51 protein-coding genes and 3 pseudogenes (1 of these 54 only partly in view) are annotated in these 55,854 nt (G+C 63.2%); 30 read left to right on the top strand and 24 right to left on the bottom strand.

What is annotated here, in order from left to right:
• Nucleotides 1-17: 17 nt before the first annotated feature.
• Nucleotides 18-722, bottom strand: a complete 705-nt coding sequence (locus tag NKI88_RS12585; RefSeq protein ID WP_023672103.1) for a Tim44/TimA family putative adaptor protein — start codon at nt 720-722, stop codon at nt 18-20.
• 196 nt (nt 723-918) lie between these two features.
• Here NKI88_RS12585 and NKI88_RS12580 point away from each other — a divergent pair, with 196 nt between their 5' ends.
• On the top strand, nt 919-1,419 hold the full coding sequence (locus NKI88_RS12580) for an FxsA family protein (protein WP_352655401.1): 501 nt from the start codon (nt 919-921) through the stop codon (nt 1,417-1,419).
• A 139-nt stretch (nt 1,420-1,558) separates the two neighbouring features.
• On the top strand, nt 1,559-2,059 hold the full coding sequence (secB, locus tag NKI88_RS12575; RefSeq protein WP_023672105.1) for a protein-export chaperone SecB: 501 nt from the start codon (nt 1,559-1,561) through the stop codon (nt 2,057-2,059).
• Nucleotides 2,060-2,321: 262 nt separating this feature from the next.
• Here secB and dnaQ read toward each other — a convergent pair whose 3' ends face one another.
• From dnaQ to NKI88_RS12550, 5 genes are all read right to left on the bottom strand, one after another.
• On the bottom strand, nt 2,322-3,026 hold the full coding sequence (dnaQ, locus tag NKI88_RS12570; protein ID WP_023672106.1) for a DNA polymerase III subunit epsilon: 705 nt from the start codon (nt 3,024-3,026) through the stop codon (nt 2,322-2,324).
• Between the two features lie 125 nt (nt 3,027-3,151).
• The gene (coaE, locus tag NKI88_RS12565; RefSeq protein WP_352655399.1) at nt 3,152-3,736 is read right to left on the bottom strand and encodes a dephospho-CoA kinase; all 585 of its coding nucleotides are present in this window, start codon (nt 3,734-3,736) and stop codon (nt 3,152-3,154) included.
• A gap of 27 nt (nt 3,737-3,763) precedes the next feature.
• Entirely contained in the window at nt 3,764-4,591 is an 828-nt protein-coding gene (locus tag NKI88_RS12560) for a shikimate dehydrogenase (RefSeq protein ID WP_352655387.1), read from the bottom strand.
• Nucleotides 4,584-5,183, bottom strand: coding sequence for a Maf-like protein (locus NKI88_RS12555; RefSeq protein ID WP_352655385.1), 600 nt, complete (start codon nt 5,181-5,183; stop codon nt 4,584-4,586). Before NKI88_RS12555 ends, NKI88_RS12560 begins: the two co-directional genes overlap by 8 nt.
• Before the next feature lie 58 nt (nt 5,184-5,241).
• The gene (locus tag NKI88_RS12550; protein ID WP_460222828.1) at nt 5,242-6,180 is read right to left on the bottom strand and encodes a pyruvate, water dikinase regulatory protein; all 939 of its coding nucleotides are present in this window, start codon (nt 6,178-6,180) and stop codon (nt 5,242-5,244) included.
• A gap of 283 nt (nt 6,181-6,463) precedes the next feature.
• On the opposite strand from NKI88_RS12550, the gene hemE reads away from it, so the two are divergent.
• The 4 genes from hemE (at nt 6,464) to yddG (ending at nt 10,560) form a co-directional block, all read left to right on the top strand.
• Nucleotides 6,464-7,495 carry a uroporphyrinogen decarboxylase gene (gene hemE / locus NKI88_RS12545; RefSeq protein WP_352655383.1) on the top strand — a complete coding sequence of 344 codons (1,032 nt, stop codon included), beginning with the start codon at nt 6,464-6,466 and terminating at the stop codon, nt 7,493-7,495.
• Nucleotides 7,495-8,037, top strand: coding sequence for a protoporphyrinogen oxidase HemJ (hemJ, locus tag NKI88_RS12540; RefSeq protein ID WP_352655381.1), 543 nt, complete (start codon nt 7,495-7,497; stop codon nt 8,035-8,037). The genes hemE and hemJ overlap by 1 nt, the downstream gene beginning before the upstream one ends.
• A 163-nt stretch (nt 8,038-8,200) precedes the next feature.
• On the top strand, nt 8,201-9,466 hold the full coding sequence (rho, locus tag NKI88_RS12535) for a transcription termination factor Rho (protein ID WP_023672113.1): 1,266 nt from the start codon (nt 8,201-8,203) through the stop codon (nt 9,464-9,466).
• Nucleotides 9,467-9,633: 167 nt separating this feature from the next.
• Nucleotides 9,634-10,560, top strand: coding sequence for an aromatic amino acid exporter YddG (gene yddG, locus NKI88_RS12530; protein WP_352655379.1), 927 nt, complete (start codon nt 9,634-9,636; stop codon nt 10,558-10,560).
• A 306-nt stretch (nt 10,561-10,866) separates the two neighbouring features.
• Here yddG and NKI88_RS12525 read toward each other — a convergent pair.
• A pseudogene (locus NKI88_RS12525) lies at nt 10,867-10,991 on the bottom strand (DUF255 domain-containing protein); the annotation flags it as partial.
• Between the two features lie 36 nt (nt 10,992-11,027).
• Here NKI88_RS12525 and mnmE point away from each other — a divergent pair.
• The 5 genes from mnmE to NKI88_RS12500 all read left to right on the top strand — a co-directional run bounded on the left by mnmE (nt 11,028) and on the right by NKI88_RS12500 (nt 17,002).
• Nucleotides 11,028-12,350 (top strand): tRNA uridine-5-carboxymethylaminomethyl(34) synthesis GTPase MnmE, encoded by a 1,323-nt coding sequence (mnmE, locus tag NKI88_RS12520; protein WP_023687597.1) that lies wholly within the window; start codon nt 11,028-11,030, stop codon nt 12,348-12,350.
• 332 nt (nt 12,351-12,682) lie between these two features.
• A complete protein-coding gene (mnmG, locus tag NKI88_RS12515; RefSeq protein WP_352655377.1) occupies nt 12,683-14,557 on the top strand; it encodes a tRNA uridine-5-carboxymethylaminomethyl(34) synthesis enzyme MnmG in 1,875 nt (624 codons plus the stop codon).
• Nucleotides 14,554-15,186, top strand: coding sequence for a 16S rRNA (guanine(527)-N(7))-methyltransferase RsmG (rsmG, locus tag NKI88_RS12510; protein WP_023708807.1), 633 nt, complete (start codon nt 14,554-14,556; stop codon nt 15,184-15,186). Before mnmG ends, rsmG begins: the two co-directional genes overlap by 4 nt.
• A 65-nt stretch (nt 15,187-15,251) precedes the next feature.
• A complete protein-coding gene (locus NKI88_RS12505) occupies nt 15,252-16,049 on the top strand; it encodes a ParA family protein (protein ID WP_023672118.1) in 798 nt (265 codons plus the stop codon).
• 62 nt (nt 16,050-16,111) lie between these two features.
• Nucleotides 16,112-17,002 carry a ParB/RepB/Spo0J family partition protein gene (locus NKI88_RS12500; RefSeq protein WP_023740209.1) on the top strand — a complete coding sequence of 297 codons (891 nt, stop codon included), beginning with the start codon at nt 16,112-16,114 and terminating at the stop codon, nt 17,000-17,002.
• Nucleotides 17,003-17,272: 270 nt separating this feature from the next.
• On the opposite strand, the gene holA is transcribed toward NKI88_RS12500, so the two are convergent.
• The gene (gene holA, locus NKI88_RS12495) at nt 17,273-18,316 is read right to left on the bottom strand and encodes a DNA polymerase III subunit delta (RefSeq protein ID WP_352655374.1); all 1,044 of its coding nucleotides are present in this window, start codon (nt 18,314-18,316) and stop codon (nt 17,273-17,275) included.
• A gap of 512 nt (nt 18,317-18,828) precedes the next feature.
• Between holA and NKI88_RS12490 the strand changes: the two genes are divergently transcribed.
• The 5 genes from NKI88_RS12490 to NKI88_RS12470 all read left to right on the top strand — a co-directional run bounded on the left by NKI88_RS12490 (nt 18,829) and on the right by NKI88_RS12470 (nt 25,181).
• Nucleotides 18,829-20,058 carry a 3-methyl-2-oxobutanoate dehydrogenase (2-methylpropanoyl-transferring) subunit alpha gene (locus NKI88_RS12490; RefSeq protein WP_031253617.1) on the top strand — a complete coding sequence of 410 codons (1,230 nt, stop codon included), beginning with the start codon at nt 18,829-18,831 and terminating at the stop codon, nt 20,056-20,058.
• A 2-nt stretch (nt 20,059-20,060) separates the two neighbouring features.
• Nucleotides 20,061-21,074, top strand: coding sequence for an alpha-ketoacid dehydrogenase subunit beta (locus tag NKI88_RS12485; protein ID WP_023672171.1), 1,014 nt, complete (start codon nt 20,061-20,063; stop codon nt 21,072-21,074).
• A 2-nt stretch (nt 21,075-21,076) separates the two neighbouring features.
• Nucleotides 21,077-22,480 (top strand): dihydrolipoamide acetyltransferase family protein, encoded by a 1,404-nt coding sequence (locus tag NKI88_RS12480; RefSeq protein WP_352655371.1) that lies wholly within the window; start codon nt 21,077-21,079, stop codon nt 22,478-22,480.
• 235 nt (nt 22,481-22,715) lie between these two features.
• Nucleotides 22,716-24,104: a dihydrolipoyl dehydrogenase gene (gene lpdA / locus NKI88_RS12475; protein WP_352655369.1), complete on the top strand. Its 1,389-nt coding sequence runs from the start codon at nt 22,716-22,718 to the stop codon at nt 24,102-24,104.
• 210 nt (nt 24,105-24,314) lie between these two features.
• A complete protein-coding gene (locus NKI88_RS12470) occupies nt 24,315-25,181 on the top strand; it encodes a glycosyltransferase (protein ID WP_352655367.1) in 867 nt (288 codons plus the stop codon).
• Nucleotides 25,182-25,342: 161 nt separating this feature from the next.
• Here NKI88_RS12470 and NKI88_RS12465 read toward each other — a convergent pair whose 3' ends face one another.
• A complete protein-coding gene (locus tag NKI88_RS12465; RefSeq protein WP_023747424.1) occupies nt 25,343-26,446 on the bottom strand; it encodes a saccharopine dehydrogenase family protein in 1,104 nt (367 codons plus the stop codon).
• A gap of 150 nt (nt 26,447-26,596) precedes the next feature.
• On the opposite strand from NKI88_RS12465, the gene NKI88_RS12460 reads away from it, so the two are divergent.
• Nucleotides 26,597-27,025 (top strand): Lrp/AsnC family transcriptional regulator, encoded by a 429-nt coding sequence (locus NKI88_RS12460; RefSeq protein ID WP_023672167.1) that lies wholly within the window; start codon nt 26,597-26,599, stop codon nt 27,023-27,025.
• 178 nt (nt 27,026-27,203) lie between these two features.
• Here NKI88_RS12460 and NKI88_RS12455 read toward each other — a convergent pair whose 3' ends face one another.
• From NKI88_RS12455 to NKI88_RS12435, 5 genes are all read right to left on the bottom strand, one after another.
• On the bottom strand, nt 27,204-29,237 hold the full coding sequence (locus tag NKI88_RS12455; RefSeq protein WP_352655365.1) for an aldo/keto reductase: 2,034 nt from the start codon (nt 29,235-29,237) through the stop codon (nt 27,204-27,206).
• Nucleotides 29,238-29,266: 29 nt separating this feature from the next.
• The gene (locus NKI88_RS12450; protein ID WP_352655363.1) at nt 29,267-30,346 is read right to left on the bottom strand and encodes an ABC transporter ATP-binding protein; all 1,080 of its coding nucleotides are present in this window, start codon (nt 30,344-30,346) and stop codon (nt 29,267-29,269) included.
• A gap of 13 nt (nt 30,347-30,359) precedes the next feature.
• A complete protein-coding gene (locus NKI88_RS12445; protein ID WP_023672164.1) occupies nt 30,360-31,196 on the bottom strand; it encodes a carbohydrate ABC transporter permease in 837 nt (278 codons plus the stop codon).
• A gap of 13 nt (nt 31,197-31,209) precedes the next feature.
• A complete protein-coding gene (locus tag NKI88_RS12440; protein ID WP_352513600.1) occupies nt 31,210-32,070 on the bottom strand; it encodes a carbohydrate ABC transporter permease in 861 nt (286 codons plus the stop codon).
• Between the two features lie 286 nt (nt 32,071-32,356).
• On the bottom strand, nt 32,357-33,625 hold the full coding sequence (locus NKI88_RS12435; RefSeq protein ID WP_352655361.1) for an ABC transporter substrate-binding protein: 1,269 nt from the start codon (nt 33,623-33,625) through the stop codon (nt 32,357-32,359).
• Nucleotides 33,626-33,731: 106 nt separating this feature from the next.
• Here NKI88_RS12435 and NKI88_RS12430 point away from each other — a divergent pair, with 106 nt between their 5' ends.
• Complete coding sequence (locus NKI88_RS12430; RefSeq protein WP_023831916.1) at nt 33,732-34,601, top strand: helix-turn-helix domain-containing protein; 870 nt, start codon at nt 33,732-33,734, stop codon at nt 34,599-34,601.
• Between the two features lie 192 nt (nt 34,602-34,793).
• Here NKI88_RS12430 and NKI88_RS12425 read toward each other — a convergent pair whose 3' ends face one another.
• The 3 genes and pseudogenes from NKI88_RS12425 to NKI88_RS12415 all read right to left on the bottom strand — a co-directional run.
• Nucleotides 34,794-36,182 carry a HAMP domain-containing sensor histidine kinase gene (locus tag NKI88_RS12425; protein WP_023692904.1) on the bottom strand — a complete coding sequence of 463 codons (1,389 nt, stop codon included), beginning with the start codon at nt 36,180-36,182 and terminating at the stop codon, nt 34,794-34,796.
• 56 nt (nt 36,183-36,238) lie between these two features.
• A complete protein-coding gene (locus NKI88_RS12420; protein ID WP_352655358.1) occupies nt 36,239-36,910 on the bottom strand; it encodes a winged helix-turn-helix domain-containing protein in 672 nt (223 codons plus the stop codon).
• A 120-nt stretch (nt 36,911-37,030) separates the two neighbouring features.
• Nucleotides 37,031-37,400 (bottom strand): annotated as a pseudogene (locus tag NKI88_RS12415) (hypothetical protein); the annotation flags it as partial.
• A 56-nt stretch (nt 37,401-37,456) separates the two neighbouring features.
• Here NKI88_RS12415 and NKI88_RS12410 point away from each other — a divergent pair.
• The gene (locus NKI88_RS12410) at nt 37,457-38,089 is read left to right on the top strand and encodes a methyltransferase family protein (RefSeq protein WP_023715721.1); all 633 of its coding nucleotides are present in this window, start codon (nt 37,457-37,459) and stop codon (nt 38,087-38,089) included.
• On the opposite strand, the gene NKI88_RS12405 is transcribed toward NKI88_RS12410, so the two are convergent.
• Together NKI88_RS12405 and NKI88_RS12400 are read right to left on the bottom strand one after the other, a co-directional pair.
• Nucleotides 38,083-38,298, bottom strand: a complete 216-nt coding sequence (locus NKI88_RS12405) for a hypothetical protein (RefSeq protein WP_023672157.1) — start codon at nt 38,296-38,298, stop codon at nt 38,083-38,085. The two genes, NKI88_RS12410 and NKI88_RS12405, sit on opposite strands and share 7 nt — an antisense overlap.
• A complete protein-coding gene (locus NKI88_RS12400) occupies nt 38,295-39,050 on the bottom strand; it encodes a COG4280 domain-containing protein (protein WP_352655356.1) in 756 nt (251 codons plus the stop codon). Before NKI88_RS12400 ends, NKI88_RS12405 begins: the two co-directional genes overlap by 4 nt.
• 59 nt (nt 39,051-39,109) lie before the next feature.
• Here NKI88_RS12400 and NKI88_RS12395 point away from each other — a divergent pair.
• Both NKI88_RS12395 and NKI88_RS12390 read left to right on the top strand, forming a co-directional pair.
• A pseudogene (locus NKI88_RS12395) lies at nt 39,110-39,297 on the top strand (ABC transporter permease); the annotation flags it as partial.
• Nucleotides 39,298-39,387: 90 nt separating this feature from the next.
• Nucleotides 39,388-40,389 carry a LacI family DNA-binding transcriptional regulator gene (locus NKI88_RS12390; protein WP_352655354.1) on the top strand — a complete coding sequence of 334 codons (1,002 nt, stop codon included), beginning with the start codon at nt 39,388-39,390 and terminating at the stop codon, nt 40,387-40,389.
• 6 nt (nt 40,390-40,395) lie between these two features.
• Here NKI88_RS12390 and ocd read toward each other — a convergent pair whose 3' ends face one another.
• Both ocd and rocF read right to left on the bottom strand, forming a co-directional pair.
• Nucleotides 40,396-41,457: an ornithine cyclodeaminase gene (gene ocd, locus NKI88_RS12385; RefSeq protein WP_023692901.1), complete on the bottom strand. Its 1,062-nt coding sequence runs from the start codon at nt 41,455-41,457 to the stop codon at nt 40,396-40,398.
• Complete coding sequence (rocF, locus tag NKI88_RS12380; protein WP_352655352.1) at nt 41,454-42,389, bottom strand: arginase; 936 nt, start codon at nt 42,387-42,389, stop codon at nt 41,454-41,456. Before rocF ends, ocd begins: the two co-directional genes overlap by 4 nt.
• A 146-nt stretch (nt 42,390-42,535) precedes the next feature.
• Between rocF and NKI88_RS12375 the strand changes: the two genes are divergently transcribed.
• The 4 genes from NKI88_RS12375 to NKI88_RS12360 all read left to right on the top strand — a co-directional run bounded on the left by NKI88_RS12375 (nt 42,536) and on the right by NKI88_RS12360 (nt 47,172).
• Nucleotides 42,536-42,976, top strand: coding sequence for an Lrp/AsnC family transcriptional regulator (locus NKI88_RS12375; RefSeq protein ID WP_023685065.1), 441 nt, complete (start codon nt 42,536-42,538; stop codon nt 42,974-42,976).
• 590 nt (nt 42,977-43,566) lie between these two features.
• Nucleotides 43,567-44,781 carry a glycosyltransferase family protein gene (locus NKI88_RS12370; protein ID WP_023827409.1) on the top strand — a complete coding sequence of 405 codons (1,215 nt, stop codon included), beginning with the start codon at nt 43,567-43,569 and terminating at the stop codon, nt 44,779-44,781.
• A 1-nt stretch (nt 44,782) separates the two neighbouring features.
• The gene (locus tag NKI88_RS12365; RefSeq protein WP_352655350.1) at nt 44,783-46,027 is read left to right on the top strand and encodes a glycosyltransferase; all 1,245 of its coding nucleotides are present in this window, start codon (nt 44,783-44,785) and stop codon (nt 46,025-46,027) included.
• Nucleotides 46,024-47,172: a glycosyltransferase family protein gene (locus NKI88_RS12360; protein ID WP_352655348.1), complete on the top strand. Its 1,149-nt coding sequence runs from the start codon at nt 46,024-46,026 to the stop codon at nt 47,170-47,172. Before NKI88_RS12365 ends, NKI88_RS12360 begins: the two co-directional genes overlap by 4 nt.
• On the opposite strand, the gene NKI88_RS12355 is transcribed toward NKI88_RS12360, so the two are convergent.
• Nucleotides 47,150-47,821: a class I SAM-dependent methyltransferase gene (locus tag NKI88_RS12355; RefSeq protein ID WP_352655395.1), complete on the bottom strand. Its 672-nt coding sequence runs from the start codon at nt 47,819-47,821 to the stop codon at nt 47,150-47,152. The genes NKI88_RS12360 and NKI88_RS12355 overlap by 23 nt on opposite strands.
• Before the next feature lie 266 nt (nt 47,822-48,087).
• On the opposite strand from NKI88_RS12355, the gene NKI88_RS12350 reads away from it, so the two are divergent.
• The 3 genes from NKI88_RS12350 (at nt 48,088) to NKI88_RS12340 (ending at nt 52,267) form a co-directional block, all read left to right on the top strand.
• The gene (locus NKI88_RS12350; protein WP_023818371.1) at nt 48,088-50,802 is read left to right on the top strand and encodes an ABC transporter transmembrane domain-containing protein; all 2,715 of its coding nucleotides are present in this window, start codon (nt 48,088-48,090) and stop codon (nt 50,800-50,802) included.
• A gap of 34 nt (nt 50,803-50,836) precedes the next feature.
• The gene (locus tag NKI88_RS12345) at nt 50,837-51,304 is read left to right on the top strand and encodes a cyclic nucleotide-binding domain-containing protein (RefSeq protein WP_023672144.1); all 468 of its coding nucleotides are present in this window, start codon (nt 50,837-50,839) and stop codon (nt 51,302-51,304) included.
• A 111-nt stretch (nt 51,305-51,415) separates the two neighbouring features.
• A complete protein-coding gene (locus NKI88_RS12340; RefSeq protein WP_023818370.1) occupies nt 51,416-52,267 on the top strand; it encodes an MBL fold metallo-hydrolase in 852 nt (283 codons plus the stop codon).
• A 1-nt stretch (nt 52,268) separates the two neighbouring features.
• Here the strand turns inward: NKI88_RS12340 and NKI88_RS12335 are convergent, their stop codons facing one another.
• Both NKI88_RS12335 and NKI88_RS12330 read right to left on the bottom strand, forming a co-directional pair.
• On the bottom strand, nt 52,269-53,027 hold the full coding sequence (locus NKI88_RS12335; RefSeq protein WP_023818369.1) for a polysaccharide deacetylase family protein: 759 nt from the start codon (nt 53,025-53,027) through the stop codon (nt 52,269-52,271).
• Entirely contained in the window at nt 53,024-54,112 is a 1,089-nt protein-coding gene (locus tag NKI88_RS12330; RefSeq protein WP_352655345.1) for a glycosyltransferase family 4 protein, read from the bottom strand. Before NKI88_RS12330 ends, NKI88_RS12335 begins: the two co-directional genes overlap by 4 nt.
• 74 nt (nt 54,113-54,186) lie before the next feature.
• Between NKI88_RS12330 and NKI88_RS12325 the strand changes: the two genes are divergently transcribed.
• Together NKI88_RS12325 and NKI88_RS12320 are read left to right on the top strand one after the other, a co-directional pair.
• Entirely contained in the window at nt 54,187-55,365 is a 1,179-nt protein-coding gene (locus NKI88_RS12325) for a DUF3095 domain-containing protein (protein ID WP_031193183.1), read from the top strand.
• 304 nt (nt 55,366-55,669) lie between these two features.
• Nucleotides 55,670-55,854, top strand: partial view of an adenylate/guanylate cyclase domain-containing protein gene (locus NKI88_RS12320; RefSeq protein ID WP_352655343.1) — the 5' end (the start) only. Its footprint extends 1,156 nt past the window's final position; 185 of the gene's 1,341 nt are visible here — the first part of the coding sequence; its start codon is at nt 55,670-55,672; the stop codon falls past the right edge of the window.

Here is a 55,854-nt window from a genome sequence, read left to right as displayed (position 1 = left end):
CGGGCGACATGATAGGCTCAGTCTTCTTCCTCGGTGGCGACCAGCTTCCAGTTCGGATCGCGCGAGCGTGTGTCGCGGGCGAAGGTCCAGACATCCTTGACCTCGGCCACCGTCTCGGGATCGCCGTCGATGACGGCACCCGCCTTGTCGCGGGTCGCCGAAATCAGTTCGCTCACGATGCGCAGCGTGATGTGGGCCTCGCCGCCCTTCATCTCGGCCGAGACGATGTCGGCCTTGTCGATGCCGACGAAGGAGGACTGGATCTTTTCGGCTTTCGCCTCGCGGTCGCCAATCGCGGCAACGAAGCCGTCAAAAACCTCGCGCGACAACAGGTTCTTCAGCGTTTTTCGGTCGCCATCGGCATAGGCCATGACGATCATCTCATAAGCCATCTTGGCGCCGTCGACGAAGACTTTGGGGTCGAAGGAGGGATCATTGTCCTTGATCGCGCGCAGGCCCTTGTTGAGGTCGGTGTCGGGCTTTGCGAAGGCATCGATGGCCGCATAGGTCTCGGCAGCCGTCTCGCCCGGCATGCGCTTGCGCGGCAGCGAAACCACATTTTCGGGCTTCTGGGTCGCGTCCTTCTCGGTGCGGCTGGCCGTGTACGGATCGAAGGGCGGGCGCTCGCTGCCCGTGCGGCGGCCAAGCACGTTGCGCAGCTGGAAAAAGATCACCACCGCCGCAATCAGAAAGAAAATGGTGCCGAAGTCGAAGAATCCCATATCTTTCGCCAATCAATCCCTGACTTGGCCGGGACCGCCAGCCAATCGGGCGGCGGTCGCATGGCGTTAAACATGCAAAGCATATAGAACGCATGGCGCAATCATTCAAATCAAAGGCAGGCATACCTATCTAACGGCCTCAGTGCCAGCGGCGATTATGCGCCGCCCGGCAAACATGGAAACGATCGGTCAAGATTTGCGCATTTCCTTCCTTCCTCTGTTCCTGCTTGCGCTGCCGCTGCTGGAAATCGCCGGTTTCGTCATTGTCGGCCGCGAGGTCGGGGCGCTGGCGACGGTCGGCCTGGTGCTGGCTTCAAGCATTGCCGGCGTGCTTCTGCTCCGGCACCAGGGTTTTGGCGTCATGGCGCGGGTCCGCGCCGAGATGGCCGGCGGCGGCGACCCCAGCCGCCAGCTCGCGCATGGCGCCATGATCGTGGTCGCCGCGATCCTGTTGATCATCCCCGGCTTCATTACCGATATTATCGGCCTGCTGCTGTTCCTGCCGCCGGTGCGCGACCTTGCCTGGCGCAGGCTCAAGGGCCGCATCGTCGTCGCGACCGATTTCACCGCCGGCGGTTTTCGCGGCAGGTCGCGCGACAAGGTCATCGACCTCGACGACGGCGACTATTCGCGCGAGGACGATTTCAACCGCGGTCCCGACCATAACTCGCCGTGGCGCCGCCTGAAGGACGACTGAATGTCGCCTTGAGGACGACTGACTATTGACCCCTTCCGGCCTGAAGGCGGCAAACCTTGTCTTGTCTTGCCGACCATGCTAGCCAACGCCCGATTTCAATTCGGTCAGCGCTGCTGTCCAGGCAAAAGGAACAAGGCTCATGGCCAGCAAAGATGACGCGCCGGTCGGCGCCGCCAACGGCAACGGCGAAACGGCGCAGCCGTCGCTCAACGTGCTTGCCCAGTATGTGAAGGACCTGTCCTTCGAAAGCCCCGGCGCGCCGAACTCGCTGCGCGGCCGCGACAAGGCCCCCGGCATCGCGATCAACGTCAATGTCAATGCCAACCCGCTCTCCGACAAGCAGTTCGACGTCAATCTGACCTTGAACGCCAAGGCGTCCTTCGACCAGGAAGTGCTGTTCAATGTCGAACTGGTCTATGGCGGCGTATTTGCCATCGCCGGCTTCCCGCAGGAGCACATGCTGCCGATCCTGTTCATTGAATGCCCGCGGCTTTTGTTCCCGTTCGCCCGCCAGATCATCGCCGAAGCCACCCGCAATGGCGGCTTCCCGCCGTTGATGCTCGACCCGATCGATTTTGCCCAGATGTTCCAGCAGAAGCTGGCCGAGGACCAGGCGGCATCGAAGGTCAAGGTGAGCTGAAGGCAAGCGTCACGCGCATGAGTTGAAAGCCCGGCTTCGTGCCGGGCTTTTTGTCTACTGAGATGCTGGCGGGACAGCACCCCCCTCTGCCTTGCCAGGCATCTCCCCCTCAAGGGGGGAGATTGGCCGTCATCGCGACCTTCGCCAACTTTAGACGTTGCAGGAATGGGCTGGAGCGGCGAAGCTGCTGATCTCCCCCTTGAGGGGGAGATGGCCGGCAGGCGAGAGAGGGGTGTGACGGAACGCTACCTCCGCGATCCGTTCACCCCGCCGCCACCTTCAGCCACAGCGCCTTTTCACCCAGCGTCGCCACCAGCCCCGCATGCGCCGCTCGCTCGCCCTCAGTCAGGCGCGGCGGCAGGGCGATTGGCCTGGCGGCGATCGAGATGTCGATGTCGGCAACGTCGCCATTGCTGTTGAGCTGCACCACGACGGCGTCGAGGACAAGTGCGGCCTGCTTGCCGCCGATGAGTTCGATGTAGACTTCGGCCAGGAGCTCGGAATCGAGCAGCGCGCCGTGCTTGGTGCGGTGGCCGTTGTCGATGCCGTAGCGGCGGCAGAGCGCGTCGAGCGAATTGGGTCCCATAGGGTGCTTGCGCCGCGCCAGCGCCAGCGTGTCGACGACGCGCCCGGTGTCTATGGCCGGCTGGCCGAGCCGCCCGAATTCCGTGTTGAGGAAGCCGATGTCGAAATTGGCGTTGTGGGCGACGAGCTTGGCGCCGTCGGTGAAGGCGAGCCATTCCTCGGCGATTTCGGCAAAGGTCGGCTTGCCGACGAGGTCGGCGGCGCTGATGCCGTGCACGGCTTGCGCCTCGACATGGACGGCGCGCCCCTGCGGATTGATGAATTTGTGGAAGGTGCGGCCGGTCGGGAAGCGGTTGACCAGCTCGACGCCGCCAAGCTCGATGATGCGGTCGTCGCGCATGTCGAGTCCGGTGGTTTCGGTATCGAAAATGATCTCACGCATAGAATCAACCCGCTCCTGGAGGAGTAGAATCATGGAGCGGAACAAAATGGCAATGGGCAATGCCGACAGCCTGGCGTCAGGAGCCTGATGGGCGCGACTTATCCCCCAGGAGTTAGCAGGCGAGTTCAGCGCCCTGAGAGCTCGGCAATGATCGCGCCGACCGCGGTGCGGGCGGCGTCCATGCCTTCGCCGGTGTCGATGACGAAATCGGCCTGCCGGCGCTTTTCTGCGTCGGGCACCTGCTTGGCCAGGATTGCCGACAGCTTTTCCTCACTTATGTCAGGACGCGCCAGCACGCGGGCGCGCTGGATATCGGCCGGCGCGGTGACGACGACGACCTTGTCGACACGGTTGCGGCCGCCGGTTTCGAACAGCAGCGGAATGTCGAGCACGACGAGCGGCGCGCCGGCGGCGCGGTGCCTTGCCAGAAAGGCATCGGCATCGGCCCGCACCAGCGGATGGACGATCGCCTCCAATGTCTTCAGCGCAGCAGCGTTGCCGAGCACGCGGCGCGCCAACTCGGTGCGATCGACCGAACCGGCAATCACGGTGCCGGGAAAGGCCGCCTCGACGAGAGGTGCTGCCTTGCCGGCATAGAGGCGATGTACGGTCGCGTCGGAATCATGCACCGGCACGCCGGCGTCGACGAACATTTTCGCCGTCGTCGACTTGCCCATGCCGATCGACCCGGTGAGGCCAAGCACGATCATCATTTGGCGCCCATCATTTGCGACCCATCATTTGGCGAGGATGTCGGCGACGATCATCTGTCGCAACTCAGGCGTGACCTGCGGCATCTTGCCGAACCAGCGTTCGAAACCGGGCACAGCCTGGTGCAACAGCATGCCGAGCCCGTCGACCGTCTTCAAATTTCTCGCGCGGGCAGCGGCAAGCAGCGGTGTTTCCAGCGGCACATAGACGATGTCTGCGACAATGGCGTGAGCTGGCAGGCCGGCCGGATCGGCGGCCAGCGTCGCATCGCCATGCATGCCAAGTGCCGTCGTGTTGATCAGCAAGCCGGCATCGCCAAGCAAGTCGCCGACCGCGCCATGCGCCGAGACGCCGGCCCCGAAGCGGTCGGCGAGTTCTTGCGCCCGCGCCAATGTGCGGTTGACGATGCGGATATCTTTGATGCCGCGCACTTTAAGCGCGTGGATGACCGCGCGCGACGCGCCACCGGCGCCGAGCACCACGGCCGGAGCGTTTCTCTCCCAGCCCGGGGCATGCTCCTCGAGATTGCCGGCAAAGCCGATCCAGTCCGAATTGCCGCCCCACAGCACGCCGTCGTCCAGCCACAGCATGTTGACCGCGCCGATCATCTCCGCCGCTTCGTCGCGGCGCTCGACCCGGGCGAAGGCGACTTCCTTGTGTGGAATGGTGACGTTGCCGCCCTGATAGCCATTGGCCTCGAGCGACGAGAGGAACTCGGGAAAATCGGCCGGCGCGACATCGATCGCATAATAGCTGCCGTCGATGCCGTATGTGTTCAGCCAATAGCCGTGGATCTTCGGCGAGCGCGAATGCGCGATCGGATGGCCGGTGACGAAAGCTTTTTTCTCAACCATCGATGGCTCCGAGCGCACGCAATTCCGCCAGCACCGGTAACAGCGGCAGGCCGACAATGGTGAAATAATCGCCTTCGATCTCTTCGAACAGCTGGATGCCTTCGCCCTCGATCTGGTAGGCGCCGACGCTCGACAACGCCTTGGCGCCGACGCGGGCCAGGTGCCGGCCGACGAAGGCCGGATCGAGCTTGCGCATGGTAAGGCTGGCGATGCCGACATGGCGCCACAGCACCTTGCCGTTGCGGCAGAGCACGGCGGCGCTGTTCAGCTGATGCGTCTTGCCTGACAGCGCCAACAGATGGCGGCGGGCGCCTTCCATGTCGGCCGGCTTGTGGAACACTTCATCTCCCAGTGACAAAGTCTGGTCGCAGCCGAGCACCAAGGCGCCCGATCTGCGTTCGCTGACCTCGGTCGCCTTGGCTTCGGCGAGTATCAGGGCGACATCTTCCGGCGACACACCGCTGTCCTGCAACGGCGCCTCGAGCGCACGCTCGTCGACATCGGCAGGCACCGCTTCGATGCCGAGCCCGGCATTGATGAGCATTGCTTTGCGGAACGGGCTGCCGGAGGCGAGGATGATTTTTTCGGTCATGGGTTCTGGGCCTGGTCGATAGTGGTTGATTGGGGCAGGAGGTCGCGTTGCCATCCCATCATCTATTCTTCCCCCGCAGGGCAACAATGGCTGCCGCGGTCTCTTCGATCGAGCGGCGGCTGACGTCTATCATCGGCCAATTGTGGCGGGTGCAGATCTGGCGGGCATAGGCGAGCTCTTCGGCGATCGAGGCACGGTCGACATAATCGGTCGCTTCGTAGGTGCTGCTGTTGCCGAGCACGCGGTTCTGCCGGACATGCGAGATGCGTTCGGCGGTGGCGATCAGCCCGACGATCAGCGGCTTGGTGGCAGCGACCAGGCTTTCGGGCACCGGCACGCCGAGCACGATCGGGATGTTGGCGGTCTTGATGCCGCGGTTGGCGAGATAGATGCTGGTCGGCGTCTTCGATGTCCTGGAAATGCCGATCAGCACCACATCCGCGTCGTCCATATTGAGCGGCAGCTGGCCGTCATCATGCTCCATGGTGAAATTGAGTGCGTCGATACGGTGGAAATAATCGGCGTCGAGCACATGCTGGGCGCCGACGCGGCGGCCGGCCGGCGTGCCAAGATAGGACTGGAAGACGGTGAGGACCGGCTCCAGCACCGAAACACAGGGCAGCCCCATGGTGGCGCAGCGCTCGTCAATGCCGCGCGCCAGCTTCTGGTCGACGACGGTGTAGAGGATGATGCCCGGTTCCTCCTCTATGTCCTCGAAGACTTTCGCCACCTGCTTTTCGGTGCGGATGAGCGGATAGATATGCTCGATGGCGCGCGCATCCTTGTATTGCGCCGAGGCGGCTCGGCCGGCCGCCAGCAGCGTCTCGCCGGTGGCGTCGGAAATCAGGTGCAGGTGAAAGAAGCTCTGGGGTTTGTTCACAGGGGGCGCCTCAGGCTGTGGGCTTGTGTGGATAAACCGGGGCCGCAAAGGCGACCGGCTGGAGGCGACTGTATCAGAAGGCCAGTTGTCCACAATTCGATGCGCTGTCAGCTTCACTGTGCGGTTGGGGACAAATCTGGGGACGGGCGTTTTTGCCAGCGCTTCATCCACAGAGGCGGTTTTTCAGCGGCTACGCCAAACCATTGACTCCAGTCATGGAATCCTGGTCATCCACACTCTTTGACAATCCCGCGGAAGAAACACGCGACAAAATGCTGGCTGGCCTTTTCCAGGGCAAAGCGGGACAGGTGACAACCACCGATACCAACAGACTCTTAGAATCAGAAAATTCTAGAAATAGACTATTTAATTATAGAGAAGGCAGGGAAGAGAGCGCTCAATGCCCGAGAACCGCATCGTGCTGGACGTGCTGAGAGGCGAGGCAGTGTTTCCGCCGCCGCTCTGGATGATGCGCCAGGCCGGGCGCTATTTGCCGGAGTACCGCGAGACCAGAAAGCGCGCCGGGTCCTTTCTCGATCTTTGCTACAATCCTGATCTGGCTGTCGAAGTGACGCTGCAGCCGATCGAGCGCTTCGGCTTCGATGCCTCGATCCTGTTCTCTGACATTCTGGTCGTGCCGCATGCGCTGGGACGCGATGTCCGCTTCGAGGAGGGCCGCGGGCCGCTGCTGACGCCAATCACTGCAGCTGAGATTTCGGCTCTCAACAGTGAAACGTTTCACGTGAATCTCGAACCGGTCTACGAAACGGTTCGCCGGCTGCGGGCAAGATTGCCTGACGAGACCACGCTGATCGGCTTCTGCGGCGCGCCGTGGACGGTGGCGACCTACATGATCGCTGGCCACGGCACACCCGACCAGGCGCCGGCGCGGCTGTTTGCCTATCGCGAACCGACGGCCTTCAAGCATCTCCTGAAAGTGCTCGCCGATCACTCCGCGGCCTATTTGATCCGCCAGATCGAAGCCGGTGCCGACGTGGTGCAGATTTTCGATTCCTGGTCCGGCGTGCTTGATGATGCGTCTTTCGAGCAGTTCTGCGTGGAGCCGGTGGCGGAGATTGTCGGCCAGGTTCGTGCGGTTCATCGCGATGTTCCGATCATCGGCTTTCCCAAGGGCGCCGGCGCCCGCTACGAGACCTATCGTGAGAAGACCGGGGTCACGGGGCTGGGGATCGACTGGACCGTGCCCCTGTCGGCTGCGAACGAACTGCAGCATTCAGGGGCGGTCCAGGGCAATCTCGATCCCTTGCGGCTCGTGGCTGGCGGCAAAGCCCTGTCGGACGGCGTCGATGCGATCCTCAAGGCGCTGGGAGACGGACCGCTGATCTTCAATCTCGGCCATGGCATCACGCCGGAGACGCCGGTGGCACATGTCGAGGCGATGGTGAAGCAGGTGCGGAGCGCGACACGCTGATGGCTCAATCGGATAATACGGGCGGCAACAGCACTCGTGGGGCGATGATGCGGATGACCATCGGCATCGGAGTGCTGGTTGTTCTCACCGCACTTTTGTTTTTCTTTGCGCCTGAGGGTTTCTATCCCTGGGCGAAGGCAATCCATATCCTGGCCGTCATCTCCTGGATGGCCGGCATGCTCTATCTGCCGCGATTGCTGGTCTACCACGCCGACACAGAGAAGGGGTCCGTCCAATCGGAGACCTTCAAGGTGATGGAGCGGCGTCTGCTGCGCGGCATCATCGATCCGGCGATGATCGTCACCTGGGTGTTCGGGCTTTGGCTTGCCTGGAAAGTGTTTGGCTTTCACGGCGGCTGGCTGCACGCCAAGATAGGCTTGGTGCTGTTGCTGTCGGGCGTGCATGGCTATCTGGCCGGTGCTGTCAGGAAATTCGCCGAGGACCGCAATGAAAAACCGGCGCGGCACTGGCGAATCGTCAACGAGATCCCCACATTGCTGATGATCGCCATCGTCATCCTGGTTGTCGTCAAGCCGTTCTAGGCCCATTTCGGTCGACAAAACGCAGCTTGCTCTTTCCCCCGACCGACGATAAAAGACGGGTCTTCCTTCCCGTCATGCGCCGCCCTTGATTGCTTTCGGCCGCGCCCGGCATTTATCGCATCCAGCCGATATATTTTCCCCAAAGCAGATTCAGAGTCCGTCTATGCAAGAAATGAAACTCGCAGAGTTCAAGAACAAGAAGCCGCCAGAGCTGATCGCCTATGCCGAATCGCTCGAAGTAGAAAACGCCAGCGTCATGCGCAAGCAGGAACTGATGTTTGCCATCCTGAAGAAACTGGCCGCCCAGGACGTCGAGATCATCGGCGATGGTGTGGTCGAGTTGTTGCAGGACGGTTTCGGCTTCCTGCGCTCGGCCAACGCCAATTATCTGCCGGGTCCCGACGATATCTACATCTCGCCCTCGCAGATCCGCCGCTTCTCCTTGAAGACCGGCGATACCGTCGAAGGGCCGATCCGCAGCCCAAAAGAGGGCGAGCGCTATTTCGCCCTTCTCAAGGTCAACACGATCAATTTCGACGATCCCGAAAAGATTCGTCACAAGATCCATTTCGACAATCTGACGCCGCTCTATCCGACCAAGCGGCTGAAGATGGAGATCGACAATCCGACCGGCAAGGACATCTCGTCGCGCGTGATCGACCTGGTGGCGCCGATCGGCAAGGGACAGCGCGCGCTCATCAACGCGCAGCCGCGTACCGGCAAAACGGTGCTGATGCAGAATATTGCCCACTCGATCACGGCCAATCATCCGGAATGCTATCTGATCGTACTTCTGATCGACGAACGGCCAGAAGAAGTGACCGACATGCAGCGTTCGGTGAAGGGCGAGGTCGTGTCCTCGACCTTTGACGAACCGGCGGTGCGCCACGTCCAGGTCGCCGAAATGGTCATCGAAAAGGCCAAGCGCCTGGTCGAGCATGGCCGCGACGTCGTTATTCTGCTCGATTCGATCACCCGCCTCGGCCGTGCCTACAACACCGTCGTGCCGTCCTCCGGCAAGGTGCTGACCGGCGGTGTCGACGCCAACGCGCTGCAGCGGCCAAAGCGCTTCTTCGGCGCGGCCCGCAACATCGAGGAAGGCGGCTCGCTGACCATCATCGCCACCGCGCTGATCGACACCGGCAGCCGCATGGACGAAGTGATCTTCGAAGAGTTCAAGGGCACCGGCAACTGCGAAATCCAGCTCGACCGCAAGGTCGCCGACAAGCGCATCTACCCGGCCATGGACATTTTGAAGTCCGGCACCCGCAAGGAAGACCTGCTGGTCTCCAAGCAGGATCTGCAGAAGATCTTCGTCCTGCGCCGCATCCTGGCGCCGATGGGAACCACCGACGCGATCGAGTTCCTGATCGACAAGCTGAAGCAGACCAAGACCAACGCCGATTTCTTCGACTCGATGAACACGTAAGCTTCTCGTCGGCCATCGTTTCGCATTGAAGCCCCGTTCCGGGAACTGGGACGGGGTTTTTCATTGCGGGGGCAAACAGGTCGCATTTCCGACAGGGCGTGGCCTTGGGCGGCAATTTCCATCGCTGTCGTCATGCGAGTAATCCCGTCTCGAAGATCGGAGGCCGCATGAAGAAGACAATCCCGACCCTGATCGGCTTCTCGGCCATCCTGACATGGTCCTTCTTGGCGCTGCTTTCGACGGCGGCGGGACCGATTCCGCCCTTTCAGCTGGCGGCGATGACGTTTCTGCTTGGCGGGTTGGTCGGCGCGTCGAGCTGGCTTGTCCGTCCGGCGGCGATCAAGTCGCTGCGCCAGCCGTGGCAGGTCTGGGCGCTCGGCACAGCGGGGCTGTGCATCTATCACTGCGCCTATTTCTTCGCCATCCAGTCGGCGCCGCCGGTCGAGGTCAGCCTGATCGCCTATCTCTGGCCGTTGCTGATCGTCGTCTTTGCCGCCTTCCTGCCTGGAGAAAAGCTTAGGGCCCATCACATCGCCGGCGTCATGCTCGGCCTTGCCGGCGCCATTGTGGTGATCACCAAGGGCGGCACGATCGGACTGGCCAATGGTGTGATGAAGGGGCATGTCATCGCGCTGTTCTGCGCTTTCATCTGGGCCGGCTATTCGGTTTTATCGCGCCGCTTCGGCAAGGTGCCGACCGATGTCGTCGTCGGTTACTGCTTCATCACGGCTGCGGTCGCCTTGGTGCTGCACCTCACCCTTGAGACCACCGTCTGGCCACAGACGGCGACGCAGTGGAGCGCCATCGTCATCTTGGGCGTAATACCGCTAGGCGCCGGCTTTTACGCCTGGGACTATGGCTGCAAGCACGGCGACATCATGATCCTCGGCGCCCTCTCCTACGCGGCGCCCCTCTTCTCGGTCATCGTGCTTCTGCTGGCAGGCTTTGGTGTGTTTCACTGGTCGGTGGCTGTTGCTTGCATCCTGATCACGGTCGGAGCGGTGGTCGCGGCCAAGGATTTGCTGTTCGCGCCGCGGCCGCTATCCATTGATGTGACGCGGCTTCCTTCGGCCTTGGACGGAAACACGGGTTGAGCTACCGGCGTAGCAGCAGCGGCTAGTTCCTACGGATCCGGCCCCACGGGCAGGATAGCCGGTACATAGCTCCGGTCTGCCGGTCTGCGGCCGGATGCCACTGGCCAATGTTAAGTCGATTCGCATCCGTTCCGATCGCGGAGACGATCGGCGTGACGCGGGTCGGGATTTCCGATTCGCAACCGGAACGAGGCTTGCCTCATGGGGAGATGGGCTCCAGCTTCACGGTTCCGGGCCAGGAACAGGCATTAACGATGCCGGCCTGCCGTAGGGCTTGCTGGCCCGCCCAGAACTGCTTGGCGTCGGACCCGCCTGCTCGCACATGGATGACGAGGCGGCTATACAGATTTGGTAATGTCCGGCCGCTCCTCGCGATCGACCTTGATATTGACGAACAGCCGGTTCATGACGGCCGCGACACTGTGGGATTGTCGACCGGACAGCTAGGCGACCGGTGAGAAGGGCAAATGATTTCAGGCGATTCGATCGTTGCGCTTTCCAGCGGGCGCCTGCCCGCCGGCATCGCTGTCATCCGCATTTCCGGACCGAAGACTCGATTCGTCGTCGAAACGGTTGCCGGTGGTAAGGTCAAGGACCGGGTTGCAACCCTGCGCAAGCTCCGAACGGTGGACGGTTCGCTTATCGACAACGGCCTGGTGCTGTTTTTTCCTGGGCCGAACAGTTTTACCGGCGAGGATGTCGCCGAGTTCCACGTCCATGGCGGCCGCGCCGTGGCCGGCAAGATGCTGGAGATCATTGCCGGGTTTGACGGCGTGCGTCATGCGGAACCTGGTGAATTTACGCGCCGGGCTCTTCTCAACGGCAAGCTGGATCTGGTTGAGACGGAGGCGTTGGCCGATCTGGTCAATGCCGAAACCGAAGCGCAGCGGCGCTTTGCCGTGCAGAATGCCGAAGGAGTGCAAAGCGAACTCTATCTTGGCTGGCGCCGTCGGCTGATCCATGCACGGGCGATGATCGAGGCGGAAATCGACTTCGCCGACGAAGACGACGTGCCCGGTTCGGTTTCGGACACGGTCTGGTCCGATGTGCGCGCAATGGTGGGCGAGATCGGCCGGCATGTCGATGGCTTCCATGCCGCCGAGATCATCCGTGACGGGTTTGAGGTTGTCATCCTCGGTGCACCGAACGCCGGAAAATCCAGCCTGTTCAACGCGCTGGCCAGGCGTGAGGCGGCGATTGTTACCGACGAGCCCGGCACGACGCGGGACTTGCTCGAAGTGGTGCTGGATCTCCACGGAGTGCGGGTCAGGGTAACCGACACCGCGGGCCTGCGCGAGTCGCCCGGCAAGATCGAAGCGATCGGCATCGAAAAGGCGCGGGCCAAGGCGCACACGGCTGACCTGGTGCTGTTGCTGGAAGATCTGGCGGACCCTACTGCGATCGGCAACATGCCTGTCGAGGCCCCGGCTTTGAGAATCGGCACCAAGGTCGATCTCTTGAAAGGTTCGCCGCGATCAGAGGCGTATGATGCGTTGATATCGACGGTGGACGGCACTGGTTTGGCTGAACTGCTGGCTGAGATCGGCAGGCGCGCCGCGGCTGCTATCGGCGACGCCGGGGACATCCTGCCGTCTCGGTTGCGGCATGTGGAGCTGCTCAATGAGACCAGGCGCTTTCTGATCTCGGCTTTGTCGGGGCAAGAGTGCGGCCAGGAGCTGCGGGCGGAGGAGCTGCGTCTTGCGGCGGACCGGCTTGGCCGGATTGTCGGCGCGGTGGATGTCGAGGACCTGCTGGACGTGATCTTTTCGCAGTTTTGCATTGGGAAGTGACTCACGTGAAACAGGGGGGCGCGCTGTGTGAGTGACTCACGTGAAACACAGGGGGCCGCCCAAGTGCGTGTTTCACGTGAAATGAGACGGTTGGCAAAAGGGCAAGTGGCCGAAAGCCTGCACCGCCCCTCATTGTCCCCGTTCATGGGGAGAAGATGCCGGAAGGTAGATAAGGGGCAGCGCCAAACGAGGCTTCGCTGCTCCTATGACTCACGTGAAACACCTCTGCGACTTTCAGCACTCCGGTCCACGTGAACGAATCAACCTGCAATCCTTGACAGCGTCCTCTCGTGGGGACATGTGTCGGGAAATCTCTTAATCTGGAAGGGACAATGATCGATCGCTATGATGTGGTTGTGGTGGGCGGTGGCCATGCCGGGTGCGAGGCTGCGTCCGCTGCCGCGCGCGCCGGCGCCAGGACCGCGCTGGTCACGCTACGCTTCGACACGATCGGTGTCATGTCCTGCAATCCGGCGATCGGCGGCCTCGGGAAGGGCCATCTGGTGCGTGAGATCGACGCCATGGACGGGCTGATGGGCCGCATCGCCGATGCTGCCGGCATCCAATTCCGCCTGCTTAATCGCCGCAAAGGCCCTGCCGTGCGCGGGCCGCGCACGCAGGCCGACCGCAAGCTGTATCGGCTGGCCATGCAGGAAGCGATTCGGCAGCAGAACGGTCTCGACGTCGTCGAAGGCGAGGTTCTGGACTTCGACATCGTGGATGGACGGGTCGCCGCTGTGCGCCTGGCCGACGGGCGCCGGTTGGTGTGCGGCGCGGTGGTGCTGACCACCGGCACGTTTCTCCGCGGTCTTATTCACATTGGCGACAGGAAGATTGTCGCCGGGCGGATGAACGAGCAGGCGAGCCTTGGCCTGTCGGCGACGATGAGCCGCGCCGGTTTCGCGCTTGGACGGCTGAAGACCGGCACGCCGCCGCGGCTCGATGGCCGCACCATCGACTGGGCGTCGCTGGAAAGCCAGGCGGCCGACGAACATCCAGTGCCGTTCTCGCTGCTCACCGACACAATCAAGAATCCGCAAATCCATTGCGGCATCACGCGTACGACACCGGCGACGCACGAGCTGATCCGCGCCAATCTCGGCCGCTCCGCCATGTATTCCGGCTCGATAGAGGGGGTCGGACCACGCTATTGCCCGTCGATCGAAGACAAGATCGTCAAGTTCGGCGATCGCGAAGGTCATCAGATATTCCTCGAGCCGGAAGGGCTGGACGACGACACGGTCTACCCCAATGGCATTTCGACCTCCCTGCCCGAGGATGTGCAACTCGACATTCTCAAAACTATACCCGGGCTAGAGCGGGCGACCATGCTGCAGCCCGGCTACGCCATCGAATACGACCATGTCGATCCGCGCGAGTTGGAGCCGACGCTTGAGGCCAAACGTATTGCGGGGCTTTTCCTAGCCGGTCAGATCAACGGCACCACCGGTTATGAAGAAGCCGGCGCGCAAGGCCTGCTCGCCGGGCTCAACGCCGCGCGCAAGGCGGCGGCCGACGACCAAATCGTGCTCAGCCGCACCGAAGCCTACATCGGAGTGATGGTCGACGACCTCACCAGCCGCGGCATTGCCGAGCCCTACCGCATGTTCACTTCGCGGGCGGAGTTTCGCTTATCGCTGCGCGCCGACAATGCCGATGAAAGGCTTACGCCTCTGGCAAATCGGCTTGGTATCGTGTCGCCGGAGCGGACGCAGCGGTTCAATCAAGTCACACAGGATCTTGATAGGGCGCGCGAACTCGCAGTTGCGACGACGATGACGCCCAACGAAGCGGCGCGGCATGGGCTGGAGATCAACAGGGACGGCGTGCGCCGCTCCGCTTATGAATTGCTCGCTCATCCCAGCGTCGATATCGCTTGGCTGGCCCGTGTTGCGCCGGCCTTTGGCGCAATCGACCCCAAAACCGCCGAGCGGCTCGAAACGGAAGCGAAATATTCGGTTTACCTTGATCGCCAGCAGGCAGATGTCGCACAGGTCCGCCACGAGGAAAGCCGGTTGATCCCGGCGTCGGTGGATTTCGCCGATGTTCCCGGCCTGTCCAATGAGCTGAAGCAGAAGATGCTAACGCGTCAGCCCCGGTCGATTGCTGACGCGCAGCGTATGGAAGGCATGACGCCGGCGGCGCTGGCAATCATCGTCGCGCACGTCCGCAACGCTGAAACGGCCGCGCAAAGGGCCGTTGCGTGAGCGCTGCCTCATGGGCGAGCCTGCAAGAGGCCGCGGGACCGGTTTCACGTGAAACATTCGATCGGTTGGTGACGTTCGAACAGTTGTTCCTGAAATGGAACCGCAGCATCAATCTGGCCGCGCCGTCGACGCTGGACGATGTCTGGGGCCGCCATATTCTGGACAGCGCGCAGCTGGCGCGAATCGCCCCCCAGGCCAAACGCTGGGCCGATCTTGGTTCGGGCGGCGGTTTTCCGGGCCTGGTAATGGCCTTCCTGCTGGGCGAGCGCGACGGCGCGTCGATCGATCTGGTCGAGAGCAACCGCAAGAAAGCATCGTTTTTGCAGGCGGTCATTGGCCAGTTCGGTTTGCCGGCACGGGTCGTCGCCCGGCGCATCGACGACAGCTATGCGCTTGTTTCCGCACCCGAAATCATCACGGCGCGGGCGCTGGCCGCGCTGCCGGCGCTGCTCGATCTGTCGGCGCCGTGGCTGACCAAGGGATCGCGGGCGCTGTTCCACAAAGGCCGGGATTACCGCTCCGAGGTGGAAGAAAGCACTCACCGCTGGGCTTTCGATCTGGTAGAACATCCGAGCATGACCGACGCCCATGGCGTCATCCTCGAAGTGACCGATCTGCGGACGGCGTAAGCTCTCCTTCGCAACCTTGGCGACGCAATGAATACCTGGCCCACATGAATACCTGGCACGGACCCATGAAAACCGGACCTCGCATCATCACCGTCGCCAACCAGAAGGGCGGCGTCGGCAAGACTACCACCGCCATCAATCTGGCCACGGCGCTGGCCGCGATCGGCGAAAAGGTGCTGATCGTCGATCTCGACCCGCAAGGCAATGCCTCGACGGGTCTCGGTATCGACCGCAAGGACCGCACCGTCTCCTCCTACGATGTGCTGACCGGCGAACTCGGCCTGGAAGAGGCCGCCATTCCAACGGCGGTGCCCGGCCTGTCGATCGTGCCGTCGACGCTCGATCTGCTCGGCATCGAGATGGAAATCGCCTCGGCGCCGGATCGCGTGCTTAAGCTGCGCAACGCGCTGCGCGCCGCCACCGAGCGCGGTGCGCCGTTCGGCTATGTGCTGATCGACTGCCCGCCCTCGCTCAACCTTTTGACTTTGAATTCAATGGCGGCAGCCGATTCTGTTCTTGTGCCGCTGCAGTGCGAGTTCTTCGCGCTGGAAGGGCTAAGCCAACTCCTGGAAACGGTGGAGCAGGTGCGTCGTTCTATCAATCCAGACCTGATCATCCAGGGCATCGTGCTGACCATGTATGACGGCCGCAACAACCTCGCCAACCAGGTGGTGCAGGACGTGCGGGCACACATGGGCGACAAAGTCTACGAGACGATCATTCCTAGGAATGTGCGGGTGTCCGAGGCGCCGTCCTACGGCAAGCCGGCAATCCTCTACGATCTCAAGTGCTCAGGCAGCCAGGCCTATCTGCAGCTGGCGTCCGAAGTGATCCGCCGCGAGCGCAAATTGCGCGCCGCTTGATTAGGCAGGGTCGATAAACAAAGCCGATCCGTCACCGAAACGATCAAGAATCTGGAATTGAGATGAGCGAAGACCTTTCGAGAAAGAGACTGGGGCGTGGACTGGCGGCGCTGATCGGGGAGATCGACCGTCCGGTGGCAGCGGCCGAAAAGCCGGGCCTGAATGCCGACGGCAAGGTGCCGATCGAATTCCTGAGCCCGAACCCGAAAAACCCACGCCGGCACTTTGGCGACGCCGACCTGACCGATCTCGCCCAGTCGATCCGCGAACATGGCGTGGTGCAGCCGGTGGTGGCGCGGCCTTCGCCGACGCAGGCCGGGCGCTATGAGATCATCGCCGGCGAGCGACGCTGGCGCGCCGCGCAGCGCGCCGGGCTGACCGAGATTCCGATCATCGTGCGCGACGTCAACGACCGCACGGCGCTCGAACTGGCGATCATCGAGAACGTCCAGCGCACCGACCTCAATCCGGTCGAGGAGGCGCTCGGCTACCAGCAGTTGATCGACGATCACGGCTACACCCAGGCCGATCTCGGCAATGTCATCGGCAAGAGCCGCAGCCACGTCGCCAACACGCTGCGGCTGCTGAAGCTGCCCGACGTCATCCGAGACTTGCTGGTCGACGGCGCGCTGTCAGCCGGTCACGCCCGCACGCTGGTCACGGCGCAGGATCCAGCTGGGCTCGCCAAGCAGATTGTCGAGGAGGGGCTTTCGGTGCGCCAGGCGGAAGCGCTGGCGCAGATGCCGGCGGGCGGCACGCCGCCCAAGGGAAAACCGGCACACGGCGTATCGGGCAAGGATGCCGACACGCTGGCGCTGGAAAAGCTGATGACCAACACGATCGGCATGATCGTGACCATCGAGCACAAGGGCAAGGGCGGCGCGATCCGCGTGGACTACCGCAGCCTGGAGCAGCTCGACGAGCTATGCCGGCGGTTGAAGGACGAGCGGTAGAAGGTTGAGGTTGCGCCATATTTAGCCGGCGAATGAAGTTCTGGCTTAGGATGAAGAAAGAGCTTGCGGTTGCCGGCCCTTCTTTTTATTGGCGATTGCCGAAGGGATCGAACTGCCATCTCCCCCCTTGAGGGGGAGATGGCCGGCAGGCCAGAAGGGTCGTCTCCCATCAAGCGCCGACCTCGTTTGTCTTTGCGAAAGGCGCCAGCGCTCCACGCGCCGCGACCCCCTCTGTCGCCTTTGGCGACATCTCCCCCTCAAGGGGGGAGATCACCGCTGTGCCAGCCTCGCGCTCTCCACCGCAATGCCGAGCAGCGCCTGCCGTGCCAGCGCTTCCGACAAATCCGGCCTGCGCCTGGTCTGCAGCACGGCCGATTGCAGCCGGTTCAGCGCGCGGCTGAGCGCCTCGACGTTCCAGCGCTCCAGCGCCTTCTCCACCAGCTTGCGCCGCGAGAAAAACACCGGCGGACGGGCGCCGGCCATGGCCGAGGCGGCGTTGCGGCCGGCGGTGTCCATCTGGCCGCGCATGACCTGAAGCTGCTGCAGCTGCCGCATCGCCGAGGACAGCACCAGGAAAGGATGGCCGCCGGACAGGCAGTGGCGGGTGAAGGCGGTGTCGAAGTCACCGATCTTGCCTTCCAGCACAGCATCGACCGCGTCGTCGAAGGAGGCGCCGGAAACGTCGCCGGACATCGCCCTGACGTCATCGAGGCCAATGTCCTTCTGGCCGTGGGCGTAAAGCACCAGCTTTTCGATTTCACCGCGCGAGGCCAGCCGGTCGCCCCCGAGATTGCGGCGCAGCGCCTGGCGTGCGTCGAGCGCCATCGACATGCCGGCCTTGCGCAACTCGTCGTCGATGACGCTATCGATGTCGCGGGCTTCATCGGCGTAGCAAGGCAGCGCCATGGCGGTGTCGGCGGCCTCGACGATCGCGCGCAGTCCGACGCCCTTTTTCAGGTCGCCGGCCTCGATGAGAATGATGGCGTCGCGCGCGGGCTCCGCAGTCAGCGCCTTCACGTCGTCGGCCAGCGCCTTCTGGCCGCTGGCGTTGCGCACCCACAGAAGCCGCCGGTCGGAGAACATCGGCACGGTGCGGGCTTCGTCCAGCAGCCGGCCCTGGTCGCGATCGACCTCCGCGCCGTCGAGCCGGACGACGGAGAACGGATCGTCGAGAGGCAGGCCGGTTTTCGCGGCAAAGGCCTTGGCCCGCTCGGCGACCAAGCCGCGGTCGGGTCCGTAAAGCAGGACGATCGATATGCGCGCGTCAGGCTTCGCCAGCCACGAATCGACCTCATATCCTTTTTTCTGCGCCATGGAGGGTGGTTAGCATGATGCGGTCGCTGAGTGAACGTTCTCCAGAGAGTTCGAGACCCTAGCGCCCTTCCTCTCCCTCCGGAGGGGGGAGAGGTGGCTCGGCGAAGCCGAGACGGAGTGGGGGAGCCACCTGGCAATCGCCGCGAACGGACAAAGGAAGGGCACTATCTCAAGCATTGCCTAGGGCCCCAAGGGTCGACCCCCACTCCGTCGAGCTTCGCTCGACACCTCTCCCCCGATCGACGGGGGAGGAAAGCGCCAGTTCGCCGACCTTGATGCGTTCATCTCTCCCGGAGGCCGTGAAGTGACTATCTGCCGGAAATCCTGCAAAACTTTGCGCCTAATTGCGCGCCGCTCCCCAACATCGACAAGAAATTTCGCCGACATATCTGCATCTTGCGGTCGCCTGCCGGCCGGGACGCCGGATCGGTTCCGGCGCCCCATGAATTGGCGCTGTGCCGGGCGCGCGGATGTGCAAATATCGACGCCAGGCAAATGGGAGGACCATGGTCATGACCTCTGGGATGTTGCGGTTTCATGTGCCGGAGCCGGAAGTGCGGCCGGGCGGAACGCCCGACTTCTCCAATGTGCCTATCCCCAAGGCCGGCTCGGTGCCGCGACCGGACATCGATGTCGATCCGCGCACCATCCGCGACATGGCGTTTTCCATCATCCGTGTGCTCAACCGCACCGGTGAGGCGGTCGGGCCGTGGGCCGGGCTGCTCACCGACGAGGAGTTGCTCGAGGGGTTGCGCCACATGATGACGCTGCGCAGCTTCGATGCCCGCATGCAGATGGCGCAGCGCCAGGGCAAGACATCGTTCTACATGCAGCATCTGGGCGAAGAGGCGGTGAGCTGCGCTTTCCGCAAGGCGCTGGCGCCGGGCGACATGAATTTCCCGACCTATCGGCAAGCCGGCCTGCTCATCGCCGACGCCTATCCGATGGTCACGATGATGAACCAGATCTATTCCAACGAGGCCGATCCGCTCAAAGGGCGGCAGCTGCCGATCATGTATTCGTCGAAGGAGCATGGCTTCTTCTCGATCTCCGGCAATCTGGCGACGCAATACATCCAGGCGGTCGGCTGGGCGATGGCTTCCGCTATCAGCAACGATTCGAAAATCGCGGCGGCGTGGATCGGCGACGGCTCGACGGCCGAATCCGATTTCCATTCCGCACTAGTGTTCGCCTCGACCTACAAGGCGCCGGTCATCCTCAACGTCGTCAACAACCAGTGGGCGATCTCGACGTTTCAAGGCATTGCGCGTGGCGGCTCCGGCACCTTTGCCGCGCGCGGCCTCGGCTTCGGCATTCCGGCGCTGCGCGTCGACGGCAATGATTATCTCGCCGTGCATGCCGTGGCCAAATGGGCGGCGGAGCGGGCGCGGCAGAATCTCGGGCCGACGCTGATCGAATATGTCACCTACCGTGCCGGCGCGCATTCGAGCTCGGACGATCCGTCTGCCTACCGGCCGAAAACCGAATCCGACGCCTGGCCGCTCGGCGATCCGGTGATGCGGCTGAAGAACCATCTGATCCTGCGCGGGGTCTGGTCGGATGAGCGCCATGCCCAGGCGGAAGCCGAAATCCTCGACACGGTGATCGCGGCGCAGAAGGAAGCTGAAGGCCACGGCACGCTGCATGCCGGCGGCAAGCCGTCCACGCGCGAGATGTTCGAGGGCGTGTTTGCCGAGATGCCGCCGCATCTCAGGCGCCAGCGCCAGCAGGCGGGAGTCTGACCATGCCGAGACGGACCATGATCGAGGCGATCCGCGACGCCATGGACGTGTCGATGGCGCGCGACGAACGCGTCATCGTCTATGGCGAGGATGTCGGCTTCTTCGGGGGTGTCTTCCGCTGCACGGCAGGCCTGCAAGCGAAGTACGGCAAGACCCGCTGCTTCGATGCGCCGATCAACGAATCCGGCATTGTCGGCTCCGCCATCGGCATGGCCGCCTATGGGCTGAAGCCATGCGTGGAAATTCAGTTTGCCGACTACATGTACCCGGCTTACGACCAGCTGACGCAGGAAGCAGCACGCCTGCGCTACCGCTCGAACGGCGATTTCACCTGTCCGATCGTGGTCCGCATGCCGACCGGCGGCGGCATCTTTGGCGGACAGACGCACAGCCAGAGCCCGGAAGCGCTGTTCACCCATGTGTCGGGGCTGAAGACGGTGGTGCCGTCCAATCCTCATGATGCCAAGGGGCTGCTGATCGCGGCGATCGAGGATCCCGATCCGGTGATTTTTCTGGAGCCGAAGCGGCTCTATAACGGACCGTTCGATGGCCATCACGACCGACCGGTGACGCCATGGTCGAAGCATGAACTGGGCGAGGTCGCCGACGGCCATTACACGGTGCCGCTCGGCAAGGCGGCGATCCGCCGGGCGGGCTCGGCCGTCACCGTGCTCGCCTACGGCACCATGGTCTATGTCGCGCAGGCGGCCGTGGAAGAAACCGGCATCGATGCCGAGATCATCGATTTGCGGACCCTGCTGCCGCTCGATCTCGACGCGATAGTCGCTTCGGTGAAGAAGACCGGACGCTGCGTCGTCGTGCACGAGGCGACACTGACCTCCGGCTTCGGCGCCGAGCTGTCGGCGCTGGTGCAGGAAAATTGTTTCTACCATCTGGAAGCGCCGGTGGCGCGCGTCACCGGTTGGGACACGCCCTACCCGCATGCGCAGGAATGGGATTATTTCCCGGGGCCGGCCCGTGTCGGCCGCGCGCTTCTCGAAACCATGGGAGCCTAGGGATGGGCGAACACATCATCAAGCTGCCGGATGTCGGTGAAGGCGTCGCCGAGGCCGAACTTGTGGAGTGGCACGTCAAGGTCGGCGACCTCGTGCGCGAGGACTCGGTGCTTGCCGCCGTCATGACCGACAAGGCGACGGTGGAAATACCTTCGCCGGTCGATGGCGAGATCCTGTGGCTGGGCGCCGAGATCGGCGACACGGTGGCGATCGGCTCGCCCATCGTGCGGCTGAAAGTGGCGGGGGAGGGCAATGTCGCCGAAGGCTCGAAATCGTCAGAGGTCACGGCGGCACCGACCCCCACCCCTGCCGGGGCGAGCCACGGGTCTCGCCCGTCCTCCGGACCCCCACAAGAGGGAGGCGTTTCGGCCACGAAATCCGACGCCAAGTCGCCACCACCTGCACCAGCAGCCAAAAGCGCACGGGCAGCTGAGACTGAATACCCCTCCCCCTTGCGGGGAGGGGCTAAGGGTGGGGGTGCTGCGCCGACATCTAAAGGTGCGGCACCCTCCGGCGCGCCGCGCCCGGAGGGCGAAAAGCCCCTGGCGTCGCCCGCCATCCGGCTCAGGGCGAAGGAGGCGGGGATCGATCTGCGCCAGGTGTCGGGTACCGGCCCTGCCGGCCGCATCAGCCACGAAGATATCGAGGCATTCCTAGCACGCGGACCGCAGGTAGCGAAGGCGTCGGGTCTGGCGCGCAATGACAGCGTCGAGGATATCAAGGTCATCGGACTGCGGCGCAAGATCGCCGAAAAAATGTCGCTAGCGAAGTCACGCATCCCGCACATCACCTATGTCGAGGAGATCGACGTCACAGCACTCGAGGAGTTGCGCGCGGCGCTCAACAAGGAAAAGCGCAAGGGTGTGGAGAGGCCGAAGCTGAAGCTGCTGCCGTTCCTGATGCGGGCGATGGTCAAGGCGATTGCCGACCAGCCCAACATCAACGCGCTGTTCGACGACGAGGCGGGCATCATCCACCAACATGGCGGCGTCCATATCGGCATTGCCGCGCAGACACCGTCGGGCCTAGTGGTGCCGGTGGTCAAGCACGCCGAGGCGCGCGACCTCTGGGATTGCGCGGCCGAGCTCAACCGCCTGGCCGAAGCGGCGAAGTCGGGCACGGCGAGCCGCGACGAGCTGTCGGGATCGACCATCACCATCACCTCGCTCGGCGCCATGGGCGGCGTGGCGACGACGCCGGTCATCAACCATCCTGAGGTGGCGATCGTCGGCGTCAACAAGATGATGGTGCGGCCGGTGTGGGACGGCACCCAGTTCATCCCGCGCAAGATGATGAACCTGTCATCAAGCTTCGATCACCGGGTGGTCGACGGCTGGGATGCGGCGGTGTTTGTGCAGCGGATCAAGGCGCTGATTGAGACGCCAGCGCTGATATTTGTGGATTGAGGGGCGGAACGACCGAGATGACGGCGGGACAGCGCCCCCCTCTGCCTTACCAGGCATCTCCCCCACAAGGGGGGAGATTGGACGTCACGCAGGGTTTCGCCAATCTCCATCGTTGCAGGAATGAGCGAAGCGAAGAAACTGCTGATCTCCCCCCTCGTGGGGGAGAAGTCCGGCAGGACAGAGGGGGGCGCGAAGGATTGGGACGGAACATTCCCTCGCATCAAAGGGTCACGCCATGAAAGAAATCTCCTGCAAGCTGCTGGTCATCGGCGCTGGGCCCGGCGGCTACGTCTGCGCTATCCGTGCCGGCCAGCTCGGCATCGATACGGTGATCGTTGAAGCCGGCAAACCGGGCGGCACCTGTCTCAATGTCGGCTGCATCCCGTCCAAGGCGATGATCCATGCGGCGGAAGAGTTCGAGAAGGTCGCGCATATGGCCGGCGGCAGCAGTCCGCTCGGCATTTCTGTGGCGGCTCCGGTGCTCGATCTCGGCAAGACGGTTGCGTGGAAGGACGGCATTGTTAGCCGGCTTACCGGGGGCGTTGCCGGGCTACTGAAGAAGGCCAAGGTCAAGACCGTCTATGGCTGGGCGACGTTCCGCGACGGCAAGACCGTCGCGGTCGAGACCGAGACCGGCACCCAGATCATCCGCGCCGAAACGGTTGTGATCGCCACCGGCTCGGCGACGGTGGAACTGCCGTTCCTGCCGTTCGGCGGCCCGGTGATTTCATCCACAGAAGCGCTGGCTCTCAGCGAGGTGCCGAAAAAGCTCGCCGTGGTCGGCGGCGGCTATATCGGGCTGGAACTCGGCATGGCGTTCGCCAAAATGGGCGCCGCGGTGACCGTGGTCGAGGCGCTGCCGCGCGTGCTGGCGCAGTATGATGCGGAACTGACCCGGCCGGTGGTGAAACGGCTGGCCCAGCTCGGCGTCGAGGTGATGCTTGGCGCCAAGGCCAAGGGGGTTAAGGGCGACGCGCTGCTGGTCGAGACCGCGGATGGCAAGAGCACCAAAATCGCGGCAGACAAGATCCTGGTCACGGTCGGCCGCAAGCCGGTGACGGAGGGCTGGGGCCTCGATCAGATCGATCTCGACATGGCCGGCAAGTTCATCAAGATCGACGACCAGTGCCGCAGCTCGATGCGCGGCATCTATGCCATCGGCGACGTCACCGGCGAGCCGATGCTGGCGCACCGGGCGATGGCGCAAGGCGAAATGGTGGCCGAGATCGTCGCCGGCCACAAGCGCAGCTGGGACAAGCGCTCGATCCCGGCCGTCTGCTTTACCGATCCGGAGCTGGTGACGGCAGGGCTAACGCCGGAGGAGGCGAAGGCGCTGGGCGAAATCAAGATCGGCCAGTTCCCCTTCGCCGCCAACGGCCGGGCGATGACGAAACTCGGCGAGGACGGGTTCGTCCGCGTCGTGGCGCGCGCGGACAACCATCTGGTGCTGGGCATCCAGGCGGTCGGGCAAGGCGTGTCGGAACTGGCGGCGGCATTCGGCCTGGCGCTGGAAATGGGCGCGCGGCTGGAGGATATCGCCGGCACCATCCATGCGCATCCGACGCAGGGCGAGGGGTTCCAGGAAGCGGCGCTGAAGGCGCTGGGCCACGCGCTGCATGTTTGAAGGGGTTTTTACCCTCCCCTTGTGGGGAGGTCGATCCGCGAAGCGGAGCGGGGTGGGGTCCTCGCCGACCGTCAGCGCTCCCCCCCCCACCCCGTGTCGCAATCTCCGCTTCGCTCCGACCGCGAGCCGACTCTCCCCACAAGGGGAGGGTAGGGTGGCCGCTCAGCCGTCGGTTGTCGCAGATCAGCGGAATGTACTAAGTGTCGGTCCATGGACACCGGCCTGAAGAAATACGTCGCCATACGCTACAACATCGCCGCTGGCTTCAAGCCAAGCCAGTGGGACGGAAAGGGCCGCGCCAATCTCGACCCGGTCTGGCTGGTCGAGCGCCTGGCGTTGTTCGACACCTATTGCGCGTCGTCGCTCGAAGGCCAGTCGCTGAAGGATTTTACCGTCCTTCTGGCGTTCGATGCCGATACGCACGAGAACTATATTCGCACCGTGTGCAGCTGCGTGGCCGGTGTCGACGTCAGGCCGATCCTTGTCGAGGCGGGCGAGGATTACAATGATCGCGTCAATGCCTTCGTCCAGGCCGATACCGATGCCGACTATGTTTCGCTCACGCGGCTCGACAGCGACGACGCGCTGGCGCCGACCTTCATGGAGCGCGTCGAGCACTACGCGCGCCGGGAGATCGAAAAGCGTGTGGTGGACCTGCAGCCGCTCTACATTGCCTTTCCGGAAGGCCAGAATTTCGACACGGCAAGCGGACGCTACACGCACCACGACTATGTCACGTCGGCGTTCGGCACGCTGGTCGAAAGGAGATCGCCGGCGATGAGCGGCGTCTACAGCGAGCACCACGCAAAAATGGCGACGCGCTTCAACACCGTCGTGGCGGCATCGAAGGGCGCGCAATGGTGCATCGTCATCCATGACAACAACGCCGCCAACGTGTTGAGGGGGAAGCCGGTCTCGGGGCCCTCCTTTACGGTGGGCCGACCGGGTGTCGAACCCGAGGTGCCAGCGCGAAGGCAAAGCGCGCCACGACAGGCAACCCAGCCCCGCATGGCGCCGCGGACCGCGGGCAACTTCATCCGGTTTCTGCTCGGACGACCGATGGCTCTGCGGAAGTAGCGGGCGCTTTACCCTCCCCCTTGTGGGGAGGGTCGATCGCGGAGCGGAGCAGGGTGGGGGTCCTCGCCAACCGTCGGCGCTCACCCCCCACCCCGTCTCGCCATCTCCGCTTCGCTCCGATTGCGCGCCGACCCTCCCCACAAGGGGGAGGGTGAAGTAGCTCAGCTTGCCAGCCGGCTTACCATCTCGTGCTGCGCATAAGCGCGCCCAAAACGATTGGCGAGAAACGCATCCAGCGCGATGTTTTCCTGCTTGACGAAGCCGGTCGCCGGCAAGGTGCCGTCGGCCAGCATGTCGAGCACGGCGCAGATGCCGGAGGCGGTGGTGATCTGGATTGCGCTGCGCACCTGGTTGCCGATGCGCTGCGAATAGATCTTGTTGGCGTAGGTTTCCTGCAGCAGGCGGCCATTGCGGCGGCCCGAGACGGTGACGAAGACGATGACCACATCCTGCAGCGTTGCCGGCAGGGCGCTCTCGAAGATATCCTTCAGCACGTCGCGGCGGTGGCGCAGGCCGAGGTCGTTGAGCAGCGCCTTCATGATCGCCGCGTGGCCGGGATAGCGGATGGTGCGGTAGTTCAGCGTGCGCACCTTGCCCTTCAGCGTCTCGGCCAGCGTGCCGAGACCGCCGGAGGTGTTGAAGGCCTCATAGGTGACGCCGTCGAGCGAGAACTCTTCGCGCTCCTCCAGCGGCGGCACTTCGATCAGCTCGCCCTCGACGATCGCCTCGCAGGGTTCGCAATATTCGTTGATGACGCCGTCGGTGCTCCAGGTCAGATTGTAGTTCAGCGCATTGGACGGGTATTGCGGCAGCGCGCCGACGCGCATGCGAACGCTTTCCAGCGTGTCGAAGCGGCTGGCGAGATCATTGGCGACGATCGAGATGAAGCCCGGCGCAAGGCCGCATTGCGGAATGAAGGCGCTGTTGCCCGACTTGGCCAGCTCCTTGACGCGGCGGGTGGAGACGACGTCCTCGGTCAAATCGAGATAGTGTACGCCGGTGGCGGCCGCGGCCTCGGCGATGCGAGTGGTCAAATGGAAGGGGGCGGCGCTCAGCACGGCGAAGGCGCCGGCAAGGGCGGCCTCGAGTGCGCCCGGCGCTGCGATATCGAGCTCCAGCCCCTCGACGCCGGCGGGAAGTTCGGCCGCGGCAAACTGCGCCGCCGCGCGGTCGACAACGGTGACGTGGTAGTCGCCGCTGTCGGCGAGCATGCCTGCAATGGTGGAGCCGATCTTGCCGGCGCCGACGACGATGATTTTCTTCATGACCTTGCCCCTCGTGAAAACTCTTTGGCCCAGACCGCCGCGCGGTGGACGCGATGCCTTCAAGAATCGCAGCTTGCCTGTCGAAAGGAAGCGTGGGATCGTTCGAAATGAACCCTGCAATTGAACGATACGCCGACGAGGTTCGTCGAAATGCTCAGTGACGCCGAACAAAAACTGCTTTCCCTGCTGCGCGCCAATGCCCGCGCGTCGACCACTGAGCTGGCGCGCCAGCTCGGCGTTTCGCGCACGACAGTGCAGAGCCGGATCGAGCGGCTGGAACAGCGCGGCATCATCACCGGCTATGGCGTGCGGATGGCGCCGGACTACGAGCAGGGGCTTGTGCGGGCGCATGTGCTGCTCACCGTCACGCCCAAGCTCGCCGACAAGGTGGTGCGGGCGCTGCAGGCGCTGCCGCCGGTACGGACGCTGCACTCGGTGAGCGGCAATTTCGACATGATCGTCATCGTCGACGCGCCGTCGATCAGGGATCTGGATGCGTTGCTGGACGAGATCGGGGCGATGGACGGGGTCGAGCGGACGTCGTCGTCGATTATTTTGTCGACACGGATCGATCGGTAGGTGGAACGCATGAGCCGCTAATCTCCCCCGTGCGGGGGAGATGGCCGGCAGGCCAGAGGGGGTCGGTTCGACTGGGCTCGGCCTACCTGCCGCTGCAGAAGGAGGTTAGCGCTCCACGCGAGGCGACCCCCTCTGTCGCCTTCGGCGACATCTCCCCCTCAAGGGGGGAGATTAGCTGCTAAGCCCGCCGCCTTTCCGGCCCGCTATCCAGCCACGCCACATCCTCCGCCGACAGCTTGATATCCAGCGCCTTCAAACTGTCCTCCAACTCGTCCAGCGTGCGCGGGCCGATCAACGGCACCGACGGAAAAGGCTGCGCCAGCACATAGGCGAGCGCGATGTGGATCGGACTTTTGCCCAGGCGCTGCGCCAGCTCGATGGCGCGGTCGCGGCGGCCGAAATTTTTCTCGGAATACCAGACCCGCACCAGCTCCTCATTGTCCTGCTTGTCGCGGCCGGCGCGGTCGGTGAAGAAGCCGCGGCCCTGGCTCGACCAGGCGAAGTTGGGCATCTGCCTTTTCGTCAACCAGGATTTCCAGTCGTCGGTGGACGAGGTGATGCAGCCGGCCCAGATCGGTTCCAGCATCTCGGCCAGCGAGAAATTGTTGGAGAGCACGCCGGGCTTCTGCTTGCCGGTGCGCTCGGCATAGGCAATCGCCTCGTCCATGCGCGCCATCGTCCAGTTCGAGCCGCCGAACGGGCCACGGATGCGGCCGGCCTTGACCTCGGCGTCCATCGCATCGACGAATTCGCCGACCGGCACATCCGGGTTGTCGCGGTGCATGAAATAGAGGTCGACATGGTCGGTCTGCAGCCGGTCCAACGACTGGGCGAGCTGCTTGCCGATGACATCGGGATAGCAGAGCGGCGAGTGGGCGCCCTTGGCGATGATCACCGACTGCTCGCGCACGCCGCGATTCCTGAGCCACTGGCCAAGCAGCGTTTCGGTGTAGCCGGCGCCGTAGACATAGCCGGTATCGAACAGATTGCCGCCGGTCTCGAAGAAGGCGTCGAGCAGGATTGCGCCCGACGAGAAGGTGCGGAAATCCTCGAAGCCGAGCGCCACCACGGAGGCCGGCTTCGACAGGCCCGGAATCTTGCGCTTGCCAATGGCCGTGCCGCCGGTGCGCAGCGGCCGGCCCGAAATGGTGTTGGTTCGCTTAGCCGGCTTTTCGATCTCATATTCCAGCCCAACGGCGGCGCGCCATTTGTCGAGCACACGCAGCGTGCCCAGACTGTCGGCCCAGGCCATGCCTGGCCAGGCGAACTCTTGTTTCCCGGCCAGGATCGCCTCGCCGGCGGCGTCGACCTCGAAGGAATAGAGATGGCGGGTTTCGTTGAGGCTGATGGTCTCGCGCGTGTCGTCGGCGAGAATTACATCGATCCGGCCAGGGCCGCCATCGCGGTTGCCGCCGCCGGCGAACCAGAAATCCGGCACTTCGATGCGGCCCTTGGTGCCGAGGATGCGCAGCACATTGTCCTGTTTGAGCGAGATGCTGCAGGATACCTCGGCGACGATGCCACCGGGAAAATGCAGCAGCGCCGAGGCCCATTCGTCGACGCCGGACTTGCCGAGATGGGCGGTGCCGACAACCTTGTCCGGCTCGGCGAAGGGTTTTCCAGTCGCAGCCCCGGCAATCAGCCGCACCATCGAGACGGGATAGCCGCCGACATCGAGGATGCCGCCGCCGGCGAGATCGTTGGCGTAGAGCCGGTGCTCGGGCATGAAGCCCGGCATGGCGAAGCCGAAGCTCGACTTCATCAGCCTGACATCGCCGATGACGCCCGACTTGATGAGTTCCACCAGCTTCGCCGTCTGCGGGTGCAGCCGGTACATGAACGCTTCGCCGAGGAAGGTGCCGGCCTTGCGCGCAGCATGGATCATGGCGTCGGCCTCGAAGGCGGTCAGCGCCAGCGGCTTTTCGCACAGCACATGCTTGCCGGCTTCCGCCGCCTTGATTGCCCATTCGGCATGGCCGGGATGCGGGATGGCGATATAGACGGCGTCGACCTCGGGGTCAGCGAGCAGCGCGTCGTAACCGTCGAGGATGCGGGCGCCGGGAAACGTCTCGGCCAGGCCTGCCTTGCCGGGATTGCGGGCGCCGAGCGCCACGATCGTGCCGGTGCGCGAGCCTGCCACGCCGCGGGCGAACACTTTGGCGATGTCGCCGGGCCCGAGTATCCCCCAGCGGATGGGCGCGGTTGCAGTCATGGTCATTCTCCTTGCAAGGCTGGATGCGCTCAGCGCAGCCGCTGGCCGTTTTCGTCGAACAGATAGGATTTGCGGATGGACACGGTGATCTCCTGGGTGTCGGGGACCTTTGCCGCGTCGCGCTGGATCACCAGGTCTTCGCCATGGGCGGTCCTGGCATAGATGAAGCTGGTGCCGCCGAGATGCTCGACCACGTCGATGCCGACGGTGAGGTCGGCGTCGCCTTCGCCGCCATTGCCGAAATGTTCGGGCCGCACGCCGACAATGACCTTGGCTCCTGTTTGCGGCACGGCGCCGGTCAACGGTTGCATAATGCGGGTCTTTTCCTCGCCCACCAGCTCGACGGTGACGCTGCTCATGTTGCGCCCGACGACGCGGCCCTTGATGAAATTCATCTTCGGCGAGCCTACAAAGCCGGCGACGAACTGGTTGTCGGGATTGTCGTAGAGATCGAGCGGCCTGCCGATCTGCTCGACATGGCCACCGCGCAGCACGACGATCCGGTCGGCGAGCGTCATCGCTTCGGTCTGGTCGTGGGTGACATAGATCATCGTCGTACCGAGCTCCTTGTGCAGGCGCGAGATCTCGACCCGCATCTGGACGCGCAGCTCGGCGTCGAGATTGCTCAACGGCTCGTCGAACAGGAAGACTTGCGGTTCGCGCACGATGGCGCGGCCGATGGCAACGCGCTGGCGCTGGCCGCCGGACAATTGCCTCGGCCGCCGCGCCATCAACTCTGTGATGCGCAGGATTTCGGAGGCCCGCTTCACCCGCCGCTCGGTGTCCTCCTTGGGGTTGCCGGTCATCCTGAGGCCAAAGCTTAGATTCTGCTCCACGCTCATGTGCGGGTAGAGCGCGTAGGACTGGAACACCATGGCGATGCCGCGCTCGGCCGGCTCGACATCGTTCATCACCTTGCCGCCAATGGCGATCTCGCCGCCGCTGATATCCTCCAGCCCGGCGATCATTCTGAGCAGCGTCGATTTTCCACAACCCGACGGGCCGACAAAGACGACGAACTCGCCATCGGCGATATCGATGTTGGCGCCATGGATGATCTCATAGACGCCGAAGCGTTTTACGACATTGGTGAGGGTGACTGCCGCCATATCGCTGTTGTCCCTACTTGACGGCACCGGCGGCGATGCCGGCGATGAAATGGCGCTGCAGCAGCACGAAGACGACCAGCATCGGTACGGTCAGCATGACGGCGCCGGCCATGATGCCGCCCCATGAGACCTTGGTCAGGCCGATCAGCGTGCCGAGCGCCACAGGGGCCGTCATCGCGCCGGGCTGGCTGTTGATCAAAAGCGGCCAGAGATAATTGTTCCACGAGGCTAGGAACAGGATGATGGCGAGTGCGGCCAGCATCGGCCGCGCCAGCGGCAAAGCGACGAACAGGAAGATACGCCATTCCTTGACGCCCTCGACACGTGCCGCGTCGAAAAGGTCGGCCGGCATCATGGAGAAAGCCTGGCGCATGAACAGCACGCCCAGCGAATTGAACAAGGGTGGCACGATCAGCGCAATCCAGGTGTTGGCGAGCTGGAAGTCGCGCGCCACCATGATGAATTGCGGGATCAGCACCACCGCATAGGGCAGCGTGATGGTGCCGAGGATGATCGCCACCACCGCGCCCTTGCCGAAGAACTGATAGCGGGCGAGCGCCCAGCCGGCCATCGAGGTCAGCAGCACCGAGAAGAAGGTGTAGGTCACCGCAACCGCCACCGAAATGCCGATAGCGCCGACGAAATTGGTGTCACGCTGCAGATTGTTGAAATTGTCGACGAAATTGCCGTGCGGCAGAAGCTCGATGCCGGGGCTGAAAATGCCGTTGTCGGGCATGGTCGAAAACACCACCATCATCCACAGCGGAAACAGCCAGATCACCGCCAGCGGCGTCAGGACCAGATGCAGCAGGACGCTGCGGCCGAGCCGGCGTTGCGAGAGCGAACTCATTTCGGCGCCCCTCTCATTTCGGCTCTCGTGTCAGCCACAGCTGCACCAGCGTGATGGCGATTGCCAAGCCCGCCATGGTGTAGGCGACGGCCGAGGCATAGCCGAAATTGAGCGAACGGAAGCCCTGGCGGTAAAGCAAGAGGCCGAGCGTCTCGGTGCCGCCGCCGGGACCGCCGCGCTCGGTGATCAGGAACGGTTCGGTGAAAAGCTGCATGGTGCCGATGATCGACAGCACCGCGCAAAACACGATGACCGGCTTGAGCAGCGGCAGCGTTATGTAGAAGAACTGCTTGAGCTTGCTGACGCGGTCGAGCGTCGCTGCTTCATAGACGTCCTCGGGGATCGACTGCAGGCCGGCGAGCAGGATGATGGCGTTGTAGCCGGCCCAGCGCCAGGTTACCGCGATCATGATCAGCGCCATGGCCGGTGTGACGTTGGAGAACCAGTCGATCTTGGACAGGCCGACGCCGGCGAGCAATTTGTTGATGATGCCGAAATCGAGATTGAACATCAGCCGGAACACGGCGGAATAGGCGACCTCGCCGACCACCACCGGAGCGAAGAAGGCGAAGCGGTAGAGGCCACGTGCTTTCAGCAGCGGCGAGTTCAGCAGCACCGCCATGATGATCGCCAGCGAGATCATCACCGGCACCTGGATCACGAGGATGAGCAGCGTGTTCTTCAGCGCGTTGAAGAAAGCGGGGTCGCCGATCAGGCGGCCCCAGTTGAACGTCGGCGCAAAGCGCCAGGGCACCGTGCGCGTCGCCTGGAAGGAAATCATGAACGAGGAGATGATCGGCCACACCCAGAAGATGGCGAAGATCAGGAGGTAGGGCGTGAGGAAGCGATAGGCCGTGGCGTTCTGGTAGCGCATGGTTCCTCCTCCTTCCTCTTTCCCGGCTGATATCCGGCGTGTTGTTAGCCGGCGTCAATTATTAAGGCTTGGCGCCGCCCCTCATCCCCCTGCCGGGACCTTCTCCCCGTATAGTGACGGGGAGAAGGGGCTTGTTGGGACGCCGCCGGCGATTGGCGAACTGTTGGGCGAGAGCGTCCCCCTCTCCGTCACTATACGGGGAGAGGATGCCGGCAGGCAGGTGAGGGGCAGCGCCAACAGTCCGGCAAATTGCCCTATATCTGGCCCGCCAGCATCACCGCCTTGGTCACTTGATCGGCAGTCCCGTCGCCGAAGCGATCTGGCTGGCGGCGTCGTCGAGGGCGGCCTTGGCATCGGGATAGCCGCCGCCGAGATATTTGGTCTGCACGGCGCGCATGATGATTTCGGCGTCGCTCTGGAACGGCGTGCCGCGGCTCGGCACCACCTTGGGCAGCGTGGCGAGAATGTCCTTCCACACTGCCTGGCCGCCCCAATAGGGCAGGCCCTGCGAGACGTAGGGGTCGTCGAGGGCCGAGATCAGTGACGGCACCAGGCCGAAATCCCTGAGCATGGTGATCTGGCCTTCATTGGTCTCGAGCGTGTATTTCAGATAGGCGTAGGCGGCCTCCTTGTTCTTCGAGGCTGAGGTGATGGCGAGCGACGAGCCTCCGAGATTGGCGGCGCGCGGGCCGTCGGCGGTCAGGCTCGGCATCAGATAGACACCCCATTTGCCGTTTTCGCCGGCGGATTCGGTGCGGATGGTGCCCTCATACCAGCCGCCATAGACCTGGGTGGCGACGGTGCCGGCGGTGTTGTTGGTGATCTTGGTGCCCCAGTCGGCCGACGAGATGATGCCGGCGTCCTTCATGTCCTTGATCTTGGCCAGCGTGTCGACGCATTTCGGCTGGTTGACGGTGATCGACTGCCCATCGGCGGCGAAATAGCCGCAGCCCTGTTCGTTGGAAATCATGCGGAAGAATTCGGTGTCGCCGTTGAAATCGGCATTGGTCATGGTGACGCCGGGATTGGCGGCCTGGACCTTCTTGCCGGCGGCGATGAAATCGTCCCAGGTCTTGATCGAGACCGGATCGACGCCGGCCTTCTCGTAGAAGTCGCGGCGGTAGAAGGCGGCGACCGGGCCGGAATCCCACGGCATGGCGTAGGCCTTGTCGCCGACCTCCAGTTCGGTGCGCTTGAAATCCGGGAATTTCTTCTGGTCGTCGGCGGTGTAGCCCAGCGTGTGCAAATCGACGAAGCAATCGGGGAACTGGCTCCAGTAATTCTCGGCCTCGCCGTTTTCGATCGAGACGATATCGGGCAGGCCGACGCCGCCGGCTGCACAGCCGGCGATCGACTTGTCATAGGTCGGCTGGTTGCCGAGATCCTGAACGGTGACCTTGACGTCGGGATGCTGTTTGTTGAAGCCGGCCACCGTCGCCTTCAGCGACGAAGCGGCGATATTCCAGCTCCAGATCGTGATTTCGCCGGACTGCGCCAAAGCCGGGGTTGAGCCCAGGCCAAGCGCCAGCGCGGCACAGATCAGTGTCGTGCGCATTGAAATCCTCCCATTTCATTTGCTCTCTCTTCGCGAGCATGGCTAGACTAGGCGGCGCGGAAGGCTTGTCCCTGACAACGGGAATAAAAGATGGGCGGAAAGTAAGATGCCGGAACGGCCGTTTTACCAGCCTGGCGCCAGCAGCGTCGAAGGCCTGCCGATGGCTTTGCAGATGTTTCACAACCATCCGCTGGTGATGCTGAAGCCGCATTGGCATGCCCAGGTCGAGGTCAATTTCATCGTCCGCGGCAGCGTGCACTACCGCATGAACGAGCACGAGATCGCGCTCACGGCGGGCGACATGTGCCTGTTCTGGGGCGGGCTGCCGCACCAGATGGACGATCTCTCCGACGACGCCATCTATGCCGGCGCGCATCTGCCGCTGGTGCATTTCTTCCGCCTGCACCTGCCGACGGATGTCCGCCACCGGCTGATGACCGGCGCCACGCTGGTGACATCGGCGACCGACCAGGCCGACCATCACAATTTCGAGCGCTGGAACCGCTATTTCCGCTCGGGCGATGCGGCGATAACCGAGCACGCCGTGAACGAGCTGCTGCTGCGGTTGGAGCGGGTGCGTTTCGAGCCCTACCGGCTGGTGCCGGAAACCGCCATCGGCCAGGAACCCGGCGGCCCGTTCGACCAGCAATCGCTGCGCAATGTCGGTCGCATGTGCGACTTCATCGCCGAGAATTTCCTCTACGACATAGACTGCGTCGACATCGCGGCGGCGGCCGACATCCATCCCAAATACGCCATGAGCATTTTCAAGAAATCGACCGGCATGACGCTCAACGAATATATGAATCTGCTGCGGCTGAGCTACGCGCAGGCGCTGCTGATGCATGAAGACGCCAATGTGCTGCGCGTCGCCATGGATTCAGGCTTCGGCTCGCTCAGCGCCTTCAACAAATCCTTCCGCAAGCTGGCAGGGATGTCGCCCTCGGATTTTCGCCGGGGTGCGGTGGGCCGATAGGTTCAACGGTCATCTTGATCAACCCGCAGCCGTTCCGGGTGGAAACATGTGCAAGGCTAATCGCGACCGCCTTTGTCGGATGCGATCATCAACTTGGAGAAAGTTGTCAGCGACTTGGCGTTTCATGAGCGCCTTCCCCCACTCCGTCGCTGCTTCGCTCGACGGAGTGGGGTCGACCTGGCTCTGGCGTTGTCATTTCAAGCCGGGACCGGTGCCCTCCGCCCGAGGAAACCCGACAATTACCGCCAGCCCAGGCCGGCGATCCTCCAGCGCAATCGTTGCACCATGCAGGTCGGCGATGGCCCGCACAAGGCTGAGGCCCAGGCCGCTGCCGGGCGTGGTGCGGCTGGAGTCCAGCCGGTAGAGCCGCTGGAACACTTTTTCGCGCTCCTGCGCCGGGATGCCGGGGCCATTGTCGGCGACCTCAGCCAGAATGCGGTCGCCTTGCCGCCGCACCGATAGAAGGATTGCCGTGCCATCGGGGCAATGCCGCAGCGCGTTCTCAACCAGATTGGCAAACAATTGCGTCAGCAGGTCGCGGTCGCCGTGGACCAGGCATGGGGTGCCGTGGACGATCGTGGCCGACAGCGACTTGCCGTCATCCTCGGCGACACCGGCGTAGATTTCGGCAATGGCATCGATGACGCCGGTGAGGTCGAGATCGACAAAGCGCGACTTGCGGGCGCCGGCCTCGATCTGGGCAATACGCAACAGCGCATCGAAAGTATCGTTGATCTGCAGGCTTTCCCCACGTGCCTCCGCCAGCTCATCGGCAACGGCCTCACCCCGCGCGGTCCTGTCGGCCGCAGCTTCCAAAATCATCTGCAGCCGGTTGAGCGGCGTCTTCAGATCATGCGCGATGTCGGCGCTGACCTGGCGCATGCCGTCCACCAGCGCCGCCAGCCGCTCCAGCGCGGCGTTGACCTGGCGCGAGACGCCGTCAATGTCGTCGCCATTGCCGAGCAGTGGAATGCGGGCGTCGAGCCGGCCGTTGGAGACATCGTCCATGGTGGTGGCAATGCCGTCGAGGCGACGCTGCACACGCGACGCCAGCAAGGCGCCGCCAGCCACCGCCAGCCCTGAAATGATCAGGGTGGCCCAGCCGAAGCTCATCAAAACGATGCGTTCCAGCTCCTCGGTTTCGGAGAGCGAGAAGGCGATTGTCAGGCTGTTGGGCCCGACCGAACCGGTCCAGGCGCGGTACATAGTGTCCGGCGCAACGCCTGGCAGGGAAGCGGCAAAATCCGAAAAGCCATCGGGAAGGTCGGCGGCGGTGAAATTCCCGGCCAGACGATTGCCGGCGGGATCGGTGAGCGAGAACAGCTGTTCCTTGCTCGGGCTGAGCGCGGCGTGGCTGTCGACTGCCGAAACCAGATCCTCCCGGTCGTTTCCGGCATAGGTCACCGCCACGACCGAATAGGTCTCCTTGACCGACTGGTCGAGCTGCTCGGCAAGATCCGCGCTCATCAGCTGGTAGACGATGGCGCCTGACAGGATGAAGGCGAGCACGAACAGCAAGGCGAAGGTCAGGGCCAGCCGAAACGGCGTGCTGCGCAGCAGGCGAGAGCCTGTCTCAGTCATAGTGCGTTTCAGTCATGGCAAGCTTCAGTCATGGCAAGTTTCTGTCATGCCGCGCCTCAGTCGTGAACACTGTAGCCAGTGTTGCGCACGGTGTGGATCAACGCGGTTTCGAACGGCCTGTCGATCTTGGCGCGCAGCCGGCTGATATGGGTTTCGACGACGCTGGTCTTGGGGTCGAAGTGAAAATCCCAGACCCGTTCCAGAAGCATGGTGCGGGTGATGACGCGGCCCTCGCCGCGCATCAGCACTTCGAGCAGGCTGAATTCGCGCGGCTGCAGGTCGATCGCCTGGCCCTGCCTGGTGACGCGGCGCTGGATCAGGTCCATTTCGAGGTCTGCGATGCGCAGCGTCGTCTTCAGCTCCTGCACCGCAGGGCGACGGCCGAGCGCGTTGATGCGGGCGAGCAGTTCGGAAAAGGCGAATGGCTTGACGAGATAGTCGTCGCCGCCGGCCTCGAGCCCTTCAACCCTGTCGTCGACGCCGCCGACCGAGGTTAGAAAGATCGCCGGCGTGCGCACGCCCGCCGCCCGCACCGCCTTGATCATCGACAGGCCGTCGAGGCCGGGCAGCATGCGGTCGACGACGATCACGTCATAGGCGTCGCGTGTCGCGGCAAACAGCGCGTCATGCCCGTCGCGCAGCAGATCGCAGACATGCCCGGCTTCGCTCCGGCCCTTGACGACATAGTCTGCGGTCCTGGGGTCATCCTCAACAAGGAGAAGTCGCATCTCTGTTCCGGTCTGTTGCCGAGGCTTTGCCAGAGCGGCATGCTAGCACCGGCGGCGGTCCGTTCCTAGAATATCCGCCGGCGCCTGGTCGCTCGTGGTCGTTGCACATGTCCATAAGTGTCATCCGACCGGATCGCGCGCAGGGACAAGCATCCTGCGCAGCACGGCGTCTTTCAGAATAAAATGATGGAAGAGTGCCGCACCGGCATGAATGCAGATCAGAACGATGAATACCGGCTTTGCCCAAGTATGGACATCGCCCAAGGCAATCGTGGTGGTTTGCAGACGGACGCCCAAATTGTCGACCAGATTGTCGGTGATCAAGGTGCCGACGACGCTGATCAGCACCACCGCCAGCCAATAGGCATGGCACATAACGCTTCTGCGCGAATTGCAGCGCCAGCGCGACGACAAGGATGCCGGTCATGATCAGCGAGGTGACGGTCAGTCCGAAGCCAAGATTGACGGCCAGATAGTCGGCCGCCGTCTCGCTAGTGGGTGGCGAGACACCGGCGCTATGAGCCCTGCCGGGGTGCAGGAACTATGATGAGCTACGCTCCCCCCAAGCCGGCAGCGAAGGCGTTCGACCAGCACAAGCGCCTGCTCGTCATACAAGTGGCGGCAGCCCTCGCCGTCATGCTGTTGCTGTTCACCAAGCCCTTTCTCGTCGAAGGCTCGGACGGGCACGAATACATTGAGGCGCTGGGCATCGGCTTCGTGCTGGTCTGCTTCCTTGGCCGTCTGTGGAGCATTCTCTATGTCGGCGGAAGGAAGAACGACGAGCTGGTCACCATCGGCCCGTTCTCGATGAGCCGGAACCCGCTCTACTTCTTTTCCACGGTCGGCGCGGCGGGCGTCGGGTTGATGTACGGCTCGGTGCTGGTGGCGGCGGCGCTGGCTCTGGTGAGCTACCTGGTGTTCCGGGTGACGGTGCGCAAGGAAGCCGAGTTCCTGTTTGGAAAGTTCGGCCCCGCCTACAGCGTCTATGCCGAACGCACGCCGCCTTTCTGGCCGAACCCGCTGCTGTTTCACGATCAAGCCGAACGCCGGTTCTCGACAAAGGCGTTGCGGCGGACATTCACGGACGGGCTCTATTTCCTGGCGCTGTTCCCGGCCATCGAGACGATTGAGCAGTTGCGGATCAGCGGCATGCTGCCGGTGTTTTTCACCCTCTACTGACCGGAGCGCCGTGCCGCGCGGCGCACGCTGTAGAGCAGGATGACGAGGCAGCCGGGCAGAAGCAGGACGCCGCCGGCAAGCGGCGGCAACGCCAGCAGCTTCACTGCCGCGGCAATCGCTACGATCAACAGCAGCGCCAGCGTCGCAAGGCTGCCGTCGTCGATGAACATGCCGACGAGCTCCTTTAGAATGAGGCGGACGACGTTCATCGAGCAACTCCTTGTGCAGCCTTGGGGTAGCTGGCGCGCAACCAGCGCACCATGGCGAAGCACGCGACGGCGATGATTGCGAAGATGGCCAGCAGCGCCAGATCGGCGCCCGGCCAGTCGGTGCCCAGGCCTTCGCCGGTCCAGAAAATGCCGAAGCTTGTCAACATCAGGCCGACGGCGAATTTGAGCGCGTTTTCCGGCACCCGCGCCAGCGGCCTGTGCACCGCAAGGCCGATGATCGTTACCAGGACGAAGGCTGCCAACGCGCCAAGGCTGGCATAGAAGATCTGTGCATGCGCGGCGCCGACGGCAATGACGATGAACACCACCTCGACACCTTCGAGCAGCACCGCCTTGAAGGCCGCGAGCCCGGCCAGATAATCGGCGCGGCGGTCATTGGCCTGCTGCTGCAAAGCGGCGGTTTCCTTTGAAAAGGCCGCGTCCTCGTCATGCAGGGCGATGACGCCGACACTGCGCAAAATGGCCTTTCTCAACCAGCGCATGCCAAACAGGACTAGGAGCACGCCGACGACGAACTGCAGCACCGCAATGGGAATCAGCGCCAGCAGCGGTCCGAAGGCCAGCACCAGAGCCGCCAGCACCGCCAGCGCCAGCGCCGCGCCTGTCAGCGCTGGCCGCCAGCTGCGGGTCACGCCTACCGCCAGCACGATGGTGAAGGCCTCGACCACTTCGACGAAGGAGGCAAGGAACGAGGCGGTCACGGTGGAAAGTATGGGCGTCAGGCCATTCATGAAGGTTTCCTGTCTGCGGGAATCACTGGGCTGAGAAGGATACAGCGCTCCGGCGGAAGGGAGAACGCGCCGGCATCGTCGCCATGGTCTATCTGTTGCGTCAACATCGGTGGCCCGGTCGCCGGCGTTCGCTACGAGCTGCTCGGCGTCGGCGACAATTTTCAAGCCGATCGTGCTAGGCCTTGTCATTGTGCTTGCCGTCATCCTGGACGCCTATCGGGAAAAGCTGTTGAGGGTGATCCGATAAAGCGCGTCGCGCTTTTTGGTTTTTGTTTTATGGATGTCATTTTCCCAGATCCGCCGGACACTCCGGGCGACATGCACTAGGGGACAAGAAATGACGACGATTGCCGATGTCGCGCGCCATGCCGGAGTGTCGGTCGCAACCGTCTCGCATGTGATGAACCGCACGCGCCATGTCGAGCCGGAGACGGCCGAGCGCGTGCATTCGGCCATCGCCGCCTTGCGCTACAGTCCGAACACGCTGGCGCGCAGCCTGAGGCGCGGCGAGACCAAGACCATCGGCCTGCTGCTGCCGGACAATTCCAATCCGTTCTTCGCCGGCGTGGCACGCCAGATCGAGGATGCCGGCTTCCTTGCCGGCTATACGGTGATCCTGTGCAACTCCGACGGCAGCGCCGAGAAGGAGGAGCGCTACCTCCAGGTGCTGATGGCCAAGCAGATCGACGGGCTGATCTTTGCCGGCTCGTCCGATCATGCGCGGGTGTTCTCCAGCCTTCTGCCCGGCGTGCCGGCGGTGCTGCTCGACCGCGAGATCCATTCGGTCAATGTCGATTCCGTGCTGGTCGATCACGATTATGGCGGCTATCTCGCCGGCCGCTATCTGGCCGGGCTCGGTCACGAGAAGATCGGCGTCATCGGCGGCCCGCGCGATTCCAGCTCCAGCCCCGCCCGCCTGCGCGGCTTCGCCAGGGCGCTGCAGGAAGCCGGCCTCGACCTGCCGCCGGCCTCGGTGGTGGATTCCGACTACCACTTCGCCGGCGGCCGCATGGCGATGGAGCGGCTGATGGCGCAGGCGCCGGGGATCACGGCGCTGTTTGCCTGTAACGATCTGATGGCCATGGGCGCGCTGACAGTGCTGCGCGGGCGCGGATTGCGGGTCCCCGGCGACATGTCGATGATCGGCTTCGACGACATACCCTATGCCGTCACCACCTGGCCGCCACTGACGACGATCGCACAGCCGGTCGAGAAGATCGGCACGCGGGCGGTCAGCCTGCTGCTCGAGCGGGTTGCCGAGCCGGCGGCGCATTCGCGCCGCGAAGTGCTCACCCCGGTGCTCGTCGAACGGGAGAGCTGCGCGCCGTTGCGCGGCTGAAGCCCCTCAGGCGGCTGCCGGCTGCAGCGCTGCCCTGAGCAGCATGCCGAAGAGGTCGCGCGGCTCGTCGGGATCGGCGAGCAGGTCGAGCTCCTCGTAGAGGCCGGTGGCCTGAAGCTGGTCTCTGATATAGCGCAGTGCGGAAAAATCCTCGGTGGCGAAGCCGACGGAATCGAACAAGGTGATCTGTTCCGCCGTCTTGCGGCCTTCCGCCTTGCCGGTCATCACCTGCCACAACTCGGTCACCGGATGGTCGGCGTGGAGCTGCTGGATTTCGCCCTCGATGCGCGTCTGCGGCGAGAACTCGACGAAGATGTCGGAGCGCAAAAGGATGTCGCGGTGCAGTTCCGTCTTGCCGGGGCAGTCGCCGCCGACCGCGTTGATGTGCACGCCGGAACCGACCATGTTGTCGGTCAGAATGGTGGCGGACAGCTTGTCGGCGGTCACCGTGGTGATGATGTCGACTCCTTCCACAGCATCCTGGCCGGTGGCGCAGATGGTGATGTCAAAGCCTTTGCCGGCGAGGTTGCGGGCGCATTTTTCCGAAGCCGAGCGGTCGATGTCGTAGAGCCGCAGCCGGTCGATGCCGAGCAGCGCTTTGAAGGCGACAGCCTGGAATTCGGACTGGGCGCCATTGCCGATGATGGCCATCGAGCGCGCGCCTTTCGGCGCCAGATATTTGGCCGCGACAGCGGAGGTCGCCGCGGTGCGCAGCGCCGTCAGGATCGTCATTTCGGTGAGCAGCATCGGATAGCCGGAGCCGACATCGGCGAGCACGCCGAAGGCGGTGACGGTCTGGCGCCCCTCGCGCATGTTCTTGGGATGGCCGTTGACATATTTGAAGCCGTATAGCCGGCCGTCGCTGGTCGGCATCAGTTCGATGACGCCGTCATGGCTGTGCGAGGCGATGCGCGGCGTCTTGTCGAACAGCTCCCAGCGGCGAAAATCCTCCTCGATATAGGCGGCGAGTTCGGTGAGGAACCGCTCGACGCCGATGGTCAGCACCAGCTTCATCATGCGGTCGACGCTGACGAAGGGGACGATGGCAAGGCGGGAAGGCTGGGTCATGCAATGCTTCCGGAATGGCTGCGGGTCGGGCGGTCCATGATGCGCCGGCCCATCAGGCTGGCGGCGAGGTCGACAATCAGCGTGGCGGTGCGGCCGCGCTCGTCGAGGAACGGGTTGAGCTCGACCAGATCGAGGCTGGAGACCAGGCCGCTGTCGGACAGCATCTCCATCACCAGATGCGCCTCGCGAAAAGTGGCGCCGCCGGGCACGGGGGTGCCGACGGCCGGCGCGATGGAGGGGTCGAGGAAGTCGACGTCGAGGCTGACATGCAGTAGGCCGTTTGCCTTTTCGACGATGGCCAGGAAGGCGCGCAGCAAAGGCGCAACGCCGTGCTCGTCAATGGTGCGCATGTCGTGCACGGTCACGCCCGCTTCGCTCAGTGCCCGGTGCTCCGCCGGATCGACGCTGCGCAGGCCCATGACGCAGATGTGGGCAGGATCGACGGCGACAGGCAGGTCCGGGAAATAACCGTTGAAGCCCGGCCGGCCGCTGGCATAGGCGAGCGGCACGCCGTGCAGATTGCCGCTGACGGTGGTATCGAGCGTGTGGAAATCGGGATGTGCGTCGAGCCACAGCACGAAGAGCGGCCGGCCGCGTTCGGCGGCGCGGCGGGCTATGCCCGACACCGTGCCGGCCGATATCGCGTGGTCGCCGCCAAGGAAGATCGGCATGGCGTCTCGCGAAGCCGCATAGGCGGTCTCGGCAATTGCCGCCGTCCAGGCGGAAATCTCCGGCAGGGCCTTCAGCGCGAGATTGCCGTGGACGATTGCGCGCACGGCGGCCGGTTGCACCGCGCCCCAGTCCTCGACCTCGTGGCCGAGTTCCGACAGCACCGAGACAAGCCCGGCCGTGCGCAGCGCGCTCGGCCCCATCTCGCATCCCATCCTGCCGGCGCCGTCCTGCACCGGCGCGCCAACGATCCTGCAGCGCATGGTTTTTGGTGTCCTTGCAAATTGATTGGGCAATTGATGCGTGGAATGAACCATCCTGGACCGGCAGTTTGAACAGGCGAAATTGGCATTTCGAGAAGAATGATTTATCAATTCGATAAGTCAGTTTGGTCAAATTGGATAGTATCATGGACTTGCTCGACGAAAGGCTGGTCACGCTGCTCAGGCATGATGCCCGGCGCAGCATCTCCGATCTCGCGGTCGATCTCGGGGTGTCGCGCGCCACGGTCAGGGCGCGCATGGAGCGGCTGGAAAAAACGGGCGAGATCATCGGCTACACGGTGGTGCTGCGCGCCGACGCGGTCGACCAGCGGATACGCGGCGTGATGATGATCGAGATCGAGGGCCATGCCGCCGACCGCGTGGTCCGGGCGCTCGGCGGCCTCGCCGAGGTTTCGACCATTCACACCACCAATGGCCGCTGGGACCTGGTGGTCGAACTCGGAACGGCGTCGCTCACCGATTTCGACGCGGTGCTTAGGCGGATACGGCTCATCCCGGGGATAACCGGCAGCGAGACAAGTCTGCTGCTGGCAACGCCGAGGACGACAAGGGCAAGGTTGGCGTAGCCGTCCTTCCGGCCGGCGTGTTCACGCAAAGCTTTGTGACGGATCTGGCGAATGGGTCGCCTGGCTGACGAATCTCATTGGGGCCGCAGCTATCCTCCACATGACGGAGGAAGCCGGCATGACGCGAGATTGCACCAGCTTCAACGGTGCAAGGACCGGACGCTTGCCACAGGCCAAGGCTGATGGCAGGATAAAAGGCCGCAACGTGCGGCCTCTGGCGGCCGTTGTGTTTCGATGGATTATGAAGCATTTTCCCAAGGTGCGGGTTCTCCTCACAATGTGCGGCAGCCTCGTTTCGCCTTGGTCGCCCTTGATTTTTCGCAATGTGCGCTTTGCCTGCCTCAGGCCGCAGGGCATTTAATTCCACGGGGTCAAGCCTCATGACAGAGATTTGTGCTCGGGCCGTCTATCGTCGGCGAAGACAAGGCATGGCGCCACAATCAGCGCCCCTGGCATTCGTGACCTGGTGAAGAATGCCGTTGCGTACCTCTCGCCCCCATGTTTCAAAACAGGTCGATAGACCCGCGAGAATGGTTTCGAAGCCTGCGGGGTTGCCCACGGTCCGGCGAGAATTCTAAAAGACGTTCACAATGACACAGCACGCAAAAGACGCACGAATTCTCATGTACAGCCACGACACGTTCGGGCTCGGCCATTTGCAGCGTTGCCGAACGATCGCGCATTCGCTGGTCGGGGATTTCCGCGGACTTCAGGTGCTAATCATTTCGGGCGCCACCATCGCCGGCGCCTTCGACTACCGCGCCCGCGTCGACTTCGTGAAGATCCCCAGCGTCATCAAGCTGCGCAACGGCGAATACACCTCGCTGGAAAAGGACATCGATCTGCACGAGACGCTCAGGATGCGGCAGTCGATTATTCGCCACACAGCCGAGAGCTTCCGGCCGGATATCTTCATCGTCGACAAGGAACCGCTGGGGCTGCGCGGAGAGATCGAGGATACGCTGTCCTACCTCAAGACGCGGGGCACCACGCTCGTGCTTGGCCTGCGCGAGGTGATGGACGCGCCGCATTTGCTCGAAGCGGAGTGGGCACGCAGGGATGTGATGCGCAAGATAGGCCTGTTCTACGACAAGGTCTGGGTCTATGGCCCGCCGGATTTCTACGATCCGCTGACCGGCCTGGAGGTGCCGCCGGCGGTCAGGGCAAAGATGAAGTTCGTCGGTTTCCTGCAACGGAGCCTGCAGCAGAACCAGTTGCCCGGCCACCGGCCCGAGGGCGACTATATCCTGGTTACCACCGGTGGCGGCGGTGACGGCGCCGACCTGATCCACAACGTCATCGAGGCCTATCAGCAGGATTCGCGATTGCAGCACCGGGCGCTGATCGTGCTTGGGCCCTACATGCCGGCGCGCAAGCGCAACAAGCTGGTCCGGAAGGGGGCCAAGATCCCCTATGTCAAGATCATCGAATTCGACAACCGGATGGAAGAGCTGATTGCCGGCGCCAAGGCGGTGGTGGCGATGGGCGGTTACAACACCTATTGCGAGATACTGTCTTTCGACAAGCCGGCGCTGATCGTGCCGCGCGTCACGCCGCGCGAGGAACAGCTGATCCGGGCACGGCGCGCAGCCGAACTCGGCCTCATTGAAATGCTTTTGCCTGAGGAAGCCGAGGATGCCCAGCGGTTTGCCGATGCGCTGCAGGTTTTGCCGGGCCGGCCCCGCCCATCGCAGAGCAATGCGCATCTGACGCTGGAAGGGCTGCCTCATATTTCCGAAATCGTCGCGGAACTGCTCGACCGGCGGGCCGGCCATCACCTTTCGGTCATTGAAGGCATGAACTGAGTTGCAACACCGCAAGATCGTCGTGGTTCTGAAGGGCTATCCGCGGCTGTCGGAAACCTTCATCGCGCAGGAATTGCTCGGTCTCGAGCGTGCGGGGTTCGACCTGATACTTTTCGCGCTCAGGCGGCCGACCGACGCAAAACGTCATCCCGTGCATGATGAGATCAAGGCCCCCGTCCACTATCTACCGGAATATCTGCACAGAGAGCCGCTGCGCGTGGTTCGGTCGCTGTTTGCCTGTCTGCCGCGGCCTGGCTTCTGGCGCGCGCTCAAATCGCTGGCTGCCGATATCCGCCGCGACTTTACCCGCAATCGCGCGCGCCGCTTCGGGCAAGCGCTGGTGCTGGCGGCCGAATGGCCGCAAGACGCGGGCTGGCTGCATGCCCATTTCGCGCACACGCCGGCATCTGTGACGCGCTATGCCAGCCAGCTTCGTGGCTTGCCCTGGAGCTGCTCAGCCCATGCCAAGGACATCTGGACGTCGGCGGACTGGGATCTGGCCGGCAAGCTTTCCTCGGCGCGCTGGACGGTCACGTGCACGAAAACCGGCTTCGACCGTCTGAAAAAACTCGCCAACGGCAGTTCGTCCGTGCATCTGAGCTATCATGGGCTCGACCTTGACCGCTTCGGAAGTTTCGGCGAGGCGCGAAAACAGCATGACGGCTCGGCGCCGGCCGAACCGGTCATGATCTTGAGTGTCGGGCGCGCCGTTGAAAAGAAAGGCTACGATACGTTGCTGGAGGCTCTTGCCCTCTTGCCTGGCGATCTGGCGTGGCGTTTCGAGCATATCGGCGGCGGCGAGGAGCTGAAACGGCTCAAGGCGCTGGCGCAAAAGCTCGGACTGGATGGCCGCGTCTCCTGGAAAGGCGCGCTGGCGCAGGAGGAGGTGCTCGAGCGCTACCGCAGCGCCGACATCTTCGCTTTGGCCTGCAGGATCACCGCGGATGGCGACCGGGACGGTCTGCCGAATGTGCTCGTGGAGGCGGCCAGCCAGCGGCTTGCCTGCGTGTCGACCGATATTTCCGGCGTGCCGGAACTTTTGTCGTCGGATGAAACCGGGCTGCTGATTCCCTCGGAAAACCCGACTGCCCTGGCACAGGCGCTGGAGCGCCTGATCCGCGATCCCGTCCTGCGCGCCCGCCTCGGCGACGCCGCGGAGCGGCGCGTGCGAAGCAATTTCGACCATGTGGCAGGCATTGGACAGCTCAAGGAACTGTTCGAGCGGGAGTGGCGGGCCGCCGAATGAAGCGGCTGCGCGCTTTCTTCTATGTTCAGCACCTGCTCGGCATCGGCCATCTCGCGCGCGCCAGCCGCATTGCGGCGGCTCTGGTCGATGACGGGTTCGACGTCACCGTCGTGACCGGCGGAGCGCCGATCGCGGGATTTCCGGGATCGGGTGTAAAATCCGTGACCCTGCCGCCTGTCACCTCCGGTGACGAAGGATTTTCCGGACTTGTCGACCTGCAGGGCAAAGCCATCGACGATGATTTCAAGAGGCGGCGCTCAGAGATGCTGCTGCAGGCTTTCCGGGATTACAGGCCCGACATCGTCATTATCGAGGCGTTTCCCTTTGGGCGCCGGCAGATGCGTTTCGAACTCTTGCCACTGATCGAGGCCATCGAAGCGACATCGCCCAGACCGCTGCTGGCGGCGTCCGTCCGCGACATCCTTCAGGAGCGCGTGAAGCCGAGCCGAAACGAGGAAACGGTCGATCTCGTCAACAGGCATTTCGATCTTGTCATGGTCCATGGCGATCCGGCTTTCGCAACCATCGACAAGACATTTCCGCTGGCTGGGGCGATCAGGGCCGAGGTCGCCTACACCGGGCTCGTTGCCGCGCCGCCGGCGCAAGCGGCCTCAGAGCGCTTCGACGTTCTGGTGTCGGTTGGCGGCGGAGCGGCCGGAAAGCGCCTTGTCAGATCCACCGTCGCGGCGGCGCGAAATGCCGATAACGCCTGGACATGGTGTTTGATCACCGGCCCAAACCTGCCGAAGGATGAGTTTGACGCGATTTCACGCGATGCCTCCCCACGCCTGTCCATTTTCCGGTTCCGCGAGGATTTCGCCAGCCTGCTGACCGGCGCCCGCCTGTCGGTCTCGCAGGCGGGTTACAACACGGTCTGCGATGTCATGCGCGCGGGGTGTCGCTCGCTGCTCGTTCCATTTGCAGCCGGCGGGGAAACCGAGCAGACGCGTCGCGCCCTGATGCTCGAAGAGCTCGGTCTTGCAACGGTGCTGACGGAACAGGACCTGACGCCTGAAGGTCTGGCGCATGCGATCGAGCAGGCGCTTGCGGGACCGCCGCCAGCCGCGCATCGCCTCGATCTGGAAGGGGCGCGGCGCTCGGCGCAAATCCTGCGCGAGCGCTTCAAACAGTTCCAATCAGCATGAAGCGTGTATAATTTTTTGTCGGCAATTCGCCGGAGAACCTGATCTGCCGCAGCGCCGCCATGGCTTCGAAGGCTGCAAGTGACGCCACGCAGTTGATGTGCGTCGGCTCGCTGAAATAATCGTTCGATTGCAGCAGCACGTTCGTACCCCGCGGAAGCAGGGCAAGCCAGGCGCTGAGATCGGCGATGTGTTCGCAGCTCGTATTGACCACCAGGTCGGGTCGGCCGGCGCCATAGTCGAGTGCGTACATATCTGCCGTCAGTGCTTGAAACCGCTCGCCGGCTTGCCGGTTGAGTGTCCGGGCGACCGCGCCGACTTCGGGATCGATGTCGATGCTGTCGATCGCCCCGATGTCGAAGCGGGCGTCGTTGAAAAGCATCGCCGGCAATACGCCGTACCATCCACCCAGAACCCATATGCGTTCGAACCGGCCGCCGTCGCTTTCGAACAGCATGTCAAGCGCCCACATCTTGCAGGCGACCTGCTTGTGGTTGAAGGCATTGGCGATATCGGCCTGCGGATGCTTGGCGATGACGCGCGCCAGCCCGGTCACGAGAGGGTGGTCGACATAGGCGGCAATTCCCCGCGTGAGGTCCAGGGCTTGCTCATGCCCATCCATGCCGGCATTGCGTGGTTGCGTGACATCCATCATATTCGTCTTCTATGTTGGGATTTCGGGCGACACAACGCAATCTTGCCTCATGCAAGGCTGTTCGACTTGCGGACGCGATTGTGCCGCAAGCCGTTTCGCCATTGCCCCGAGGAGGCCGATTGCATTTGTCCGGACCATCGGCCTCCATCCGGCTGGCGCGCAGCTGCCGCTTCGAGCTCGTCGTTGGCGGCGAAGACATGGCCGATACACCATTCGCCAGCAGGTGCCTTTACATTCCGCATCCTTCAAACTGACAATCGCATATGGAAACCAGCCTAGCCCGCTATATCTGGACGCACACCAGGAAGCAGCAGCTCTGGATATTGATGATCGTCGTGCTTTCGATGGTCCCGTATTTCATGTCGTTCGACCTGCCGAAGCTGATCGTCAACGGCCCGATCCAGGGAAAGGGGTTCGAGCAACCGGGCGCGACCCTGCCATTCATGCGGTTGCACTATAACCTGCCGTTCATCGGCGAGGTCCAGTTCTTCTCCGGTTTTCAACTGGACCGCACCTCGACGCTGCTTGCGCTCAGCCTTGTGTTCCTCTTGCTGGTCGTCATCAACGGCTTGTTCAAGCTCTACATCAACACTTACAAGGGCCGGCTCGGCGAACGCATGCTGCGGCGTATTCGTTTCGATCTGGTCGATCGTGTGCTGCGGTTTCCGCCGATTTACTTCAAGCGGGTGAAATCCGCCGAAGTGGCGACCATGGTGAAGGACGAGGTGGAGCCGCTGGGCGGCTTCATTGGCGATGCCTTCCTGCAGCCGGTGCTGCTCGGCGGCCAGGCGCTGACGGCCATGCTGTTCATCATGGTCCAGAACGTCTGGCTCGGAATGATAGCGGTCGTGATCGTGGCGATCCAAATTGTGCTTATCCCGCGAATGCGGCGGCGGCTGCTCGTGCTGGGGCGCCAGCGGCAGTTGACGGCGCGCGCGCTTTCAGGCCGGGTTGGCGAAATCGTCGACGGCATCGGCGCGGTTCACGTCCACGATACGTCGAACTACGAGCGCGCCGACATAGCAGCCCGGCTCGGGCTCATCTTCAAAATCCGCTTCGATCTTTACCAATGGAAATTCATGGTAAAGTTCCTCAACAATTTTCTCGCGCAGCTCACGCCCTTTCTGTTCTACATGATCGGTGGCTATCTGGTTATCCAGGGGCGGTTGGATGTCGGCCAGCTCGTGGCCGTGATCGGCGCTTACAAGGACTTGCCCGGACCGATGAAGGAACTGATCGACTGGGATCAGGACCGGCAGGATGTCCAGGTCAAATATCAGCAGGTCGTCGAACAGTTCACCGTCGAGAATATCATCGCGCCGGAAATCGGAGCACTGACGATCGACGATCCCGATCCGATGACCAAGCCGCTGTCGGCGATCAGCCTGTCCATAGCCGACGATGGCGGCGCAATGCTCCTCAATCGCATCTCGCTCGAGGTCAAGCCGGGTGAGACGGTGGCGCTGGTCAGCACCGCAACAGGGGGAGCGGAGGCGCTTGCGGAAGCCTTTGCGCGGCTGACCTGGCCGGACAGCGGAAGGATCGTTTCGGGCTCCGATGACTTGCTTGATCTCCCCGAAGCCGTGACCGGCCGGCGCATGTCCTACGCTTCGTCGGATGTTTTCCTGTTCCAGGCAAGCCTGCGCGACAATTTGCTCTACGGGTTGAAGCATGCGCCGCTGACATCGGTGACATATGACGGCGCCGCGGCGGACCAGCACCGTTGGAATATCGACGAGGCGCGCCGGTCGGGCAATCCGGATCTCGATATCCGCAGCGACTGGATCAACTATGCCTCCGCCGGCGCCACCGGCCCGCACGACCTCTTTGAAGCCGTGCGCCGGGTGCTCGACGCGGTTCTTCTGTCGCGCGACATTCTGGATCTAGGCTTGCGCTCTTCGGCCGACCTCAAGCGCCACACGAAGCTTGCCGGGCGGATCGTCGAATTGCGTGCGGCGCTGCGAACCCGGTTGGAGGAAGAAGGCCTGAGCGCGCTGGTGGTTCCTTTTGAACCGGGCGCCTACAACAAGGAAGCGACGATCGGCCAGAACCTGCTCTTCGGCGCTGCGGCCGGCCCCGAACTGGCTCACAAGGCACTGGCGTCCAATCCCTATTTTGCTTCCGTGCTGAAGCAAGCCGGCCTCGACCGCACGCTCTACGAAATGGGCATGGAGATCGCCGAACAGGCGATCGAGCTGTTTGCCGACCTGCCGCCCGAACACCAGTTCTTCCAGCAGCTCGCCTTCATGAGCGCCGAGGAGATACCCGCCTACGAAACCTTGCTGCAACGGCTCAAGAATCGCCCCTACGATGCGGTTTCGGAGAACGACCGCGCCATGATGGTCACGTTGAGCTTTGCCTATATCGAGCCCCGGCATCGCTTCGGCCTGCTGACCGACGAGCTGATGAGCAAGATCATCGCTGCACGCAACCAGTTCTATGAAAACCTGCCGGCCGAGCTGGAGAAAGCTGTCGAACGGTTTGACCCTGCCAAATACATCGCCGCGGCCACCGTCATGGACAACGTCCTATTCGGGCGTGTCGGCAACAACCATCCCGACGCGCCGGACCGTATTCGCTCCATCGTCTATGATATTCTTGACGAACTGGGGCTTTATGCCGAGCTTCTGGATGTCGGCCTGGACTTCAACGTCGGCGCCGCCGGCAGGCGGCTGACCGGCGGACAGCGACAGAAGCTCGATGTTGCCCGCGCCTTGCTCAAGCGTCCCGATTTCCTCATTCTCAATCGGCCGCTGTCGGCGCTCGACCAGCGCGTGCAGGACAAGGTGCTGCGGAATGTGCTCGACGAAGCCGGACGCGACGGCCATTCGCCGGCAATTGTGTGGGTGGTGACGAATCCGGCAATGGCGGCGATGTTCGATCGGGTTGTGGTCTTTGACTCAGGCCAATTGGTGGAAGACGGAACACACGAGACACTCTTGGCGGGAAACGGTATCTTCAAGGAACTTGTGTCATAGTCTGGCAAACGCGAATTCAGGAAGGTTTGCGACAATGCTGCTCAAGGATGAAGTTGGAATGCTGCAACGCGTTCCCTTGTTCTCTGGCATCGAGCCGACAAAGCTCAAGCTGCTCGCGTTCACGTCCGATCGCGTGAACTACAGTGCCGGCCAGATTCTTTTCCGGCAGGGCGACGAGGCAGACGCCGCCTATGTCATCCTTTCGGGCAGTGCGGATATTCTGGTCGATTCCGACAATGGCCCGATCAAAGTTGCCGAATTGCTGCCAAATTCGATCGTTGGCGAGATTGCCATATTGTGCAACAGCTCCCGTACTGCCACCGTCAAAGCGGCAAGTGAGCTGGAGGCCTTGAGAATCCGCAAGGACCATTTCCTGAGGCTTATGAAGGAGTTTCCCGAAATGACCATCGAAATATTGCGGGTTCTTGCCGATCGGCTAAGCAGTACGACCGCGGACCTGATCGACGCACGAACCGCCGAGAGCGATTCACAGTTGCACTGAAACGGCGAGCCGCTCTGTTTCTTTGTTTTGATACAGTTTCCGGAACCGTGTCACACCTTTCCTGGAACGACTCTGGCAGCAGTTGGTTGGCTACGATGGGCGAAAGGGTGCATGGACGACGATTTCTTCCTTGTCAGGTTCTGGGGCGTGCGCGGCAGCATTGCGGTGTCGGGGCCAGAATTTGCTCGCTATGGCGGAAACACGATCTGCATCGAGATGCAATGCGGCAAGCATACGCTTCTGTTCGACGCGGGGTCCGGCCTGCGGTCTGCCGGCAGGACGCTTCGAGCGTCGGGCGTCACCGATTTCGACCTGTTTTTTACCCATTGCCATTACGATCACATCATCGGGCTGCCGGCTTTCAAGCCTATTTATGAACGAGGCATCAAAGTTACGCTTTGGTCCGGGCATCTGGCTGGACGCATGACGACGCGGCAGATGGTCGATGAATTCATTCGGCCGCCATGGTTTCCGGTGACACTCGGTGTCTGCAAGGCGAGCCTCGACTGCCGCGATTTCGCATCCGGAGACCTGCTTCGGCCACGCGAAGGAGTTGTTGTACGAACCGGTAGTCTTACCCATCCGGGCGGCTGCATCGGCTACCGGGTCGAATGGGGGGGCCGCGTCGTGGCGGTCATCACAGACACCGAGCACGAGCCGGGCAAACTCGATCCGGCGGTGCTCGGTCTGATCGAGAATGCCGACCTCGTCATTTACGATTGCACCTACACCGAGGAGGAAATGGAGCGCTACCGCGGCAACGGGCACTCGACATGGCAACAGGGCGTCAAGCTCTGCGAGGCGGCCGGCGCGCGCGGGCTTGCGCTGTTTCACCACGATCCGGCACGCACAGACGATGAGCTGGACGAGATGGAGAAACTGGCCAAGGACAGATTTGCCGGCGCTTTTGCGGCGCGGGATGGCCAGACGCTCACATTTCCAGTCTTGCACAAAAAGCGCTGAGCTATTTTCCGGCGCTGCGTTCTGTCAGTGTGCTGATCGGAAGCCATGCGCAGGCTTCTGCCCGCGCGGTGATCGTGAACAGCCGTTCGAGGAAAAGCCAGGCCGATTCATCATGGACGAGATGGTGGGTGAGCAGGCCGACCGGTTCGCCGCCGTCGAATGCACGCTGCAATTGCGCGACGATGGCCTGAACCAACAGACCATGATCGCGGCAGCCGCGCGTGCCATGCCAATCCATGATGTCGACATTGCTGTTGATGACCGCCAGGGAAGCCGGCCTTGGCGGCCCGAACACCGACAATGCCGCAAATCCTATCGATCCGAGGTCGGGTACCAGACCGGCGTCGATCCGGTTCCAGGGCGGCACCAGCATCGGAACCGCACGTGCGCCGTGCAGGCCTGTTACGCGCGACAGCCCGCCGGCCAGCTCATCCAGCACCACCTCGCGTGGCCGATGCGCGCCGAGCTCCTGCTTTTTTTGACCCTCGGGCGCATGATTTCGGTGCGCCCAGCCATGAATGGCGACCGTGGCATGCGGCGCCGCGTCAAGCCGGACGACAAGCGTCCCGTCGGTCCGGGCCGGAATGACGGCCAGAGTGACCGGCACCGCGAAGTCACCGGTGAGGTCGAGCAACCGATCGAGCGCCGGCGTCGGATCCACGGCGTCATCGTCGCGCAGCCAGAACTCTGCCTTGCGGCCCGCCCGTTGCCGGTACGCCAGCTCGTCCACCAGGGGCTGCCAAGTCGGGTCGGATGTCATGACAACGGGATCATCTTGAGAAGTTCCGCCAGACGGGCCTTTGCAGCACCGAGAGAGCGTTCTTCGAGAACGAAACGTCTGGCCTCTGCAGCCATGATGGTTCTTTCATCATTATTGGCCAGAAGCCTTGCAATTGCGGAAGCGAACGCCGCCACATCGCCTGGCGGGGTGAGAAGCCCGGTCTGGCCATGCCGCACGACCTCCGGCACGCCGGCAATGTCCTGAGCCACCACCGGAAGGCCGGCGGCCTGTGCTTCAAGATAGGCAATGCCATAGGCCTCGCCGTAACCCGGCCAGACGTAGATTCCCCCGCGATAGAGGACATCCGGCACGGCGACCGGCTCAATCGCGCCAAGCCATTCGATACGGTCGGCGGGCAAGCCGGCGAATTGCGCCTTTACCTCGTCACGGGCAGGTCCGTCCCCGACGACCGACAGCGTCCAGGGGAGGTGGCCGATCAACCCGAGCGCCTGCGCCAGCATGCGATAGCTCAAGACCTTGTCGCCCGGGCGCATCATGGCGACGGTCACGAGGCGCGTCGGATAATCCAGTACCGGCATTTCGTGGAATGCCGATGTGTCGATGAAGGGTGAAAGCATACCGAGAGCGGCGTGGGGAACAGCATCCGCCAGCCCCTGGCGATCCCTTTGCGTGAAGCAGATGTTCAGCGCCGCCTGCTCGATGGCTCGCGCCACCAATGCCTGGCTATCGGCCCACGAACCGGCGTTGCGCCGTTCGGAATAGGAGGCTTCGGCCGTCACATAGGGGACAGCAAAGGCCAACGCCAGCTCGGGCCCGATCAGGTCGGGCGCCTTGTAGTAGGGATGATAGGAGAACCAGAGATCGGGCTTGCCGTCACGGTCCCAAAGCCTTGTCAGTCGCGCGGCTTCGTCCCGGGCCTGGATCATGAGCGCATCGAAACTTTTCGGTTCCGGCTGGCGTAGATAGAAGCGCAACTCCGATGCCAGTTCGACGCTATGCCCGCCATGCTGCAGCGCCTGGACCAGCATCCGTGCCATCTGGCGGTCGCCGGAGACAACGGGATGATTGGGCGACTTCAGCGGGGCGTAGAAGGCAATTCGCATCGCGCGATCCTATCATCGCAAAGCCTGCCCAAGTCAATTTCGAGGCATGATCGACTTCACCTTCAAGCGCTGGAATGTGCTATCTGATGCTTATGGAAACAGCTGTCGCGTCCGACCCGTTCGTCGCTTCTTTGCCGGTCTTCGCAAAGTTCGAAAGCGTTGCCGATATCGATAACTATCGGCCTCTCCCCGATGGCTGGGCGCTGGCCACCGCCGACATCGTCGGCTCGACCAAGGCGATCGAAGCCGGGCGCTACAAAACCGTCAATATGGCCGGCGCCAGCGTCATTTCGGCGCTGCTCAATGCACTGGGCCGGCAAGATCTTCCCTTCGTCTTCGGCGGCGACGGCGCGCTCGTGGCGTTTCCCGGCTCGGCGCTGGAGATCGCCCGTAACGCGCTGGCTTCTGTCCAGAGATGGGTGGCGGACGAACTGGACCTGACCTTGCGTGCCGCAATCGTGCCGATAAAGGACATAAGAGCGCAAGGCCTCGACGTTCGCGTGGCGAGGTTCCAGGCCTCCGAAGCAGCCTTCTATGCCATGTTCGCCGGCGGCGGCGGCAGTTGGGCGGAAGCCGAAATGAAAGCCGGGCGCTACCGCGTCGACCCCGCCCCGGCCGGCGCGCGGCCGGATCTGACCGGCCTCTCCTGCCGCTGGAACCCGATCGAAGCCCGGCATGGCGAAATTGTCTCGATCATAGCCGTGCCGGGGGCATCGCGCGACTTGCGTGGTTTCCAGTTTCTGGCTTCCGACATCATCGCCCTTGCCGGCAGGCAGGAGCGCGATGGCCACCCGGTGCCGGTGGACGGTCCGGCCTACAGTCTCCTGCCCGCCGGCCTCGATGTCGAGGCACGGGCCACGGCGCCGCCAGGGCGGCGGTGGCTGGCCAAGCTGTGGGTGATCTTCCTGATGACGCTTACGGCCGTCACCGACAAATTGGGCTGGTCGATCGGCGGTTTCGACCCGAAGGTCTACAAACGCGAGGTGGCCAGCAATTCGGATTTCCGCAAGTTCGACGACGGCTTGAAGATGACCATCGACGTCGACGCGGATGTGTTGCAGCGGATCGAGAACCGGCTGAAACAGGCGGAAGAGGCCGGCATCTGCAACTATGGCCTGCACCGCCAGAAGTCGGCCTTGATGACATGCCTCGTCATCTCGCCGCTGCAACGCGATCATGTTCACTTCATCGATGGCGCCGCCGGCGGCTATGCAATGGCTGCCGCAAGCCTGAAGGCGAAGGCGCCGGTCTGATGACGGCTTGGGGAAATCGATTTTCCGCAATGCGCCTCGGCCATGGTTCTTGAGACCCGGCGAGCCCAACGGTGCCTGAGCCGACCAATTATTTGCGCGATGTCAGGATCGGGATTGCACTTCGCCGGCAGCCTCGCCACATAGTGTTGCAGGTGATTTGTGCGGTCGACGTCTGCTTGCTTCCTGCAAGGACAGTCATTCGGGATATTCTTCGCCGGCTTCTGCCCCCGAAGCCGGCTTCATTGACTTCGAGAATTTTGCGGATCAAAGGAGATGGCTCGTCTTCGACGGGTTTCGAGATAGCATGAGCACAGCGCAAGCAGAAATTTCCAACATTCTCATGGATAAGGTTGCCGATTGGCTGACCCAATCGGCGCTGGCGGGCGACGACCTGGAAACATTGGTCAAGGGTTTTTGTGAACGGCTGGCTGCTGCCGGCCTGCCGCTGAAGCGGGTGCATTTGAGCTTTTCGATGCTGCATCCGCTTTA

Origin of the sequence: Mesorhizobium sp. M0317 (assembly GCF_040321555.1) — a bacterium.
Lineage (GTDB): Bacteria > Pseudomonadota > Alphaproteobacteria > Rhizobiales > Rhizobiaceae > Mesorhizobium.
The sequence above is the reverse complement of the archived record's forward strand: the minus strand, read 5'-3'. Positions and strand labels throughout refer to the sequence as shown.

What these genes read in the sequence shown, in the direction of transcription:
- NKI88_RS12585 (WP_023672103.1), bottom strand. Translation starts at nt 722, where the DNA reads ATGGGATTCTTCGACTTCGGCACCATTTTCTTTCTGATTGCGGCGGTG.
- secB (WP_023672105.1), top strand. Translation starts at nt 1,559, where the DNA reads ATGGCCAGCAAAGATGACGCGCCGGTCGGCGCCGCCAACGGCAACGGC.
- dnaQ (WP_023672106.1), bottom strand. Translation starts at nt 3,026, where the DNA reads ATGCGTGAGATCATTTTCGATACCGAAACCACCGGACTCGACATGCGC.
- coaE (WP_352655399.1), bottom strand. Translation starts at nt 3,736, where the DNA reads ATGATCGTGCTTGGCCTCACCGGGTCGATCGGCATGGGCAAGTCGACG.
- NKI88_RS12560 (WP_352655387.1), bottom strand. Translation starts at nt 4,591, where the DNA reads ATGGTTGAGAAAAAAGCTTTCGTCACCGGCCATCCGATCGCGCATTCG.
- NKI88_RS12555 (WP_352655385.1), bottom strand. Translation starts at nt 5,183, where the DNA reads ATGACCGAAAAAATCATCCTCGCCTCCGGCAGCCCGTTCCGCAAAGCA.
- hemE (WP_352655383.1), top strand. Translation starts at nt 6,464, where the DNA reads ATGCCCGAGAACCGCATCGTGCTGGACGTGCTGAGAGGCGAGGCAGTG.
- hemJ (WP_352655381.1), top strand. Translation starts at nt 7,495, where the DNA reads ATGGCTCAATCGGATAATACGGGCGGCAACAGCACTCGTGGGGCGATG.
- rho (WP_023672113.1), top strand. Translation starts at nt 8,201, where the DNA reads ATGCAAGAAATGAAACTCGCAGAGTTCAAGAACAAGAAGCCGCCAGAG.
- yddG (WP_352655379.1), top strand. Translation starts at nt 9,634, where the DNA reads ATGAAGAAGACAATCCCGACCCTGATCGGCTTCTCGGCCATCCTGACA.
- mnmE (WP_023687597.1), top strand. Translation starts at nt 11,028, where the DNA reads ATGATTTCAGGCGATTCGATCGTTGCGCTTTCCAGCGGGCGCCTGCCC.
- mnmG (WP_352655377.1), top strand. Translation starts at nt 12,683, where the DNA reads ATGATCGATCGCTATGATGTGGTTGTGGTGGGCGGTGGCCATGCCGGG.
- NKI88_RS12505 (WP_023672118.1), top strand. Translation starts at nt 15,252, where the DNA reads ATGAAAACCGGACCTCGCATCATCACCGTCGCCAACCAGAAGGGCGGC.
- NKI88_RS12500 (WP_023740209.1), top strand. Translation starts at nt 16,112, where the DNA reads ATGAGCGAAGACCTTTCGAGAAAGAGACTGGGGCGTGGACTGGCGGCG.
- holA (WP_352655374.1), bottom strand. Translation starts at nt 18,316, where the DNA reads ATGGCGCAGAAAAAAGGATATGAGGTCGATTCGTGGCTGGCGAAGCCT.
- NKI88_RS12490 (WP_031253617.1), top strand. Translation starts at nt 18,829, where the DNA reads ATGACCTCTGGGATGTTGCGGTTTCATGTGCCGGAGCCGGAAGTGCGG.
- NKI88_RS12485 (WP_023672171.1), top strand. Translation starts at nt 20,061, where the DNA reads ATGCCGAGACGGACCATGATCGAGGCGATCCGCGACGCCATGGACGTG.
- NKI88_RS12480 (WP_352655371.1), top strand. Translation starts at nt 21,077, where the DNA reads ATGGGCGAACACATCATCAAGCTGCCGGATGTCGGTGAAGGCGTCGCC.
- lpdA (WP_352655369.1), top strand. Translation starts at nt 22,716, where the DNA reads ATGAAAGAAATCTCCTGCAAGCTGCTGGTCATCGGCGCTGGGCCCGGC.
- NKI88_RS12470 (WP_352655367.1), top strand. Translation starts at nt 24,315, where the DNA reads ATGGACACCGGCCTGAAGAAATACGTCGCCATACGCTACAACATCGCC.
- NKI88_RS12465 (WP_023747424.1), bottom strand. Translation starts at nt 26,446, where the DNA reads ATGAAGAAAATCATCGTCGTCGGCGCCGGCAAGATCGGCTCCACCATT.
- NKI88_RS12460 (WP_023672167.1), top strand. Translation starts at nt 26,597, where the DNA reads ATGCTCAGTGACGCCGAACAAAAACTGCTTTCCCTGCTGCGCGCCAAT.
- NKI88_RS12455 (WP_352655365.1), bottom strand. Translation starts at nt 29,237, where the DNA reads ATGACTGCAACCGCGCCCATCCGCTGGGGGATACTCGGGCCCGGCGAC.
- NKI88_RS12450 (WP_352655363.1), bottom strand. Translation starts at nt 30,346, where the DNA reads ATGGCGGCAGTCACCCTCACCAATGTCGTAAAACGCTTCGGCGTCTAT.
- NKI88_RS12445 (WP_023672164.1), bottom strand. Translation starts at nt 31,196, where the DNA reads ATGAGTTCGCTCTCGCAACGCCGGCTCGGCCGCAGCGTCCTGCTGCAT.
- NKI88_RS12440 (WP_352513600.1), bottom strand. Translation starts at nt 32,070, where the DNA reads ATGCGCTACCAGAACGCCACGGCCTATCGCTTCCTCACGCCCTACCTC.
- NKI88_RS12435 (WP_352655361.1), bottom strand. Translation starts at nt 33,625, where the DNA reads ATGCGCACGACACTGATCTGTGCCGCGCTGGCGCTTGGCCTGGGCTCA.
- NKI88_RS12430 (WP_023831916.1), top strand. Translation starts at nt 33,732, where the DNA reads ATGCCGGAACGGCCGTTTTACCAGCCTGGCGCCAGCAGCGTCGAAGGC.
- NKI88_RS12425 (WP_023692904.1), bottom strand. Translation starts at nt 36,182, where the DNA reads ATGACTGAGACAGGCTCTCGCCTGCTGCGCAGCACGCCGTTTCGGCTG.
- NKI88_RS12420 (WP_352655358.1), bottom strand. Translation starts at nt 36,910, where the DNA reads ATGCGACTTCTCCTTGTTGAGGATGACCCCAGGACCGCAGACTATGTC.
- NKI88_RS12410 (WP_023715721.1), top strand. Translation starts at nt 37,457, where the DNA reads ATGAGCTACGCTCCCCCCAAGCCGGCAGCGAAGGCGTTCGACCAGCAC.
- NKI88_RS12405 (WP_023672157.1), bottom strand. Translation starts at nt 38,298, where the DNA reads ATGAACGTCGTCCGCCTCATTCTAAAGGAGCTCGTCGGCATGTTCATC.
- NKI88_RS12400 (WP_352655356.1), bottom strand. Translation starts at nt 39,050, where the DNA reads ATGAATGGCCTGACGCCCATACTTTCCACCGTGACCGCCTCGTTCCTT.
- NKI88_RS12390 (WP_352655354.1), top strand. Translation starts at nt 39,388, where the DNA reads ATGACGACGATTGCCGATGTCGCGCGCCATGCCGGAGTGTCGGTCGCA.
- ocd (WP_023692901.1), bottom strand. Translation starts at nt 41,457, where the DNA reads ATGACCCAGCCTTCCCGCCTTGCCATCGTCCCCTTCGTCAGCGTCGAC.
- rocF (WP_352655352.1), bottom strand. Translation starts at nt 42,389, where the DNA reads ATGCGCTGCAGGATCGTTGGCGCGCCGGTGCAGGACGGCGCCGGCAGG.
- NKI88_RS12375 (WP_023685065.1), top strand. Translation starts at nt 42,536, where the DNA reads ATGGACTTGCTCGACGAAAGGCTGGTCACGCTGCTCAGGCATGATGCC.
- NKI88_RS12370 (WP_023827409.1), top strand. Translation starts at nt 43,567, where the DNA reads ATGACACAGCACGCAAAAGACGCACGAATTCTCATGTACAGCCACGAC.
- NKI88_RS12360 (WP_352655348.1), top strand. Translation starts at nt 46,024, where the DNA reads ATGAAGCGGCTGCGCGCTTTCTTCTATGTTCAGCACCTGCTCGGCATC.
- NKI88_RS12355 (WP_352655395.1), bottom strand. Translation starts at nt 47,821, where the DNA reads ATGGATGTCACGCAACCACGCAATGCCGGCATGGATGGGCATGAGCAA.
- NKI88_RS12350 (WP_023818371.1), top strand. Translation starts at nt 48,088, where the DNA reads ATGGAAACCAGCCTAGCCCGCTATATCTGGACGCACACCAGGAAGCAG.
- NKI88_RS12345 (WP_023672144.1), top strand. Translation starts at nt 50,837, where the DNA reads ATGCTGCTCAAGGATGAAGTTGGAATGCTGCAACGCGTTCCCTTGTTC.
- NKI88_RS12340 (WP_023818370.1), top strand. Translation starts at nt 51,416, where the DNA reads ATGGACGACGATTTCTTCCTTGTCAGGTTCTGGGGCGTGCGCGGCAGC.
- NKI88_RS12335 (WP_023818369.1), bottom strand. Translation starts at nt 53,027, where the DNA reads ATGACATCCGACCCGACTTGGCAGCCCCTGGTGGACGAGCTGGCGTAC.
- NKI88_RS12330 (WP_352655345.1), bottom strand. Translation starts at nt 54,112, where the DNA reads ATGCGAATTGCCTTCTACGCCCCGCTGAAGTCGCCCAATCATCCCGTT.
- NKI88_RS12325 (WP_031193183.1), top strand. Translation starts at nt 54,187, where the DNA reads ATGTGCTATCTGATGCTTATGGAAACAGCTGTCGCGTCCGACCCGTTC.